Below are 52,226 nucleotides of genomic sequence, written 5' to 3' on the forward strand. Positions count from 1 at the left end.
GCCAGCGTCCATCCGCAGGTCGCCGCCGACCTGCGCGACCGTCTCGCCGCCGCCAAGGCCGAGTTCGCGCCCTATCGGCTCAAGGAGGTCCCGCCCTACTTCAAGGCCATGCGCGCCCGGCTCCGGCAGCTGCAGGACTGAAGAATTTTCGCGAGAAAATTTGGCGATCTCTTCCGTCTCATGTTCTCATTATGTTCATGGACGAGCTGGACGCGGCGTCGCGCGAGCAGGACGAGGGGCTGAAGCGGCTCTTCGAGGCCGGGCTCGAGCTTGCGCTTCAGGTGCAGGCCGACGCCATGGCTGCCGACACGTCGGAAGCGCGCGCCAGGCTGGCCATCGCCTTCCATCGGCTCTCCCGGGGGGTGCGCCAGACCGCGGCGCTTCGCGCCAAGCTGCTCCGCGATCGGCAGCGCGCCGGCCGCGAAGCCATGGCCCACGCCGAGGCCCGCCGCAACGCCCAGGTCACTGCCCGCAAGTCGGCGATCTCGAAGGCCGTCGAGCGGCTGATCGAGACCACCGTCGACGACGAGGACGAGCAGCTCGACGCCAACGAGGACCTCGCCACGCGCCTCGAGGCCGAATCCCTCTCGCACGACCTCCCGGAGCTGCCTGTCGCGGTGCAGATCGCCCCCCCCTCTCGCAGGCGTTGGGCCTGACTGCTGCGGACGTCGATGCTCCGCCCGGGCAGACCTGCGGAGCCGAGGATCGAAGCGATCCCCTCGCTTCCCCCGATCCCCTCGCCGCGCGGCCGGGACTGGACGATATCGAGTTCGACGCCGCGCCGCCGCTGCGCCCCTCCGGCTGAGCCGCCGCGCTCAGGCGGCGATGCGGCTGATCCAGTCCTTCAGCACGCCCAGCACCTGGTCGGCCGGCGCATAGCCGCGGGTCACCACGCCATAGACCCCCGCCTCGTTCGGACCGCCGACCAGCGTCGGAAAGGCCGTGACGCCGGCGCGCTGGGCGATGGCGTAGTCGCGCCAGGTCTCCTGCTTGGCCTCCTCCGACGCCCATTGCTGCAGGAACCCGTCCCGCTCGACGCCGAATTCCTCGGCGAGGTCGGCCAGCACCTCCCCCGAAGTCAGGTCGCGGCCCTCGGCGTAGAAGGCGCTCTGGGCGCGCGCCAGATAGCTCACCGCCAGCTCCTGGCTCTCGCGGCGCACGACCACCACGGCCCGCGCGCCGGGATCGGTGTCATAGACGAAGCCCTCGCGGTCCATGGCGTGCGCCTCGAACGGCAGCCCGGTCGCCTCGTTGACGTGGGCCCAGTGGGTCAGCACCTCGCGCTTGCCGGCCTCGTCCATAGGCCGCTCGGTCCCCGGGCGCAGCCCGCCCATGATCACGTGCACCGGCAAGCCGCCGCCGAACGCCTTGCGGACCGCCTCGATCACCGGCGAAAAGCCGTAGCACCACGAGCACATCGGGTCGGCGAAGTAGATGAGGTGCGGCTCTTGCATGGCGAGGGCCTCCGTGGCGGAGCACGGAATCATTGCGCCGATCCGTCGCCGCGTCACGCGAAAGCGCGCGGCCCGCCGCTTCACAGGCGCGCGCCCATGCGCCAAGCTCCGGCCCGCATGGCGCACGATCATCCCGGGCACGAGCACGGCCAGCATCCGCCCTCCGACATGGAGCTGCGGGTCAAGGCGCTGGAATCCGTGCTGGTCGAGAAGGGGCTGGTCGACCCGGCCGCGCTCGACGCCATCGTCGACCATTACCAGCACAAGGTGGGGCCCAGGAACGGCGCCCGCGTGGTCGCCAAGGCCTGGAGCGATCCGGCGTTCCGCGCCCGGCTGGAGACCGACGCCACCGCCGCCATCGCCGAGCTCGGCTACACCGGCCGGCAGGGCGAGCACATGGTCGCGCTGTTCAACACGCCGTCGCTCCACAACATGGTCGTCTGCACCCTGTGCTCCTGCTACCCCTGGCCGGTGCTGGGCCTGCCGCCGGTCTGGTACAAGTCCGCGCCCTACCGCTCGCGCGCGGTGATCGATCCGCGCGGCGTGCTGGCCGAGTTCGGCGTGAGCCTGCCGCAGGGGATCGAGGTGCGCGTCTGGGACTCCACGGCCGAGGTGCGCTACCTGGTCATCCCCGAGCGCCCGGCCGGCACGGAGCGCCTCTCGGAGGCCGAGCTCGCCGCGCTCGTCACCCGCGACGGCATGATCGGCACGGCGCGGCTGTGAACGGCGTGCACGACATGGGCGGGATGCACGGCCTAGGCCCGATCGTCGCCGAGCCCGACGAGCCGCCGTTCCACCATCGCTGGGAAGCCCGCGTCCACGCGATGACCCTCGCCTCGCCGACGCGCAGCAACATCGACGCCGGGCGCCATCGGCGCGAGCTGATCCCCGGGCCTGACTACCTGGCCATGAGCTACTACGAGAAGTGGTTCCGCTCGCTCGCGGAGCTGCTCCTCGAGGCCGGCCTGGTGACGCCGCAAGAGATGGCCGAAGGCGAGGCCGCCGCCGGCGCGCCCAGGGCCGAGCCCCTGTTGAAGGCCGAGGCGGTTGCGACCGTCCTCACCCGCCCGGGAAGCTATGTCCGCGCGGCGGCGACCCGGCCCGCGTTCCGGCTCGGCGAGACGGTCCGCTGCCGCAATCTCAACCCGACCGGCCACACGCGCCTGCCGCGCTACGCTCGCGGCCACGCGGGCGAGGTCGTCGCCTGGCGCGGCGCCCAGGTGTTTCCGGACGCCAACGCCAGCGGCCTCGGAGAGCAGCCGCATCACCTCTACACCGTCCGCTTCACCGCCCGCGAGCTCTGGGGCGAGGCGGCCGACGCCCGCGACAGCGTCTGCCTGGACCTCTGGGAGCCCTATCTTGAGCCCGCCTGATCCCCTGTCGCTGCCCAGCATTCCCCGCGACGCCGACGGGCCGGTGTTCGCCGAGCCCTGGCAGGCGCAGGCCTTTGCGCTCACCGTCCAGCTCCACGAAGCAGGCGCCTTCTCCTGGACCGAGTGGGCGCAGGCGCTCTCGGAACAACTGAGCGCCGCCGGCCCGGGCGACGACGGTTCCCGCTATTACGAGCATTGGCTGGCGAGCCTCGAACGGCTGGTCGCGGCCCGGCGACTGGCCGACCCGGCGGCGCTCCTCGAGCGCAAGCGGGCCTGGGCGGACGCCTACCGGCGCACGCCGCACGGCCGGCCGGTGGCCCTGTAGGCGAGCGGTCCTGATCGAGCGGCGGCGCGGCGGCGGCCCGAGGAAAATACCCGGCGCAGCTTGCGGTTGACCCCGCATCAAGAGTTAAGGAGCTTCGGGGCTCGGCGGCGATCGCGGCTGGAGATCGTGAGAGACCGGCCAGTGGAATTGCAGAGCTTCAGGGTCCTCGACTTCGGCCGGCGCCGCGATTCATGCCGGCGATCAAGGTCTCGGCCCCTCGCCGCCCCGCTCTTCACCTGCGGGAACCTTTCGCCGGGTCTGAACGCTGAAGCTTGTCGCGAAGGGTGAGTGAATGGTCCAATACGCGGTGACCCTGAAGGATGGCGACTGGACGGTCTTCAAGGACGGCCAGCCCGTCGAACGCGGCCTCTCGCGCTCCGCCGCGATCCAGATGGCCAAGGACCTGGCCTTCGAGTCCGAGGAGCGCGGCGACAGCGTCGAGCTGCTGATCCAGGGCTACTACGGGCACCTGTCCCGCCGGGTGACCGGCGCGGGCGAGGGCGAGGACTAGCTCCGCCGCACAGCCGACTTCGCCTCCCGACGGGCCCGCGCTTCGGCCTTGGCCGCCGCCTTGCGCTCCTTGCGCTCCTGACGCTTGAGCTCCAGCTGCGCCTCTTCGTCGTTCTCCAGGGCGATGCGGCGGGCTTCGGCCTCGGCCTCGGCCTTGCGGCGAGCCTCCTCCTTTTCGGCCGCGCGCTTGGCGCGGACCTCTTCCAGCTCGCGCGCCTTGCGCTGGGCGCGGGTCTCGAGGGTCTCGGGACGCACGGTGGGCTTGGGCTTGAATTTCTCGAGCAGCGCCTTGCGGGCTTCGGCTTGGTCGCTCAGGCGGTCGGAAAAGCCGCCGATCTTGGACTCACGCATCATGGACTGGGACAGGTCTCACAGGTTGTCGCGCCAAAACCCCCGGGCGCGGATCGGGTTGCCGCCCAAGCTGGATTTCCCGGCCCGGCGAGCGGGGGCGATCAGCCGACGATCTCGGCCTCGGTGAAGAACTGGGCGATCTCGGCGCGGGCGTTTTCCAGGCTGTCGGAGCCGTGCACGGAGTTCTCGCCCACATTGTTGGCGTAGAGCTTGCGGATGGTGCCCGGGGCGGCCTGTTCGGGGTTCGTGGCGCCCATCACCTCGCGGTAGCGGGCGACGGCGTTGTCGCCTTCCAGCACCTGCACCACCACCGGGCCGGAGGTCATGAACTCCACGAGCTCGCCATAGAACGGCCGCGCCTTGTGCACCTCGTAGAACCGTTCCGCCTGCTCGCGGCTCATCCGGATGCGCTTTTGCGCGACGATCCTCAGGCCGGAATCCTCGATCACCGCATTGATCTTGCCCGTCAGGTTCCGTTTCGTCGCGTCGGGCTTGACGATCGAGAAGGTGCGTTCGGTCATGGTCTGGATGGAAGCTTCCGAGCTGTGGGGACGGGCTGCGGGCGCACCGCGGGCGCCGGTCTATAGCGGCAAGCCTCCCGCTCGCCAAGCCGGCCGTGACGTCACGGGGTGGGAAGCGCCGGTCTCTTCTGCTATGCAGCGCCCGGGCCAGCCGGCGCGGCGCATTCCATCCTGGCCCCTTCCGCCCATCCCGCAGTCCTTGCGCGGAGCGCGTGTGCGCCCGCCCGCCGTGATCCCCTCCCGATGCTGCAGATCCACGACCTTGTCTTCGACGCCTGGGGCCGCCGGTTCTTCGACCACGCCACCGTCACCCTGCCCAAGGACGCCACGGTGGGCCTGGTTGGGCGCAACGGGGTCGGCAAGTCGACGCTGTTCAGGCTGATCCAGGGCGCCTATGTCCCGGGCGAGGGCGATATCGGCCTGCCGAAGGACGCCCGCCTCGGCTGGGTGGACCAGGAACACCCGGCGACGCCCGTGCCGCTGCTCGAGACCGTGCTCGCCGCCGACGTCGAGCGCGCGCGGCTGCTCGCCGAGCTCGAGACCGCCCCGCCGGAGCGGCTTGGCGAGATCTACGCCCGGCTGATCGACATCGACGCCGACCGCGCGCCGTCGCGAGCGGCCGAGATTCTGACCGGCCTGGGCTTCTCGAACCCCGACCTCGCGCGCCCGATGGCCGAGTTCTCCGGCGGCTGGCGCATGCGCGTGGCGCTGGCCGCCTCGCTGTTCGCCGAGCCCGACCTCTTGCTGCTCGACGAACCCACCAACTACCTCGACCTGGAGGGCGCGCTGTGGCTGGAGGCGCGCTTACGGAAATATCCGCACACCGCCATCGTCATCAGCCACGACCGGGAGCTGCTGAACAACTCCGTCGACCACATCCTGCACCTGAAGGATGGCAAGCTCGACCTGTACCCCGGCGGCTACGACGCCTTCGAGCGGCAGGTTTCCGAGAAGCTGCGGCTGCAGGCGGCGACCCGGGCCAAGATCGAGGCGCGCCGGGCGCACATGCAGTCGTTCGTCGACCGTTTCCGCTACAAGGCGAGCAAGGCCCGCCAGGCGCAGTCGCGCCTGAAGGCCATCGCCAAGCTGCCCGCCGTGGCCGCCGTCGTGGAGGAGCACGTCTCGCCGTTCATCCTGCCCTCGCCGGAGCGGCCGCTGCCGCCCCCGCTGCTGAGGCTGGAGGACGCCGCCGTGGGCTATGGCGGCCCGCCGGTGCTGAAGAAGCTGAACCTGCGCCTCGACGTCGACGACCGGATCGGCCTGCTGGGGGTCAACGGCGCCGGCAAGTCGACCTTCGCCAAGCTGGTCGCAGGCGCGCTGCCGCTGGAGGCCGGGCGCATGCACCGCTCCGGCCGGATGCGCGTCGGCTGGTTCCACCAGCATCAGATCGAGGCCATGGACCCGACCGACACGCCGCTGGAGATCATCCGCCGCGTGCTGCCGGAGACCTCCGAGCCGCAGCGCCGCTCGCGCCTGGCGCAGTTCGGCCTCGGCTTCGACAAGCAGGCCACGACGGTGGCCGACCTCTCCGGCGGCGAGCGCGCGCGCCTGCTGCTCAACCTCATCGCCATGGCCGCCCCGCACCTGCTGATCCTCGACGAGCCCACCAACCACCTCGACATCGATTCCCGCCGCGCGCTGCTGGAGGCGCTGAACGACTACGAGGGCGCGGTCATCCTGATCACCCACGACCGTTCGCTGATGGAGCTGGTGGCCGACCGGCTGTGGCTCGCCGCCGAGGGGACGATCACGCCGTTCGACGGGGACATCGAGGACTACGCCCGCTTCGTGCTGGAGCGCGCCAAGGCGGCGGCGCAGGGTCCGAGACCGGCCAGGCCCGAGCCGCCGGCCTCGCCGCCGCCCCCGCCGCCAGCCGCGCGGAAGGTCCCGACAGGGCCTGCCCGCCGCCGGGCCGAGGCCGCGGAAGCCGCGCTGGCGCGGGCTGCGGGCGCGCTGAAAGCGATCGACACCCGGCTCACGGATCCCAAGATCGCGTCAGGAGATCCCGCCAGGCTCGCCCAGCTCGGCCGAGCCCGGGCGGCGGCTCAGGCTGCGCTCGCGGCCGCCGAGCACGAGTGGCTGGAGGCCCAGCAGGCCTACGAGTCGCTGAAGCCCACCGCCTGACCGGGCGGGACCTCGAAGGTGTCGTGGATGCGCGTCAGGTCGATCTGGATCGCCCCGTCGGGCTTGTCCTCCAGGATATGCGCGAACATGTGCCCCATCCGGACGTCCTCGGGCCGGTAGTTGTGGCGGTCGTTGATCGGCGACGAGATCGCCTCGTCGAAGCCGGTGATCGACACCAGCAGCCGCGGCGCTTCCGCCAGGAGTTGCTCCTGGCTCATGCCGTACAAGGGACTCTCCGCGTCGATCGGGTGGATCAGCGTCCACGAAAGGCTGAGCACCGGGTTCTCGCTGCGCACCAGCTTCAGGTCGAAGAACCGCCGGAAGGTGCCCCCGTCCGGCAGATGGAAGGTCCGCAGATAGCTGATCCGGCCCCGCACCTCGCTGATCGCTTGCAGCCTGCGGCTCGCCACCCGCACCATCAGCGCCTGGCCGGCCTCATAGGGGCCGATCACCGCCGAATCCGAGAAGATCAGCCGCGGCTTCGGCCTTGCGAAGCGGGCGAAGAAGGCGCCGGTGACCAGCGCGGTCAGGAACATGCCCACGAAGATCTCGGCCGCCGCGACGGTGTGGCCGTAGCCGTCGGCCGGCGTCATCTCGCCGTAGCCGACGGTCGCCAGGGTCTCGACGCTGAAGAAGAAGGCGTCGGCGAAGCTGCCGGGCCTGGCGTTGCCGACAGCTCCGGGGACCGCCCAGTAGAGGCCGGCGAAGATCACGTTGACGCCGACGAAGATGCTCATCACGGCGACCAGGAAGCCGTGCCAGCTCATCGCCAGCACGAGATAGTAGGGATCGTTCAAGGCGAAGCGCGAGGCGCCCAGCTTGATGGTGCTCAGGCCTTGGCTCTCGATCCGGGGCGGGCGCCGCTGCATGCGCGAGCCATAGCATGACTTCCGGAACTTTCCGGGAGGCCGAGACATTGCCCGGCCGACGCTTCGACCCATGGGAGCGAGAGATGGCCCGGCTCATTCCGAAGCTGGTCTTCCAGGCCGCGCCGATCATGATGCTGGCCGGCGCCGGGGTCATGGCCTTGCAGGGCCCGGAGCGCTGGGGCCGGTCCCGGCGCACCGCCGATGGGCGCGGCCGACACGCCCGCTCGCCGCTGCAGATCCCCTGGAAGGGCTGGAAGGACATCCTGATCCGCACGCGCAAGGAGTTCGTCGACGACAACATTTCGATGATCGCCGCCGGCGTCGCCTTCTACAGCCTGCTGGCGCTGTTTCCGGGGCTCGCCGCCTTCGTCTCGCTCTACGGCTTGTTCGCCGACGTGGGCGCCGTCCAGCACCATCTGGCCGTGCTCTCCGTCGTGCTGCCGGGCTCGGCCCTGCAGTTCATCGGCCAGCAGATGGTCCGGCTCGCCGACGCCCACAAAGGGGGGCTCTCCTTCGCATTCGTCGTCGGGCTCGTAACCTCGCTGTGGAGCGCCAACGGGGCGGTGAAGGCGATCATGACCGGTCTCAACGTCGCCTACGAGGAGCGGGAGAGGCGCGGCTTCATCCGCAAGACCCTGATCTCGTTCGCGTTCACGATCGGGCTCCTGATGTTCGGCCTGGGCGCGATCGCGGTGCTGGGCGCAGGACCCGCCATCGAGGCCTACGTCGGCCACCACGCGGCCCTGGTGTTCGACCTGATCAGCTGGCCCGCCCTGCTGGTGGTCATGGGGCTGGGGCTCGCGATCCTGTACGCCTACGCGCCCAGCCGCGATCCGCCGCGGTTCAAGTGGGTGACCCCCGGCAGCGTCGCCTCGATCGTGCTGTGGCTGGCGGTCTCGGCGCTCTTCTCGCTCTACGTCGGCAACTTCGCCCACTACGACAAGACCTACGGCTCGCTGGGCGCCGTGGTCGGCTTCATGATGTGGAGTTGGCTCTCCAGCCTGATCGTGCTGGTGGGCGCCGAACTCAACTCCGAGGTGGAGCACCAGACCGCGATGGACACCACCCGGGGCCGGCCGAAGCCGATGGGCCGTCGCGGGGCCCGGGCGGCGGACACCCTCGGCGCAGCCCAGGCGGGGTGATCGCGGCTCAGGTGATGTGCTTGGGGCTGATGGGGTCGGACCCCGGGAAGGTCTCCTCGATGGCCTCGTCGAGCAGCGCCTCCTGACGGTCCTCGGCGGCGGCCTCCTTCTCGGCCAGCTGGTCGTGCTTCTCGTCCTGGGCCAGCGGCTTGGCGGGCCGCGAGTGGGGCGCCTCGACGTGACGGTCCTCGGGCTTGACCAGCCGGTCCGGCGCCTCGTCGGCCGTGGGGCCGCTGGAGCCTTTCCGGAAGGCGCGTTTCTCCTCGTTGTCGTTGTTGGGTCGGTCGGGCATGGCGCGCTCCTCATTTGCGGGCCGTCGGGATGACGGCGTGGCTATTTCTTCTCCAGCAGCAGCTGGCCTTCCCGCTGCAGCCTCCCCTTGACCTTTCCGGCGATCATCCCGAGCAGGCCGGGAAGCAGCACCTCCAGCCTGATCATCCTGTCGGCCACGTCGATGAGCCCGGAGATCGCCTGGCCCATGACAGAGAAGGAGAAGTTGAGCTGGTCGCCCTCCCAGGTCTTGGTCACCGAGCCCATTCCGCCCAGGTGCTGGGCGAGATCGGCGAAGCCGCCGTCGATGCGCCGGCGCGCCTCGACGCGCCCGAGATCGTGAGGAATGGTCACGGTGATGGCCTTGCTCATGGGCCTCTAACGGCCGGAGCCGCCGCGGGGGTTCCGCGCGACTCGCAAGGCCCCTACCCTGCCGGCGGCATGGCGCAGACCCCCGACCTCGGCGAAGACCGCACGATTTTCGGCGAAGGACCCTATCCGGACAGCGGCCCCCTCGCGGTGCTCGCTCGGCTCGCCTTCCTGGCGGCGGTGCTGGCCATCGTCGTGGCGGTCTTCCTCCCGCGCTGGATCGTGCCGCAGTTCACCCGCTCGCATTACCTCGAGCACTTCGCAGCCTTCTACGTCGCCGCGCTCGCCGGGCTCGCGGCCATGCCGCGGACGCAGCTGCGCCGCCTGGGGTCGGCCTATGTCGTCTTCGCCCTGATCCTGGAGTCCACCCACCTGTTCGCCGGCGCGCCGCTTCGGCCGCTGCTCGACAACGCGGTCGCAGACCTGGGCGGGCTCGCCGCGGCCCTTGCGCCGGTGCTCGTGGATCGCTTCCGCCGGCGCTTCCCCCCACGCGCGGGATGACGCCGCGGCCCTAAAGGAACGTCCAGTGCGGCCGGTCGCGGACGCGCAGGTTGTTCTGCACGTGGCGCACGCCGTCGACGTCGGCGATGTCCTCGATATGGCGCTTGTCCTCCTTGCGCCGGACCGTGCCGTTCAGCGTCACCTCGGCGTCGTCGACCAGCACCTCGACGTCGCGCAGGTCGAGCCCGCGCTCATCCTCCAGGCGCTCGACGATCACCGCCCACAGCACGCGGTCGGAGGGGCCGCGCCGGCGTCGTCGACGATCATCGTCGCGGCGCTCGGCCCTGCGCTCCTCCTCGCGACGGTCATCGTCGTCGCGGCCGTCGTCGTAGCTGCGCCGCCCGGCGAGGAAGTCGCCCGCGCGCCCCACCCAGGACCGCGGCTCGCCCCGGTCGTCCTCATCGCGCTGGCGCTCATCCCGGCGCATCCGCTCCTCGCGATCGTGGTCCGGCTCGGCAGAGCGGCGGTAGGGACGGCCCCGCTCCTGGTCATAGGCCCAGTCGCGACTGTAATCGGCCTGGCCGTAGTCGTCGCGACCACGCATCCGCTCCTCGACGCGGCGGCCGGTGCGACTGTCCGGATCGTACTCGTAGTCGCGGGAATAGTCGGCCAGACCGAAGTCTTCCCGATCGCGCGGATCGCGGCGTCGCGCGCGCTCGTCGTCATCGCGATCGCGCCAGTCGTTACGGGCCATGGGGCGTCTCCTTGGCAGGGGCTCAGCTCTTGCGGCGACAACCGGCGCCGTGCGCGGGAGTTCCAAGCCGGGGCGGCGTTCAGGGAACCGCGGGAGACCTTGCCCGGCTTACCGGCGTGGCTCATCCGTCCGACTCGACCGAGATTGGCGCCGCCGTGCAGAAACCCGACCCCCACGCCAAGCTGAAGCCGGCGGCCCCGGTGGAGGTGAAGCTCGCCGAGGCCCTGCCTGTCGAGGTTGCGCACCCCTTCGCGCGGATCGTGCGGCTGGCCCTGCGGATCGTGCCCCTGGTGCTGTTGGTGGCGGCGGTGTTCGTGCTGCGCCGCGAGTTCCGGGGCCTCAGTCTGCACGCCGTCGCGGCCGCCATGGACGGGTGGGGGCATGCGGCCATCCTCGGCGCCCTGGGCCTGTCGGTGGTCAGCTTCATCTTCATGGGCGCGGTGGAATGGCTGGGACTGCGCTGGGTGGGCAAGACCCTGCCGTGGGGGGTGGCCATGGCGGGCTCGTTCCTGGCCAACGCCATCGCCCACGCCATCGGGGCGAACCTGCTGGTCTCCGGCGCCGTGCGGGCGCGGCTCTACGACCGCTACGGCGTGGGCCTGACACAGGTGGCGGCCACGACGCTGTTCGGGGGGATGTCCTTCGCCGTCGGCCTTGCGGCGCTCGGCGGCGGCGGCCTGCTGCTCGCCACGCCCGCCGAGCTGGAAGCCACCGCGATCCCGGTCACCGTCGCGCGCGCCGCGGGGGCGCTGATGGTGGCCGGCGCGCTGGGCTATGTCGCCCTCTGCGCGCTTCGGCGCAAGCCGCTCGCCGCCTTCGGCAGGAGCCTCACCCTGCCCTCCTGGCGCGAGGCCGCCGCCCAACTGGTGATCGGCGTGCTCGACAACGGCATCGCCGCGGCGATCATCTGGATCCTGCTGCCGCCGCACGCCACCAGCTATCCGAGCTTCGTCGGCGCCTATGCGGTGGCCTGCGTGGCGGGCCTGCTGTCGTCGGTGCCGGGCGGGGCCGGCGTGTTCGAGGCGGCGCTCTCCAGGCTCTTGCCCACCGTCTCGGCCGCGCCGCTCGCCGCCTCGTTCCTGGGCTACCGGCTGGCCTATTATCTGCTGCCCCTGGTCATCGCCTCCCTGGCGCTGGCCGGCGACACGCTGCTGCGGGTCCGCAAGGACTGAACGGCCTCAGCGCAGCGCGATCGAGAGCCGCGCGCCCAGGAACCGGCCGTGGGGATCGGAGCCCAGCGGCGTCTCGCGTCCCGTCTCGCCGGCCTCGTCCGGGCGTCCGCAGAGGAAGCCCAGCGATCCGGTCACCCGGTCATCGGCGAACCGCCGCGCGATCGAGGTCTGGGCGACGCCGGCCAGCCGAGCCTCCGCCGGACCGGGCGCGACGGCGGGCTCGACGCGCGGCCGCACCGCCTGGGCGAGCCGCTGAGCGCCATCGGCATCGCTCGGCCCCGGCTCAGCGAGCGCCGCGCCGGCGAGGACCGCCCAGATGGCCAGGGAAAGGCAAAGTCGCATCCTGGGGCTCCTCCGCCTCGCGCCGCGAGCTTAGCGCCTGAGAGACTGCACGACCACCGTCAGGCTATCGGGCGGAAGAACGAGCTTGCCGATCGCGCGCACCCGCGAGTGCTGTGGCGGCAGGTCGCGCACGGGATGGCCGCGCGGCCCGTCGGCGAGCCACCGATACTGGGCCGGGCCGTAGCGCCAGACCTCCGCAGGACCGCGCCGGGCCGCCGCGCCCTTGATGGCAAGCCGCACGCTCGCCGGTTCGCGGCCGCTACGGTTCAGGATCAGGACCGCGAGCCGTCCGTCGGGCCGGCGCACCGCGTAGGCGACCACCCACGCCGGCCCGCTCTGGCCGAGGACCTGTGTCGCGTACAGGCGGTGCAGCCCGTGGCCCGGCTGCAGCCAGGTGCGGCTGAGCAGCCGCGAGGCGAAGAACACCGGCAGCGGCGCGCCCGCCTGGCCCTGCGCATCGGCCAGGAACGGGGTCATGTTGCCGTATCCGGCGCACGGTAGGTGCTGGTTGATCGGCACGTTCGGGCCGTAGCCGAACATGTAGGCGGCGCGGCCGCCGGCGCTCAGGAAGTGGCCCACGATGTCGGCCTGCAAGAGCGCGCTGGGCAGCTCGACCATCGCCTGGCCGGAGAAGGCGGAGAATCCATATTCTGAGATCACCCAGGGGATCGCCCGCGGCACGCCCTCCTTCGCGAGCCGCGCCAGCATCGAGGCGAGCAGGGGGTCCTCGGCGACCAGCCTGGCGTGGATATCGCCGCAGATGTCGTCGAACGGGTAGTGCTCGAAGGAGAAGAACTGCAGGGCCGCCAGCCGCCCGCGCGCCTTCAGGTAGCCGATGAAGCCGCCGTTCCAGGACTTCCGGGCCGCCTCGACGAGCGGCAGCTCGGTGGCCGCGCTCTGCATGGACGGGCCGCCCAGTGGCGTGCGCCGGTCAACCCGCCGGATCGCGGCGGCCGTCTCGAGATAGAGCGCGCCATAGTCCGCGGGTTCGCCGTACTGGCCGTCCGGCTCTTCGCCGAGCTCGATCCGCGCCAGCGGATAGCCGCGTCGCTTCAGGTAGCCGACGAGCGCCGCTGCGTCGTCCGGCGTGTCGGACAGCACGCCGACCGGGATCATGGCCGGCAGGCCGTTGGTGATCCCGCTGGTGAAGAACCGGTCGACGCCCACCTGCTCCAGGTCGGGATCGCGGTCGAGCGCGCGATGCCAGGGGTCGGTCGAGGAGACGTGGGTGACGCTCTGGCCGCCATGCGAGGCGGCGTGCCGGAGGCGGTCGTGGAACGCTCCGTCGGCGCCCAGGACGCCGAAGCCCACCTCGCGCACCGCATAGCCCAGCCGGTCGCGGATGTCGGTCGAGCCTGCGGGCGCCGTGCGGGAGGCGGCGGTCATCAGGATGCGCAGGTATTGGACCCTGATCGGCTGCGCGGCGAGCCGCCGTGTCTCTGTCCCGCCGCGACCCGCCCGAACGGCCCCGCGCGGGAAGGTCCGCCAGCGGCCCTCGTCGTCATAGTCGTCCTGGCCGGTCCAGTACTGGACCTCATAGGCGGTGGCGTAGGGGTCGGCCCAGGCAATCTGCACGGCGTCGATGGCCGCGGGGGCGTCGAGCCGCAGCTCGATCCATTGGGGGTGCGGGCGCGCATCGTGGGTGAAGCGCCGGTCGAGGTAGGGGTTGGACTTCCAGAAGGTCGCCAGATCGCCGTCCGTGAGCCGCGACCAGCCGGTGTTGTTGGCGTTGTCCAGGGTGTCGCCGCGCCTGGGCAGCTGATAGCCCCAGGAGAGCCGGATCGGCGGGCCCAGGCGATCGCTGCCGGTCCAGTAGCCCTGGGCATGGACGGCGTCGCTCCAGGTCCCCTGCTCGGTCCAGTGCCAGGCCTCGACGCCGAGCTCGGTGCGCAGCCGGTAGGTCGCCGGGCGCAGGCCCAGGCTGCGCATCGCGGCGATGTTGCGGGCCGTGAACAGCCGGTCGATCTCGCCCCGCTGGGCCCCGTCGATCCCGGCGCCCAGCGCCACGTCCGGGCGCAGGCGCCCGCGTGCGCCGGCGGGCGTGAGGTCCACCTGGACGGTGAGCGGGGCGGCGCCTGCCGCGCCCGCGGCCAGGGCGAGCGCGAAGCACGGCGCGAGCGATCGGAGGCGGCGCAGGCGGGCGGTCATGGGCGCGCCGCTTCTATGCTGTGGGCGCGGCGCGGTCGACAAGCGGCGCGGCGCGTCGTTAGCTGCCGCCATGCGGCCAAGCCCCGGAATGCTGATCTGCGCCGCCTTGCTGGCGGGCGCCGCCCAGGCGGCTCCGGGGCCTGCGCCGCGCGAGGCGGCCGGCCATCCGGACCTCACCGGGGTGTGGACCAACGCCTCGATCACCCGGCTGACGCGGCCGCGGGGCGTCACGCCCCTGGTGGTCAGCGACGCCGAGGCCGAAGCCATCGCCAAGGCCAATCCGCTGGTCGCCGAAGCCGACGCCGAAGCGCGGCCATCCGGCCCCGCCGAGCGGCCGCCCGCCGCCGGCGATCCGGGCGGCTACAACGCCTTCTGGCTCGATCCCGGCAAGACCCTGGCGACCGTCGAGGGCCAGCGGCGCACCTCCTGGATCGTCGACCCGCCGGATGGCCAGCTGCCGCTTTCGGCCAACGGCCGCAAGCTGATCGCCGCCTCGCGCGCCGCCCACGAGCCGGATGCGCCCTCCGGCCCGGAGGCGCTGATGCCGTGGGACCGCTGCCTGATCGGCTCGCGCGGCTCCGGCGGCCCGGGCATGCTCAACAACATCTACAATTCCAACTACCAGATCGTGCAGACTCCGGGCGCGGTGGCCATCGACGTGGAGATGATCCACGACGTGCGCATCATCCCGGTGTTCGCGACGAGGGCCGCGGCCCAGGCGGCGCACGCTCCCGCCGCCCTGCACCCCTGGCTCGGCGACAGCACCGGCTGGTGGGACGGCAAGTCGCTGGTCGTCGAGACCGTCCACGTCAATCCCGAGCAGGGCCGCTCGGGGCCGATCTTCCTGTCCGATCAGGCGCGGGTCACCGAGCGCTTCACCCGCGTCTCGGACCGCCAGATCCTCTATCAGTTCACGGTCGAGGACCCGGCCTACTACACGCGGCCCTGGCGCGCCGAGATGGTGCTCAGCGCCGGCCCCGAGCGGCTTTACGAATACGCCTGCCATGAGGGCAACTACGCGCTGCCGGACATCCTGGCCGGCGCACGCGCCGCCGAGCGCAAGCGCTGAGCCGCAGCCCCGGAGGAAACGCCATGGAGCCGATCCTGCGGCTGGCCGGGCCCGCCGACGCCGAGGCGATCCGCGCGCTCACCCGGGAGGCCTATGCCAAGTGGGTCCCGGTCGCCGGCCGCGAGCCGCTGCCGATGCAGGTGGACTACGAGGACGCCGTGCGTCGCCATCGCTTCGACCTCGCCTGTCTGGGCGAGGTGCTCGCAGCCCTGATCGAAACCGTGCCGGAGGGCGACGAGCTGCTGATCGTCAATGTCGCGGTCCGCCCCGCCTTCCAGAAGCGCGGACTGGGCGTGCGCCTGCTGAGGCTCGCCGAACGGCTGGCCGCCGAGGCCGGGCTCAGCGGGACGCGGCTCTACACCAACAAGCTGTTCGCCGAGAACATCGCCCTGTACCGGAGCCTCGGCTATGCGATCGAGAGCGAAGAGGTCCAGACGATCGGGGTGCGCGTCAACATGGTCAAGCCGTTCGCGCCCTGCTGATGGAGCGGCGGGCCGGTTAAACCTCCTCCTGTCGGAGACTCTCCACGAAGGGCGGCAGCCACGGGTTGCGCCCGGGCTTCATCCGCTCGGCGCGGTAGATGTGCACCAGGTCGGCGTAGGCGTGGTCGAAGTCCTTGTTGACGATCACGTAGTCGTACTCGGTCCAGTGGGCGACCTCGCGGCGGCCGAGCGCGAGCCGCTGGTCGATGACCGCCTGGTCGTCCTGCGCCCGGGCGTGCAGCCGCCGCGAGAGGTCGCTCCAGGACGGCGGCAGGATATAGACGCGCACGGAATCCTGCGGCGCCTGGCCCGCGACGTGGCGCGCGCCCTGCCAGTCGATGTCGAACATCACGTCGCGCCCCGCCTCGAGCGCGGCCATCACGGGCGCCTTCGGCGTCCCGTAGCGATGACCGTTGACCTCCGCCCACTCGAGGAGCTCGCCGGCGGCGATCATCGCCTCGAACTGCTCGCGGGTCTTGAAGAAGTACTCGCGGCCGTCGACCTCGCCGGGCCTGGGCGGCCGCGTCGTGGCGGAGATCGACAGCGTCATGCCCTTGAAGTCGGCGACGAGCCGGCGCGACAGCGAGGTCTTGCCCGCGCCGCCGGGGCTGGAGACCAGCATCAGGAGGCCGCGGCGCACGGTCTCCCACGGCTTGAGGTGGCGGTCGTCGGCGAATGGGTCGAGCGCGTCGCTATTCAACGTTCTGCACCTGCTCGCGGAACTGGTCGATGACGGCTTTGAGGTCGAGGCCGCGCGAGGTCAAGGCGGGCGAGGCGGACTTGGAGCACAAGGTGTTGGCCTCGCGCATGAATTCCTGAGTCAGGAAGTCGAGCCGGCGGCCGACCGCGCCCTCCCCGGCGAGCAGCTGGCGCGCCGCCGCCAGATGGCCGGTCAGCCGGTCCAGTTCCTCGCGCACGTCGGCTTTCACAGCCATCGCGGCGGCTTCCTGCACGATGCGGTCCTCCGCGGCGCCCTCGCCGAGGAGCTCGGCCATGCGCCGGGCGAAGCGCTCCTTGATGATCCCCGGCTGCTCGCCGGCGACGGCTTCGGCCTCGCCGATCAGCGCCTCGATGCGGTCGAGAAAGCCGGTGAGCAGCCCTTCCAGGGCCCTGCCCTCCTCGCGCCGAGCGGTCTGCAGGGCGTCCAGCGCCGCGCCGAGCGAAGCGGCGATCGCCGCCTCCAGCTCGGCCTTGGCCTCGGGGTCGTCCACGGCGTCCTCGCTCTCCACCACGCCCTTCAGCGCCAGCAGGCCGTCGAGGCTGGGCGGACCCGCCTGGCCGGAGGCCAGATAGGGCGCGCCGACCGCCAGGTAGCGCTCGAGCTGCTCGAGGTTGAGCCGCACCGCCGAGGCGCCCTCGGCGCGCCGGGCCTGCACGCCCACGGTGAGCTGGCCCCGCTGGAAGCGCGCCTGCGCTTGCTCGCGGGCCGAGCGCTCCAGGCCGTCGAATCCTGGGGGTCCGCGGTAGCGGACCTCCAGGTTGCGGCCATTGACGCTGCGCGCCTCCACCGCCCAGCTCCAGGCGCCCGAGGCGCCCTCTGCGCGGCCGAAGCCGGTCATGCCCGAGATGCTCATCGCGCCGCTCCCTGGACGGGGCCGGCCGCAGCCCGCTGCTTCTCGATCTCACGCCAATGGGCGACGTTCGTCTGGTGCTCCTCGAAGGTGGAAGCGAAGGAATGCCCGCCCGTGCCGTTGGCCACGAAATAGAGCTCGCGGGTCTGCGGCGGATCGAGCACCGCCGCGAGCGCGGCGCGGCCCGGGTTGGCGATCGGCGTCGGCGGCAGGCCCGCGATCTGGTAGGTGTTGTAGGGCGTGCCGGAGGCCAGGTCGCCGAGGCTGATGCCGCGGCCGAGCGGGACGCCTCCGGAGACGCCGTAGATCACGGTCGGATCGCTCTCCAGGCGCATGCCGGCCTTCAGCCGGTTCTCGAACACCGCGGCGATCCTCGGGCGCTCGGCCGGAATGGCGGTCTCCTTCTCGACGATCGAGGCCAGCGTCACGGCCTCCTCCGGCGTCTTCAGCGGCAGGTCGGGCGCGCGGTGCGCCCATAGCGTCTTGAGCAGGACGTCGCGCGCGGCCTCCATCCGCCGGATCACCTTGGCCCGGTCGTCGCCGCGTTGCACCTGATAGGTGTCGGGCAGGATCGCGCCCTCCGGCGGCGGCTCGGCGTGGCCGACCAGCCAAGGCGCCGCGTTCACCGCATCGGCCGCCATCTGGCTCGTCCAGCCCTCGGGGATGGTGATGAAATGGCGCACCACGCGGCCCGCCTTCACGTCGGAAATGACGCCCGCCATGCTCTCGCCGGAGCGGATGGCGTACTCCCCCGCCTTCAGCTTCGCTCCCGCCGTGAGCTTGGCCATGAGCATGAACAGGGTCTGCGAGCGGATCACGCCGGCCGCCTTCAGGCTGCGGGCGACGCCGCCGATGCCGGAGCCCTTCTGCAGGATCACCGTGGTGGCGTTTCCGCGCGCCGCCTGCGGCCCCGGGCCCAGGTAGAGGAAGCCGAGCCCGCCCAGTCCCGCGACCAGCAGGACGAGCAGGATGATCCCACCGAGCCGGGCTCGGCTCACGAGACCTTCTTGAAGACCACGGAGGCGTTGGTCCCGCCGAAGCCGAAGGAGTTGGAGAGCGCCACCTCGATCGCCACCGGCTTGGCCTTGTTGGGCGCCAGGTCGATGGGGGTGACCACGGAGGGGTTGTCCAGGTTGATGGTGGGCGGGGCGATCTGGTCGCGGATGGCCAGGCAGGTGAACGCCGCCTCGATGGCGCCGGCCGCGCCGAGCAGATGGCCGGTCGCCGACTTGGTCGAGCTCATCACCACCTTGGAGGCCGCGTTGCCCAGCATCCGTTCCACGGCGCCGAGCTCGATCTCGTCCCCCAGCGGCGTGGAGGTTCCGTGGGCGTTGATGTAGGCGATGTCCGCCGGCGCGATCCCGGCGTCCTTGATCGCCGCCTGCATGGCGCGGAAGCCGCCGTCGCCGTCCTCGGCCGGGGCGGTGATGTGGTAGGCGTCGCCGGCCAGGCCGTAGCCCAGGACCTCGGCGTAGATCTTCGCGCCGCGCGCCTTGGCGTGCTCCAGCTCCTCCAGCACCAGCATGCCCGCGCCCTCGCCCATCACGAAGCCGTCGCGGTCCTTGTCATAGGGCCGGCTCGCCTTCTCCGGGGTGGCGTTGAAGTTCGTCGACATCGCCCGGCAGGCGATGAAGCCGGCGATCCCCACCGGGCAGATGGCGGCCTCCGCCCCGCCGGCCAGCATCACCTCGGCGTCGCCGTACTTGATCAGCCGCGCCGCGTCGCCCACCGCGTGCGCGCCGGTGGCGCAGGCGGTCACCACGGCATGGTTCGGGCCCTTGAAGCCGTAGCGGATCGAGACCTGGCCGCTCGCCAGGTTGATCAGCGCCGAAGGGATGAAGAAGGGGCTCACCCGGCGAGGCCCCTTCTCGTGCATCTCGATCGAGGTCCTCTCGATGGTGGCGAGGCCGCCGATGCCCGAGCCGATCATCACGCCCGTGCGCTCGCGGTCCGCCTCGTCCTGCGGCGCCCAGCCGGAGTCGCGCACCGCCTCGTCCGCCGCGGCCATGGCGTAGAGGATGAAGTCGTCCACCCGCCGCTGCTCCTTCGGCGACATGGTCTGGTCGGGATCGAAGGAGCCGGCCTGGCCCGCGGCCCCGCCGCCGCGGCCGTCGACGCGCGGCACTTCGCCGGCCACCTGGCAGGCGTAGTCCGCCGGATCGAAGGTGGTGATCCGGCCGATCCCCGACTTGCCGGCGAGGATCTGCGCCCAGCTGTGCTCGGTCCCCTGCCCGAGCGGCGTGATCAGCCCCAATCCCGTGACGACGACGCGACGCATGGCGCTCCTCAAACGAAGGCCGCCGCGGCTAGGGTTCCCCTAACGGCGCGGCGGCCCCGATTCCTTCAGCCGGCTTAGGCGTCTATGAGCCCAGCCGCTCCTGGATGAACTTCACCGCGTCGCCGACCGTCTGGATGTGCTCGGCCGCGTCATCGGGGATCTCGATGTCGAACTCCTCCTCGAAGGCCATCACCAGCTCGACGTTGTCGAGGCTGTCGGCGCCCAGGTCGTCGATGAAGCTGGCTTTCTCGGTGACCTTCTCCGGATCGGCGTCCAGATGTTCGATCACGATCTTTCGGACGCGTTCTAAGACGTCGGACATCAGTCAGGTCCCTCTGAGAGTTCAGGCTCTGCATCGGCGAGCGGCGCGGTGAAGTCAACCGTCCGGACCGGCGCAATACGAAGTCGCTGGCGCGTTAGCATGTTCCTGTTTGGCAGGCGAGCGTCAGATCGGCGGTGACCGGAACCGCCCCGGCCAGGCGGCTTCCGCGCGCCGGCGGAGGCCCGGACTCTCATCTGATCTTCAGCACCAGGATCACCAGCAGCGCCGAGAGACCGAGGTGCAGGATCAGGAAACGGACCAGCACCTGGGTGTTGGACCAGCCGAGCTCCTTGCGCGCATGATCGTGGAGCGGAAACCGGATCCCGGCCAGCACCCTGATCCCCAGGAAGCGGGTCACCGCGACCTTCACGAGGCCGGTGGCGCCGTTCGCCAGGATCATCGAGCCGACCAGCAGCAGGAACAGCGGATTGCCGGTCGCCACCGTCAACAGGCCGATCATCAGACCGAGCGGCCGGGATCCCGCGTCCCCCATCAGCACCTGGCTCGGGGCGGCGTTGTACCAGAGGTAGCCGGAGACGGAGCCGACCATCACGAAGGCCATGATCGCCCAGTCCGCGCCCTCCGGATTGACCGGCACGTGGAGGTGGGCCGCGACATCCGCGTTCCCGATCACCGCGTAGAGCAAGGCGCCCAGGATCATGATCGCCGTCCCGGTCAGACTGCCGGACACGCCGTCGACCCCGTCGGAGCAGTTGGTGGCGTTGATCGAGATCCAGATGAGCGCCGTCGCCAGCGGCAAGCCGATCCAGGGGCTCAACAGGACCGCGGGCTTGAACCCCGGCAACCAGATCGCCCACTCCCGCAAGCCGAGCACCGCGACCGAGGCCGCCAGGGCGATCGCCAGGTCCATCGCGGCCAGCTGATATTCGGAGAACCCGCCGCGTCTGTCGTCGAGATACCCGACCAGCATCGCCGCGAAGATGAACGGCAGCGAGCGCAGCGCCGCCGCCTGGAACGGGATGAAGATCAAGGCGCCGAGGCAAAAGATGCTGACGAAGACCAAGCCGGCGCTGAGCGGCTTTCCGACGCTCTGCTCGGCGTTCACCGCGAACGCCCGGCCGCGGTCCTTCGGGAGCCGGTCCCAGAGCCTGGGCAACGCGACCCACGTGGCGATCGCCGTCGTCGCATACCCGACCGCGGCGAGAAAGAAGAAGGAGCCGAACAGTCGAAGCGGCCCGAAGCCGCGGCCGTAGGCCTCGTAAATCCAGTTCAGCATGCCAGGCGTGGCGCTCCCGCATGGCGCCGGCGCGCCGATGGTCCCGATCCGTCGTCCAAGCTTGGCCTTTGTGGGCGCACGAGGGCGCGAGGGGAAATCGTCGCACCCGGCGTCGGAGCGGTCCGATCGCCGGTTAACCGCGTTTCGCACAAGAGCGTTAACTCGCGGCGTGATACCGCCTGCCCCATGCAGGAAATCGCTCACACCCAGACCGCCGCCGGCCCCGAACCGCTCAGCCAGCACAACCCCGGCACGACCCGCCTGGGTATGGCCGAGGACGAGCGCCGCCGCGCGGCCATCGTCTTCCTCCAGGCCTATTACCGCGACGTCGAACTGGGCCGCGCGCCGCTGGACTGACCGTCGACGCTCGGGCCAGCCGCTCGAGCGAATTGACAGTCCATAATCTGACAGTCACTGTCAGATTTCATGGCTGGATCGGGGACCTACACGGCCGAGACGCTCGCCTTCTGCGCGGGCCTGCCGTTGCGCACGGTCCGGTATTATGTCCAGGAGGGGCTGGTCGATCCGCCGCTCGGACGCGGGCGAGGCGCCCACTTCACCGATCATCATCTGGCGCAACTGCAGCAGGCCAGGACGTTGCAGAACTCGGGCTTCAGCCTCGAGGCGATCCGCGAGCGGCGCGGCGACCTCAGCCTGGGGCTGCAGGTGATGCAGCAGGTCAAGGAGACACGACGGCAATGGCGCCGCGCCGGCGCCGTGACCGCGGCCGAGGACGGCGAGCTGGACCCGGGCGACTGCCTCAGGATTCCGATGGCCGAAGGCGTGGAGCTCCTGGTCGCCAACGACCAACCCCTGCCCAGCCCGCGCGAGCTGGTCGAGATCGCGCTGCATATCCGCAAGGCCTTCGGTCCGCGCAGCTAGGGAGGACGCCCGTGTTCGAGGCCCAGGAGCTGCAGGTCATCCGCCGGGCCTACGCGCGCCAGGTGACGTTCCTCGGGCGCGCCGAGAACCCGGCGCTCGAAGCCGCCTTCGCCGACGTTCCGCGCGAGGCCTATCTCGGGCCGGGACCCTGGCCGATCGTAAACTATCCGCCCCTGGAATATCTGATGACGCCGGACGCGGACCCGGCCTGGCTCTATGCGAATATCCTGGTGGGCATCGCGCCGGAGCGGAACCTCAACAACGGCCAGCCTTCGGGGCACGCCACCTGGATCGCCGCCGCCGCCCCGGCGCCCGGAGATCACGTGGTGCATGTGGGCGCGGGCGTCGGCTACTACTCCGCCTTGATGGCGCACATGGCCGGTCCTGCGGGCCGACTGACCGCCATCGAGCTCGAAGCCGAACTCGCCGCGCGCGCCGCTTCGAACCTCGCCCATCTGCCCGGCGCGCGCGTGATCTGCGCCGACGGAACGAGCGCCGCCTTCGATCCGGCCGACGTCATCTACGTCAACGCCGGCGCGGCGCGGCCGATGGAGGTCTGGCTGGAAGGGCTCAGGGACGGCGGCCGGCTGATCCTGCCGCTCACCACCGAGGCCAACTTCGGACCCGCAATGACCTCGATCACCGGCGCGGTGTTTCGCATCGTCCGCCGGGGTGAGGACTATGAGGCGGCCTTCGTCGGGCCGATCGGCGTCTTCCCGTGCGCCGGCGCGCGCGATCCCGCCTCCGAAGCCGCCCTGGCCGAGGCCTTCCGCCGCGGCGGTTTCGAGAAAGTCCGGCGACTGCTTCGCACGGGCAAGGTCGCGGACGCCGACTGCTGGGTGAAGGCTCCCGGCTGGAGCCTCGTCTATGACTAGCCCGCCCGCGTTCGATTTGGCGGAGCTGCGGCGCCTCGACGAGGCCTGGAACGAGGCCTACCGCCGGCATGACCGAACGCCCTTGCGCGACATTCTCGCCGACGATTTCGCCGGGCTCGCGCCGTCCGGGCAAGTCATCGCCAAGGCCGACCTGATCGCAGACCCGCCAGAGCACGCCTTGGCCGTGGATTTCAGCGAGCCGAACGCCTGGGTGTTCGGCGACACGGGAGTGACGGCGGGCCGACTTCAGCTGGAGCTGGCGGATCGTCGTCTGGACCAGCGATTCCTACGCGTATTCGCCCGTCGCGACGGGCGCTGGCAGGCGGTCTCTGTCGCCGTAACGCCTCTGCCCGGCTGAGGCCCCGCGCGGCGGATCGGGGCGCAGAGGTCAGATCATCGCCATGCCGCCGTTGACGTGCAGCGTCTGGCCGGTGACGTAGCCCGCCTCGTCGCTGGCCAGGTAGACGCAGGCCGCCGCCACGTCCGCGCCCTGCCCCAGCTTGCCTGCCGGGATGGTCGAAAGGATGCCGGCCTTCTGCGCCTCGCTGAGCGCATCGGTCATCGGGCTCTCGATGAAGCCGGGGGCGACGCAGTTCACGGTCACGCCGCGGGTCGCCAGTTCCTGGGCCAGGCTCTTGGAGAAGCCGATCATGCCGGCCTTGGAGGCGGCGTAGTTCGCCTGGCCGGCGTTGCCCATCACGCCCACGACAGAGGTGATGCCGATGATCCGCCCGGCGCGGCGGCGCATCATGCCCTTGGCGGCCGCGCGGGAAAGCCGGAAATAGCTCTCCAGGTTGACCTTGATCACCGCCTCCCAGTCCTCATCCTTCATGCGCAGCAGCAGGCCGTCGCGGGTGATGCCGGCGTTGGCGACCAGGATGTCGAGCGGAGCCGCCGCGGCCGATTCCGCGGCGTCCACCAGCCCGTCCACGGCGGCGGCCTCGGCGAGATTGGCCGGCACCGCCGAGGTCCGCTCGCCCAGTTCCGAGGCGAGCGCCTCGAGCACCGCTTCCCGCGTGCCCGAGAGCACCACGTGCGCGCCCTGCGCGTGGTAGGCGCGCGCGATCGCCGCGCCCAGGCCGCCGGTGGCCCCGGTCACCAGCGCCGTCTTGCCGGACAGGTCGAACATGGCGTCCTCCTCAGAGCGATTTGGCGAACGCTTCGAGGTCGGCCGGAGCGTTGAGCGGGGTCGCCTCGGCGTCGGGGGCGATGCGCTTGGCCATGCCGGAGAGCACCTTGCCGGCCCCGGCCTCGGCGAAGCGCGTGACCCCGCCGTCCTCGACCAGCCACAGCATGCTCTCGCGCCAGCGCACGCGGCCGGTGACCTGCTGCACCAGCAGCCGGCGGATCTCCTCCGGGTCGTTGGTCGGCCGCGCGGTCACATTGGCCACCAGCGGCGCCCGGGGCGCGGCGATCGCCGCCTCGGCCAGGGCTGCGGCCATCTCGTCGGCCGCGGGCTGCATCAGCGGGCAGTGGAAGGGCGCCGAGACGTTCAGCGGGATGGCGCGCGCGCCGAGCGCCTTGGCCTTCTCGATGGCGGCGTCGACCGCCGCCTTGGCCCCGGAGATCACCACGTTGCCCTGGTTGTTGTCGTTGGCGACGACGCAGACGCCGAGCGCCGCGCCGGCCGCGGCCGCCGCCTCGGCCAGGGCCACATCGGTCTTCGGGCCGATCAGCGAGGCCATGGCCCCCGCGCCGAGCGGCACGGCGCGCTGCATGGCCTGGCCGCGCAGCTTCAGGAGGCGGGCGGTGTCGGCCAGGCCGATCGCCCCGGCCGCCGCCAGCGCCGAGTATTCGCCCAGGCTGTGGCCCGCCACGAAGGCGGCCTTCCGCACGCCGATCCCGAACTCCCGCTCGAGCGTCCGCATCACCGCCATGGAGACCGCCATCAGCGCCGGCTGGGCGTTCTCGGTCAGCGTCAGCTGGTCCTCGGGGCCCTCCTTCATCAGCCGCGAGAGGTTCTGGCCCAGCGCCTCGTTCACCTCCTCCAGCACTTCGCGCGCCGGCGCGAAGGCTGCGGCCAGGTCCTGGCCCATGCCCACCGCCTGGCTGCCCTGGCCGGGGAAGAGGAAGGCGAGGCTCATGGGTCCGCTCCGGGGGCTAGGGAATCCGCGGCCGGAGGGTTAGGGGATTGGCGGCGCCGCGGCAAGGCGGCGCGCTTTTGGAGGCTCGGCCATGCGGGCTGTGGTGCGGCGGAACAAGCAGCTGGTCTGCGACGAGATCGGCGAGCTGGAACCGGCGGAGGGCCAGGTGCTGGTCAGGACCCTCGCCTGCGGCATCTGCGGCTCCGACCTGCACGCGCTGCACCACATGGAGCACATGATCGACCTCTCGCGCCGCGCCGGCGGCATGGGGACCGGTTTCGATCCGTCCGCCGACACCGTGTTCGGCCACGAGTTCTGCGCCGAGATCCTGGATTTCGGCCCCGGCTGCGAGCGCAGGCTGAAGGCGGGCGCGCGGGTGGTCAGCATGCCGCTCACCATGACCGCGGGCGGGATGGAGGCGCTGGGCTTCTCCAACCGCCTGCCCGGCGGCTTCGCCGAGCGGATGCTGCTCACCGAGGCCATGCTGCTGGAGGCGCCCAACGGCCTGCCGACCGACCAGGCCGCCCTGACCGAGCCGTTCGCGGTCGGCGCCCACGCGGTCGCCAAGGCGCGGCTCGACAAGGGCTCCGTGGCCCTGGTGATCGGCTGTGGGCCGGTGGGCCTGGCGGTGATCGGGGCGCTGAAGGCGGCCGGCCACGGCCCGGTGATCGCCGCCGACTTCTCGCCGCGCCGCCGCGCCGCCGCGGAGCGGCTGGGGGCCGACATCGTCATCGATCCCGCGAAGGAGTCGCCGCACGAGCGGTGGGAGGACCTGGGCGTTCCGAAGACGCGGGCCGCGCAGGCCCTGTTGCGGATGATGGGCAAGACCTTCGCCCGGCCGGTGGTGTTCGAATGCGTCGGCGCGCCCGGCGTGCTGGAGGCCCTGATCGAAGCCGCCCCGGCCGGCGCCCAGATCGTGGTGGCCGGAGTCTGCATGGAGAGCGACCGCATCGAGCCCTCCATCGCCATCACCAAGGAGATCGAGCTCAGCTTCGTGCTCGGCTACACGCCCGAGGAGTTCGCCGGAACCCTGCGCCGCCTGGCCGAGGCGGTGATCGACGTCTCGGGCCTGGTCACCGGCAAGACGCCGCTCGAAGGCGTCGCCCAGGCCTTCCGGGACCTCGCCGACCCGGAAGCCCACGTGAAGATCCTGGTCGAGCCCTGCGCCTGAGGCCCTGGCGAAGGAACAAGGTTCGGTTGTAGGCTCCGGCCGCTGAAGCTCGGAGACCCGCCATGAAAGCTCTCGCCGCCGCCGCGGCCTTCGCCGCCCTGCTCGCCACGCCAGCATTTGCGGAACTCAAGCCGGGGACGAAGGCGCCGGACTTCTCGGCGCCGGCCTACCTCGCGGGCCAGCCCTTCACCTTCAAGCTGGCCGATGCGCTGAAGAAGGGGCCGGTGGTGGTCTATTTCTTCCCCGCCGCCCACACCAAGGGTTGCAACCTCGAGGCGCACCTGTTCTCCGAGGCGATCGACAAGTTCAAGGCCGAGAAGGCTTCGGTGATCGGGGTCACGGCCGGCAACGTCGACCAGCTCGCCGACTTTTCCAAGGAGACCGAGCATTGCGGCGGCAAGTTCCCGGTGGCCGCCGATCCGGGCGTGAAGATCGCCAAGGAATACGACGCCGTCCTGGCCCAGAAGCCCGACTGGTCCAACCGCACCTCCTACGTGGTGGCGCCGAACGGTCAGATCGTCGACGTCTACTCCAACCTCGATCCGACCGAGCACGTCGACAAGACGCTCGCCGCCGTCACCGCCTGGCGAACGGCGCACAAGTAGCGAGTCAGGAGGCCGAGGCCTTCGGCGGCGCCGTCTGGCACCGGCCGTCCGGGCACTTGCGGGCGATCAGCTCCTGGACGACCTCGCTCATCATCTCGGGCATCAGCTCGCGGGTGATGGCGGCGCTCCTGGGCGCGAGCGTCGGGATCTTGTCGGTGATCGAGCGGCCCAGCGGGCTCTCGTAGAAGGCCACCATGGCCCGAAGCTCGGACAGGGTGAAGGTCTGCGCGTAGATCGGAACCATCCGCTCGATCATCTTCGGCATCATCTTTTCGCGCATCACCCGCCGCACGACCTCGACGAGCATCTGCTGGTCGGCGGCGGTGAGGTTCGGATTGGCCTTGGCGCTCTGCGCGGCGATGACCGGCAGCATCGCGGCCTGCATGACGTCCATGGTCCGCTCGAAGTGCACGGCGGCGAGATAGCGCCGCACCAGCGCCTCGGCCTCCGGCTTGACCGCGCTCGCTGCGGCCGGCGCAGCAGCGGACGGCGGCGCGGCGCGCGCGGCGAGCGGCGTCAGCATGGCCACGGCGGCCGCGGCGGCGATCAGGCTCTTCATCATCTTGCGATTTCCCCCAGGTCACTGCGACGGTAGCGCCGGGAGCCGGCGCGACAAGGCGAAACTCCTTGCTCCGGACATGCTTTTCGCCTATCTGCCCGCCTCTTCACGGAAGGCGGTCTCGCGCGGAGCCTTCAACGGGTCGGGATGTCGTCTCGGCCGCCGCGTCCGAGAGCCATCGCAGCCCGCGGTTCTTCCGCCGCCGGGACGCGCCGCCCTCCCAGCGGGAAGAAGGACCTATGGCGCTCTACGAACACGTCGTGATCTCGCGGCAGGACATCTCGCCGCAACAGGCCGAAGCCCTCAACGACCAGCTCAAGGCGATCATCGAGCAAGGCGGCGGCACCGTCGCCAAGATCGAGTACTGGGGCCTGCGAAACCTGTCCTATCGCATCAAGAAGAACCGCAAGGGCCACTACTCCCTGTTGGCCATCGACAGCCCGGCCGAGGCCGTCAAGGAGATGGAGCGGCAGCTGTCCATCAACGAGGACGTGCTGCGCCACCTGACCGTCCGGGTCGACGAGCTGGACCTCGAGCTGTCGCCCGTCCTCGCCCGCCGCGATCGCGATCGCGAACGCCGCGACGACGCCCCGCAGTTCTAAGGAAAGGAGGCCACCGCCATGACCGACGAAACCTCCCTCGCCCCGGCGCCCGGCGCCGCCGCCGGCGGACCCCGCCGCCCGTTCTTCCGCCGCCGGAAGGTCTGCCCCTTCTCCGGCGCCAACGCGCCGAAGATCGACTACAAGGACGTCAAGCTCCTGCAGCGCTACGTCTCCGAGCGCGGCAAGATCGTGCCCTCGCGGATCACCGCGGTCTCGGCCAAGAAGCAGCGCGAGCTGGCCCGCGCCATCAAGCGCGCCCGCTTCCTCGCGCTCCTGCCCTACGTCGTGAAGTAAGGGGCCGGCGCATGAAACTCATCCTGCTCGAGCGGGTCGAAGGCCGCGGCGGCCTCGGCGACGTGGTCAACGTCAAGGACGGCTACGCCCGCAACTTCCTCCTGCCACGCAACAAGGCGCTTCGCGCCACCGAGGCCAACCTCAAGATCTTCGAGGGCCAGCGCGCCGAGATCGAGGCGCGCAACGCCAAGGCGAGGCAGGCGGCGGAGACCTCCGGCGAGAAGCTGGACGGGACCTCCTACGTGCTGATCCGGCAGGCGGGCGAGAGCGGCCAGCTCTACGGTTCGGTCGCCGGCCGCGATGTGGCCGACGCCGTCAACGCCGAGGGCGGCAAGGTCGAGCGCGCCATGGTGGTGCTGGACAAGCCCATCAAGACGCTGGGCCTGCACGAGGTGAAGATCCGGCTGCACCCGGAAGTGACCGTCACCGTCACCCTCAACATCGCCCGCAGCCCCGATGAGGCCGAGCGCCAGGCGCGCGGCGAAAACGTCATCTCGGCCGCATTCGAGGAAGACCGCATCGCCGCCGATCGGGCGGCCGCCGAGCTGCTCGAGGGCGGCGCCGGCCAGATCGCCCAGGATTTCACAGAAGCCGAGGCGTAACGCCGCAGCCTTACAACGTAAGCGGCGCGGGAGACCCCTCCCGCGCCGTTTTGCATGCGCTGTTGCGAAAATATCATTCCGCAATGCAGCGAAGCCCCCTAGCTAGACAGCTGATCATTGTTAAGGTCCCGCCCGCTGCGGGGCCCAAGGGGGTATTCCGTCCATGCTGTCACGGGTCTTGCTGTTCACCGCAGCTTCCGCCGCCGCGCTCGTCTCCACCCACGCCTTCGCCCAGGCTGCGCCCGCCCCCAAGCCGGCGCCCGGCGCCGAGGTCGAAGAGCTCGTCGTCACAGGCAGCCGCGCCGAGCCGCGCTCACGCCTCGAATCGCTGTCGCCCGTCGATGTCGTGAACGCGCAGGCGCTGCAGCACCAGGGCACCACCGAGCTCGGCGCGGCGCTGGCCGTCAGCGTGCCCTCGATCGACTTCCCGCGGCCCTCCAACACCGATGGCACCGACGCCATCCGCCCGGCCACCCTGCGCGGCCAGGGCCCCGACCAGACGCTGGTGCTCATCAATGGCGTGCGCGCCCACACCTCTGCGCTGGTCAACCTCAACGGCTCGGTGGGCCGCGGCTCGGCGGGCGTGGACCTCAACACCATCCCGACGGTCGCGATCGACCACATCGAGGTGCTGCGTGACGGGGCCTCGGCGCTCTATGGCTCCGACGCCATCGCCGGCGTTCTCGCCATCAAGCTCAAGGAGGCCGACAGCGGCGGCGGGATCTCCTCCACGATCGGGGAGTTCGACACCAGCTTCGACGGCTTCGTCGGCGGCAAGCGGAACATCCACGACGGGACCACCGTCTCGGTCGACGGCTGGCAGGGATTCAAGCTGCTGGGCGATGGCTTTCTCACGCTGTCCGGCGAATACCTGCACCGCGAGCCGACCAACCGCAGCGACAAGGACCCGCGGTTCCCATTGCTCGGCATCGATTCCCGCTTCGGCGATCCGAGCGTGGTCCAGGGCACCGCCTACCTGAACGCCGGCAAGCCGCTCGGCGACGGCTGGGAGCTCTATGGCTGGGCCGGCGGCCAGTTCCGCCACACCGAGAGCGCCGCCACCTTCCGCACGCCCACCGACCTGGCCAAGAACATCCCGTCGGTCTATCCCAACGGCTTCCTGCCCCACATCCGCACCCACTCGAACGATTACAGCGTGGGTTCCGCCCTGAAGGGCGACCTGGCCGGGTGGCATTCCAACTTCAGCATCGATTACGGCTGGAACCGCCTGCGCTACGACACGCTCGACACCATCAACGTCTCGCTGGGCCCGACCTCGCCGCACAATTTCTACGCGGGCAAGCTGATCTACAACCAGCTGGTCGGAAACGCCGATTTCAACCGCGACTTCGATGTCGGCATGGCCGGACCACTCAACGTCGCCTTCGGCGTCGAGGCCCGCAACGAGGGCTACCACATCGGCGCAGGCGAGACGGCCTCGTTCATCAAGGGGCCGTTCCAGAACTCGCCGACGGTGGCGGCCGGCATCGGCGCCCAGGGCTTCCCGGGCTTCCTGCCGGACAACGTCGTGCGCGTGCACCGCACGAACATCGGCGCGTATCTGGCGCTCGAGGGCAAGGTGCTCGACCAGCTGACCCTTTCGGGCGCCGTGCGCGAGGAGCACTACTCCGACTTCGGCGACAACACCTCGGGCAAGGTCTCCTTCCGCTACGAGGTCGCGCCCTGGCTGGCGTTCCGCGGCTCTGCGGAATCCGGCTTCCGCGCGCCCAGCCTGCAGCAGGAGTTCTTCACCTCGACGGCCAGCCTGTTCATCGACAACGTGCAGTTCGACACCGGCACGTTCCCGGCGACCAGTCCGACCGCCGAGGCGCTGGGCGGGCAGGCGCTAAAGCCCGAGAAGTCCAAGAACTACTCCCTGGGCGCGGTGATCCGGGCGGAGAACCTCGCGGTCACCATCGACGCCTACGAGATCGACGTGAAGGACCGCATCGTGCTGTCCGAGAACTTCACCTGCGATCCGACCGCCAAAGCGGGCACCAACGGCTTCGTGATCTGCCAGACCATCCTGCCGCTGGGCGTTTCGGCCGCCCGCTTCTTCATCAACGGCGTCGACACCCGCACCCGCGGCGTCGACGTGGTGGCGACCTACCGGCTGGACACCCAGCCCTGGGGCGACCTGTCGCTGACCGCCTCCGGCAACGCCAACGACTTCCTGATCACCAAGTCGCCGTTCAGCCGGCCGGGCCTGCTGCCGACGCCGCTCAACCTGTTCGCCCGCCAGGCGACCTATCGGTTCGAGCGCGGCACGCCCAAGTACAAGGCCTCCGTCCAAGGCGATTGGTCGCTGGACAACTGGGGCGCCACGGGCCGGGTCACCTATTATGGCGACGTGCTGTCGGCGGGCACCAGCGACAACGGCCTCAATGACGGCCACACCGGCGCCCACGCCATCGTGGACCTGGAAGGCCGCTACAACTTCAGCCACGGCGTGCAGCTGGCGATCGGGGCGGAGAACCTGTTCGACGAATACCCGGACCAGGCTCCGGTGAGGCTCGATACTACGGGCGCCGCGCCGTGGAGCTCGTTCTCGCCGTTCGGCTTCAACGGCCGGCGGGTCTACGCCCGGGTCAGCGCCACCTGGTGAGCCGCGCGCCAATACGGTGCGGCGACGGCGCGGAGCCCATCTCCGCGCCGTTTTCGTATGCGGCGATGCGCACGGTTTCCTTCGCCGCCGAGGCGCCTGAGACTTGACGCCGCTGGCGCAAGGAGGGGCCGCTGGCGAGGACTTCGCATCTCGGCCGGATCATCGCTTGAGCGTCCATGCCTGAAATCGACCTTTCCAGCCTGAGCGCGGCCGAGCTCCGCGACCTCCTGGACTCCACCCGCCAGCGCGGCCAGGCCGCCCAGTCGTACCAGATCCTCCAGGAGATGGCCGAGCGCCGGACCCGCTCGGCGCGCCCGCCCTCGGCCCACCCGCGGGTGATCGCCCTGGAGCTCGGCGATCCCTTGGAGGATCTCGAGGCGGGCGTCCCCCACCCCGCCGCCGTCGCCGCCGCGGCGACCCCCGCCGGCGCGCCGCCGGCCCGCGCCGACGACCCGCTGGACGTCGACCTCGCCTTGGCGTTCGACGAGCGGCCGGCCCGCCGCCGCAAGCCCGCGCGATCGTCCCGCCGCGCGGACGATCCTCCGCCGCCCCGCCGGCGGTTCCCTGTGCTGGGCTTCTCGGTCGGCGTGGCGCTAGGCCTGGTCATGGGCCTGGGGCTCGGCATCCAGTCGCGCCCGCCGCCCTCCGAGCCGGCGACGGCCGTGTTCCCGCAGGCCCCGGCCCTGCGCCCGTCGACCGCCGCCGCGGAACCGGCGCCGCCCGTCGCCCAAGCGCCGGCTGAAACCGCACCGGCTGACATCGCCCCGATTCCCGGGCCGGCCGCGAGCGGGCCGGCCACCCCCGCTCCGACGACGCCTTCCCCGACGACCCTCGGCCCGATGACGCCCGCGCCCGCCACCGAGGCCGCGCCGTCGCCGGCCAAGGGCGAGGCCGTTGCGGGCCCCGCCGCACCGGCTGCGCCCGAGGACGTCAAGCCCGTGCCGGCGGCGGCCGACGCTGCAGAGCCCGCCAAGGCCTGCGCCAACGCGCCCACCCCTGCCGACCGCACCATCTGCGGCGATGCGCGCCTGCTCAAGCTGCAGAAGCAGCTGCGCCAGGCCTATGCCCGCGCGCTCGAGGCCCACACCGATCGCGCCACCTTGCGCCAGCGTCAGCTCGCCTGGCGCGACATGCGCAGCGGCGTCGCCGACCCCGAGCGCCTGGCCGAGCTCTACGCGGCGCGGATCAAGCGGCTCGACGCCGCCACCGAGGCGGCGCGGAACGCGCAGTCGCCGGCGCCCCGCTGAGGCCGGCGGCCGCCTGCGTCCGCTTCCGTCGCAGGTCATGGCGAGGCTTGTCCACAGGCGATTCGTTCCTGTGGACTTCTTCCGTCCGGTCGCGGTTGTCACAGTGGAGCGATCGCAAGCTTGGGCTAGACGATAAGCCATGGCCATCGTCCCGGCGCTCGACCTCCGCCCCGTCTCCAACGACATCGAGATTCCGCATGTCCCGGCGAACGTCGAGGCCGAGCAGGCGCTGCTGGGTGCGCTGCTCTACGACAACGCCGCCTTCGAGCGGATCGGCGACAACCTGCAGGGGCGCCACTTCTACGAGCCGTTCCACCAGCGGCTGTTCGAGGCGGTCGAGACGCACATCCGCAAGGGCCAGCTCGCCGAGCCCATCCTGATCGCCGAGCAGTTCGCCCGCGATCCGGGGTTCGAGGAGCTGGGCGGCGTGCGCTATCTCGCCGACCTGGTCGACCGCGCGCCCCCAGCCGCCAATGCGCCGGACTACGCCCGCGCGGTTTACGATCTCGCGCTGCGCCGCGACCTGATCCGCATCGGGGGCGAGATCTCCGCCCTCGCCGCCGCCGGCGACCCGGAGCTCGACGCCAAGGAGCAGATCGAGCAGGCCGAGCAGCAGCTCTATGCGCTGGCCGAGACCGGCGGAGTCTCGCAGGGCTTCGTCTCCTTCACCGAGGCCCTGCACCGCGCCGTCACCATGGCCGCCGAGGCGCACAGCCGCGATGGGGGGCTCGCCGGCCTCTCCACGGGCCTGATGGACCTCGACTCCAAGATCGGCGGGCTGCACCCGTCGGACCTGGTCATCATCGCCTCGCGGCCCTCCATGGGGAAGTCGTCGCTGGCCGCGAACATCGGCTTCGACGCGGCCCGGAATTACGCCTGGGAGCCGCAGCCGGACGGCTCCAAGAAGACCGTGCGCGGCGGGGTGGTCGCCTTCTTCTCGCTGGAAATGAGCGCCGACCAGCTCGCCCTGCGCATGCTGGCCGAGGTCTCCGGCGTCTCCGGCGACCGGCTGCGCAAAGGGGAGATCGACGCCTCTGAATTCGGCCGCGTCCGCGACGCCGCCCTGGAGATCCAGGATGCGCCGTTCTACATCGACGACACCGGCGGCATCACGCTCGCCAAGCTCGCCGCGCGGGCGCGACGGCTGAAGCGCACCGTCGGCCTCGACCTGCTGATCGTCGACTACCTTCAGCTCGTCACCATCGGGGGGACCAATCGGCAGGACAACCGGGTGCAGGAGGTCTCGGCCATCACCCAGGGCCTGAAGGCGCTGGCCAAGGAGCTCTCGATTCCGGTGCTCGCGCTGGCCCAGCTCTCACGCCAGGTGGAGAATCGCGAGGACAAGAAGCCCCAGCTCGCCGACCTACGGGAATCCGGCTCGATCGAGCAGGACGCCGACATGGTGATGTTCATCTATCGCGAGAGCTATTACCTGAGCCGCCTCGAGCCACGCGAGGGCAGCGAGGAGCATTTCAAGTGGCAGGAGCAGATGGACCAGGTGAAGGGTCTGGCCGAGATCATCATCGGCAAGCAGCGCCACGGCCCGATCGGCACGGTGAAGCTCTCCTTCAACGAGGACATCACCAAGTTCGGGAACCTCGCCCGCGACGGCCGCTACGATCCGCGCTGAGCCAGCCGATCTCTCCTCTCCTCGGGCGGGAAGAAGGATTGACGGACGCTAGGCCCCGCCCACGACCCGCAGCGGTCCCCCGACCAGCGAGCGGACGGCGGTGCTCGCCGCGCCCAGCCCGATCCCCAGCGCCAGCGCCAGGATGACGATCGTCGCGAAACAGGTGAGCGCGCGGGCCTCCGGCACGCGCATCAGCACCGGCAGGCCCTCGCGCAGCAGGTAGAGGCTGTAGAGGCCGCCGAGGATCATCATCGCGAAGCCCAGCGACGGCAGCAGCCCGAAGACGCCCGCCACCCAGGCCGCGGTGCCTGAATAGGCGGCGAGCTTGAGCGCCTGCGCCCGCCCGCCCGTTCCGCCGAACCGCGGGCTCACCAGCGCGACGATCAGGGCCAGGAGATAGACGAAGATCAGGGTGAAGACATAGTTCAGCGCCGCCTCGGCGAGCAGCCCCTGCACGGGCGGCCGGATCTCGATGCCGGCGATGCCCGATCCGAACAGCAGCCCGCCGGCCACACCGCAGACCGGCGGAATCGCGGCGAGCGGCGCCACGTAGCGGCGATAGAGCTCCGCGACGGCGCTCGACTCCGCGGCGATGACCCGCCAGGTGCGTCGGGGCCGCACGAGCAGGGCGACCGCGCGACCGGCGAGCGACCAGCGCCGCGGCTCCGGGTCGACCGCGCTCATCAGCTTCGTCCCAAGCCGCCGACTCCTGAGGCCCGCGATCGAGCCTAGAGCATGGGCAGGGCGCCGCAAGGCGCCGGAGCCCGGGTCGGCTAGACTTCATGGCGTAGCGAATCAGGAGCGTGCATGGCCCGCGACGGCGCCCTCTACGTCTGCCAGGCCTGCGGCTCGGCCCAATCGAAGTGGGGCGGCCAGTGCCCGGGCTGCGGGGCCTGGAACACCCTGGTGGAGGAGGTCGCGAGCCGTCCCCCCGGCGCGCTCGCCCCCAGCCGGACCGCCAGGGGCCGGGGCCTGGCCTTCGAGGGGCTGCAGGACGAGACGCCCTCCCCGCCCAGGATCGCCACCGGCGTCGAGGAGTTCGACCGGGTCTGCGGCGGCGGGGTGGTGCCGGGCTCGGCGATCCTCTTGGGCGGCGATCCGGGGGTCGGCAAGTCGACGCTCCTGCTGCAGGTCGCCGCCAGCGCCGCGCGGCGCGGCGCGGCCTGCGCCTACATCTCCGGCGAGGAGGCGATCGAGCAGATCCGCAGCCGGGCGCAGCGCATGGGGCTCGCCGACGCGGCGGTGAAGCTCGCCGCCGAGACGGCGCTGCGCGAGATCCTCGACGGCCTCAAGCGCGAGCATTTCGACCTGGTGGTCATCGACTCGATCCAGACCCTGTGGAGCGACGCCCACGAAGCCGCGCCGGGCTCGGTGACCCAGGTGCGCGCCGCCGCCGGCGAGCTCGTGCGCCTGGCCAAGAAGCGCGGCGTGGCCGTGGTGTTGGTCGGCCATGTCACCAAGGAGGGGACCATCGCCGGCCCCAGGGTGATCGAGCACATGGTCGACGCCGTCCTCGCCTTCGAGGGCGAGCGCGGCTATCCGTTCCGCATCCTGCGCGGCGCCAAGAACCGCTTCGGCGCCACCGACGAGATCGGGGTCTTCGAGATGGGCGACGCGGGCCTGGCGGAGGTGAAGAACCCCTCGGCCCTGTTCCTCAACACCTCCGGCGAGCGCGCGGCGGGCGCAGCGGTTTTCGCCGGCATCGAGGGCTCGCGGCCGGTGCTGGTCGAGTTCCAGGCGCTCGTCGCGCCGTCCGCCTACGGCACGCCGCGCCGGGCGGTGGTGGGCTGGGACTCCGGGCGGCTGGCGATGGTGCTGGCAGTGCTGGAGGCGCGGTGCGGCCTGGCGCTCGGCGACCGCGACGTCTACCTGAACGTGGCGGGCGGCCTGCGGATCAGCGAGCCGGCGGCCGACCTGGCCGCCGCCGCCGCCCTGGTCTCCTCCGCCCTCGACCAGGCGCTGCCGCAGGATTGCGTGGTGTTCGGGGAGATCAGCCTGTCGGGCGAGGTGCGTTCGGTGAGCCGCATGGACGCGCGGCTCAAGGAGGCCGCCAAGCTGGGATTCCGGCGCGCGCTCGGCCCGGCCGAGCTCGAGCGGCAGGCGGGCATCGCCGCTGTCCCGGTCGGCCGCCTCGGCGACGCCATTCGCCGGCTGCGCGACGAGGACTGGGGCGAACGGCCGTGACCAAGTTCGATGTCATCGTCCTGCTGCTGCTCGCGATCTCGGCGGGCGTCGGGTGGGTGCGCGGCGCGATCCGGGAGGTGGCGGCCCTGGTGGCGCTGGTCGGTGCGGGCGCCATCGCGGTCCTTGGGCTGCCTGCAATGGCGCCGCTCGTGCGGCACATCATCCACACCCGCTGGATCGCCGCCGTGGTGGCGCTCGTGGGCGTGTTCGTCATCTGCTACGGCCTGTTGCGGCTCATCGGCGCAGGCATTGCCCAGAGGGTCCAGCGGACCCACGTGCTGGGCGGGCTGGACCGCACCGCGGGCCTGGCCATCGGCGTCGCGCGCGGCCTGGCCGTGCTGGGCGCCCTCTATCTGATGTTCAACGCCGCCACGCCCGAGGACCTGCGGCCCCGCTGGATCACGGGCTCGGCGACATGGCCCGCGGCGCGCGCCATGGGGGAGCTTCTCACCCAGCTTGCGCCCCGCGGCCTGAACTTCGCCGGACGCCTCAAGCCCGCCTTCGAGCACGCGGTGGGCGGCGGCTCAGGTGACAGGACCGATATAGGAAGCTACGACGCGCCGCATCGCGGCGGGACCGACGATCCGGAGAAGGCCCCATGAGCCAGACGCACGAACGATGGTCGCCCCCCGTTCGTGACCCCTTGGACGACAGCCCGCGCCTGGAATGCGGCGTCTTCGGGATCTTCGATGTGGACCAGGCCGCGGCGATCGTGGCGCTCGGGCTGCATTCCCTGCAGCACCGTGGCCAGGAGGCCTGCGGCATCGCCTCGTTCGACGGCCAGCGGTTCCACACCGAACGCCACATGGGCCACGTGGCCGACGCCTTCGGCGGCATGGACCTGATGCAGCGCCTGCCCGGCCGCGCCGCCATCGGTCACACCCGCTACTCCACCGCCGGCGGCTCGTTCATCCGCAATGTCCAGCCGATGTTCGCCGATCTCGAGAGCGGCGGCGTCGCGCTCGCCCACAACGGCAACCTGACAAACTTCCTCACCCTGCGCGAACAGCTGGTCGGCGAAGGCCACATCTTCCAGTCCACCTCGGATTCCGAAGTCATCCTCCATCTGATCGCCCGCTCTCGAAAACGTCGGCTCGTGGAGCGGTTCATCGAGGCGCTCAGCCAGATCGAAGGCGGCTACGCGCTGGTGGCGATCACCAACAAGAAGCTGATCGGGGTGCGCGACCCTCTGGGCATTCGCCCGCTGGTGCTGGGCGATCTCGACGGCAAGGCGGTGCTGGCCTCGGAGACCTGCGCGCTCGACATGATCGGCGCCCGCTTCGTGCGCGACGTGGAGCACGGCGAGCTGGTGGTCATCGACCAGGACGGCCTGACCTCCTACCGCCCGTTCCCCGCCGAGCGGGCCCGGCCCTGCATCTTCGAATACGTCTATTTCGCCCGGCCGGACTCCATCGTGAACGGCAAGTCGGTCTACGAGCTGCGCAAGCGCATGGGCCGCAGGCTCGCCCAGGAGGCGCCGGCCGACGTCGACGTGGTCGTCCCGGTGCCGGACTCCGGCGTGCCGGCCGCCCTGGGCTTCGCCAAGGAGGCGGGGCTACCCTACGAGCTCGGCATCATCCGCAACCACTACGTGGGCCGCACCTTCATCCAGCCCACCCAGGGTCAGCGCGAGATGGGCGTGCGCATGAAGCTGTCCCCCAATCGGGCGGTGCTGGCGGGCAAGAAGGTGGTGCTGGTCGACGATTCGATCGTGCGCGGCACCAACTCGATCCGCGTGGTGCGCATGGTCCGCGAGGCCGGAGCCAAGGAGGTCCACCTGCGCTCGGCCTCGCCGCCGCTGATGTGGCCCGACTTCTACGGCATCGACATGCCCGACCGCGACAAGCTGCTGGCCGCCAACCACTCGGTCGAGGAGATCGCCAAGATCCTGAACGTGGATTCGATGGGCTATCTGTCCGTGGACGGCCTCTACTGGGCCATGGAGGCCGGCCCGCGCGACCCGGTCAACCCGCAGTTCACGGACCACTACTTCACCGGCGACTATCCGACCCGCCTGCTCGACCGGGAGATCGCCGAGGGCCGCAACGAGGCGGTCGAGCGCCAGCTCTCGTTCCTGGTCGGCGCGTGAGCGCAGAGGCCGCGCGGCCCTGCCGCGCGCGGCAGGGCTGGCTGGGACGCATCAAGCCCGACTGGTACCTTCTCCTGATCCTGTCGATGGTGGCCATCGCCACCCTCGCGCCGGCCCGCGGCGCGGCCGCGCCCGTCTTCGGCCTGGCCACCAGCATCGCCATCGGCCTGGTCTTCTTCCTGCACGGCGCCCGGCTCCCGCGCGAGGCGGTGATCGGCGGCCTGACGCACTGGCGGCTGCACCTCCTGGTGCTCGGCTCGACCTTCGGCCTGTTCCCGGTCCTCTGCCTGGGGGTGGCCGCCCTGCCCGGCTGGATCACGCCGCCGGCGCTCGCCGGCGGCCTCGTCTTCCTGGGCTGCCTGCCTTCGACCATCCAGTCCTCGATCGGCTTCACGGTGATCGCGCGCGGCAACGTCGCCGCCGCCGTCGCGGCCGCCTCGGCGTCGAACCTGCTGGGCGTGCTGCTCACCCCGCTGCTCGTCGCGCTCACGCTGCACGCCAAGGGCGCGGTGAGCCCGCATGCGGTCCAGGCCATCGTGCTGCAGCTCTTGGCGCCGTTCCTCGCGGGCCAATTGCTTCGCCGCTGGATCGCAGGCTTCGTGACGCGCAACACCGCGTGGCTGTCGAAGATCGATCGCGGCTCCATCCTGCTCGTCGTCTACACGGCCTTCTCGAGCGCGGTGGTGGGCGGGGTCTGGCGGATGATCGGCGCGCTCGACCTCGCGCGACTGCTGGCGATCTGCGCCGTGCTCCTGGGGCTCGTGCTGCTCGCCACCTGGTCGGCCGCCCGGACGCTCGGCTTCGCCAAAGCCGACGAGATCACCATCGTGTTCTGCGGCTCCAAAAAGAGCCTGGCCTCGGGGGTGCCGATGGCCGGGGTGCTGTTTCCCGGCCCGGCCGCCGGCGTCGCGCTGCTGCCGCTGATGGTCTTCCACCAGATCCAGCTGATGGCCTGCGCGGTGATCGCCTCGCGCTACGCGAACCGGCGGGACAGCGAGGCGGAGAGCCGCTAGGAAGCCCGCGATGTCCGACGCCTCCCCGCTTTCCGGCCGCATCGCGCTGGTCACCGGCGCGAGCCGCGGCATCGGCCGGGCCGCGGCGCTGGCGCTCGCCGAGGCCGGCGCGCACGTGATCGCCGTCGCCCGCACCCAAGGCGGACTCGAGGAGCTGGACGACGAGATCCGCGCTGCGACCGGCGAGGGCGCGACGCTCGTCCCGCTGGACATCGCCGAGGGCAGCGGCCTGGACCAGCTGGGCTACCAGATCCACCAACGGTTCGGCCGGCTGGACGTGCTGGTGCACGCCGCCGCGATCCTCGGGCCCATGACGCCCGTCTCGCACATCGAACCCGCCCACTGGGACCGGGTGGTGGCCGTGAACCTGACGGCGAGCTACCGCCTGATCCGCACGACGGAGCCCCTGCTGCGGGCCGCGCCGGCCGCCCGCGCGATCTTCCTGACCTCCGGTGTCGCGGCGAGCCCCCGCGCCTTCTGGGGTCCCTACGCGATCACCAAGGCGGGCCTGGAGGCGATGGTTCGCACCTGGGCCGACGAGCTCGAGAAGACGAGCATCCGCGGCGTGCTGCTGAGCCCCGGCCCCATGCGCACCCGCATGCGCGCCGAAGCCATGCCGGGAGAGGATCCGGCGAGCCTGCCCGATCCCGCCGAGCTCGGGCCGCTGATCGTCGAGCTCGCCCAGGCCGACCTGGGCCTGCCCTTCAGGGTCGTGACGTTCGCCGAGTGGAAGACGACCGGCCGCCTCGTCCCGGCCTGAGGCCGCTGCGGACCGGGCCCGGCGCGCGTTCCTCGCCAGAGGCGTATGGATTGCGGCCTGACTTCACGCTCAGCCGGATCGGCACGCCGGGCAGCTCGAAGCTCTCGCGCAGGGAATTGACCAGATAGCGCCGATAGCTGTCCGGCAGCTGGGCCGCGCGGCTGGCGAACAGCACGAAGGTGGGCGGCCGCGCCTTGGTCTGGGCCATGTACTTGGGCTTGATCCGCCGGCCGCCGACCGCCGGCGGCGGGTGCCGCTGGATGGCCATCTGCAGCCAATCGTTCAGGTCGCGCGTCTTGACCTTGGTCGACCAGTCGGCGTGCACCTTGATCACCGCCGGCATCAACCGCTCGAGCCCCCGCCCGGTCTCGGCCGAAAGGGCCACGATCGGCGCGCCCTTCACCTGCGGCAGCTGCCGCTGGGCCGCCTCGATGATTTCGGCGAGCCGGGCCTGCGGGTCGGCGACGAGGTCCCACTTGGCGAGCACGAAGACCAGCGCCCGGCCCTCCCGCTCGACCAGGTCGCCGATCTGCAGATCCTGGATCTCGAACGGGTGGGTCGCATCCATCACCAGGATCACCACCTCGGCGAAGGTGATGGCGCGGATGGCGTCCTGCACCGAGAGCTTCTCCAGCTTCTCCTGCACCTTCGCCTTGCGCCGCAGGCCGGCGGTGTCGACCAGCCGGATCCGGCGGTCCTGCCAGGTCCAGTCGACGGGGATGGCGTCGCGGGTGATGCCGGCCTCGGGCCCGGTCAGCAGCCGCTCCTCGCCGATCAGCCGGTTCACGAGGGTCGACTTGCCGGCATTGGGCCGCCCGACGATGGCGATGCGGATCGGCTTCTCGCCGGCCTCGGCCTCATCGTCCTCATTCGGCCCGGCGACCGTGGAGATCGCGGCATAGAGGTCGCCCATGCCCTCGCCGTGCTCGGCCGAGATCGGCACGGGCTCGCCGAGGCCCAGGCTGTAGGCGTCCAGGGCGCCCGCCTCGCCGGCCTGTCCTTCGACCTTGTTGGCGCCGACCACGACCGGCTTGCCGCGCTTTCGGAGCAGTTCGGCGAACACCTGGTCGAGCGGGGTCACCCCCTCGCGGGCGTCGATCAGCAGCAGCGCCACGTCGGCCTCGTCGATCGCCCGCTCGGTCTGGGCGCGCATGCGCGCCTCCAGGCTCTCGTCGGCGACGTCCTCGAACCCCGCGGTGTCGATCAGTTCGAGGTCGAGATCCCCCAGCCGTCCCGTGGCGAAGCGGCGGTCGCGCGTGACGCCCGGGCGATCGTCGACAATGGCGAGCTTGCGGCCGGCCAGCCGGTTGAACAGCGTGGACTTGCCAACGTTGGGACGGCCGACGATCGCGAGTTTCAGCGCCATGGCGTCCGTCCAAACGCCTGGTTCAGCGAAGCGCGATCAGCTGGGCCGTGTCGGTCACGACATAGATCATGTCGCCCGCCGCGATCGGCGAGAGCAGCGTCGGCGCGCCGAGGTTGACCCGCTTCTCGATCGCGCCGGTCTTGGGGTTGACCGCGACGAGCTCGCCGGACGAGCCGGCCAGAAGCAGCCGGTTGCTGGCGAGGATCGGGCTGGACCAGATCGGGCGCGTGATCCGGGTGCCGCCGATGCCGAAGAAGCCGCCGCGACGCCTGGCCACGAAGCCCTGGTTGAGGTCGCGCGTCCAATAGATCTGGCCGCTGTCGCGCGCCGCGCAGATCAGCTGGCCAGTCTTGGAGACCACATAGACGACGTCGCCCTCGGGAAGCGGCGAGGTGATCCCCACCACCGGCAGGCTCCAGCGCGCCTGACCGCTGCGCAGGTCGGTTGCGGCGAACACGCCGGAGTGGCTCACCGCATAAACGTCGCCGCGGTAGATCACCGGCCGGCCGGGGATGTCGCGGATCTCGGAAAGGGCGCTCGTGCGGCTGGCGCGCGACAGGGCCTGGTCCCACAAGTCGTTGCCGTTGGCGGTCCGCAGCGCCACCAGCTCGCCGGAGCCGAAGGACGCCACCACCGTATCGCCCGACACCGCCGGGCTGGAGGCGGCGAGGATGCGCGCGGACTCGGACAGGCCCTGGTAGGTCCACCCCGGCCGTCCGGTGGCGGCGTCGAAGGTGAGCAGCGAGTTGTCCAGCGCCACGACCATCACCCGGCCGTCGGCGACCGTGGGCGCCGCGTGGATCGGCTCGTCGGTCCGCGTTATCCAGCCGAGCTTGCCGCTCGCCGCATCGAGCTGCGCCACCAGGCGGAAGCCCGAGGAGACGTAGAGTTTGCCGTCGAGGAAGGCGAGGCCGCCGCCGAACGACTCCCGGTCCCGGCGATTGTCGTTGGGCCGAAGGTTGACGCGCCAGACTTCGGCGCCGGTGCGGGCGTCGTGCGCCGAGACCCCGGCCTCGGCGTCCATGGTGTAGACCCGGCCGGCCGCCTCGATCGGCGGGGCGGTGATGTGGACCGCGTTGTTGGTGGCCTGGCCGATGCCACGGCGCCAAACGATGCTCAGGGTCGGGGCCGCGTCGACGTTTTCCACCGACTGCTCCAGGGTGCCGCCAGGCAGCGGCCAGTCGGCCACCGGCGCGACCGGCGGCAGGGCGAAGTCGACGCCCTTCAGCGCCTCGGCCGGGGTAAGCTGCTCCTCCGGCTGCAGGATCGAGATTCGCGGGCCCTCGGCCGCGGTCTCCTTGGGGCCGGACGGGCCGTGGAACGGGTTGAGCCGGCTCACCGTCGAGCAGCCGCTCGCGCCCAGGGCGGCGCTCAGCAGGGCGGCGAGGAAGATGTGGCGGCGCTGAAGCGTCATTGCGGTCCCGGGGCTTGCGGTTGCGGCTGGGCGGACGGTCGGCCCGGCGTGGGCTGCGGCGCAGGCGGCAAGGCGGCCTGGGCCTTGGCCAGTCCCGGCACCGCCTTGGCCGAGCCGGAGTCGATCAGGTTGATCGCCGCCTTGGCGCGTTCGCGAGCCCCGTCCGGCGCGTCCAGCGCGTTGGAAATCATCGAGAACTCGCGCCTCGCCCCGGCGCCGTCGCCGGCCATCAGCTTGGCGAAGGCGAGCGCCTCGCGCGCCTGGACCCGGTAGGGCCGGCCTTCGCCGATCAACGGGGTCAAGCGCGCCTCCACCTGCTGCTCAGGGGCGGTGTCCAGGAGGGCGAAGGCAGATTTGAGGCGGGCGGCGTCGCCGATGATGGAGTCGGGCGCAGCCTGGGCCGCCCGATCGAAGAACTTCACCGCCTCGGCCGGCTTGTGGTCGCTGACGCTCAGCCCGCCGAGCTGCATGAGGGCGAGCGAGCGATAGCCCCTGGCGGGGGACCGGGAGACTTCGGTCCATAGCCGCACGGCCGTGTCCTCGTGGCCCTGCCCCATGGCGTCGAGCGCCGCTCCATACTCCTCCGAGGCCTTGGCGATCGCCTGCTGGCGATAGGCTTGCCAACCCCAGACGGCCAGGGCGGCGATCAGCGCGGCCGCGCCCAGGCCCAGCACCCACGGCAGGACCCTGAAGCCGAGCTCCCGATAGCGCTCGGAGCGAAGCTGCTCCTCGATCTCTTCGAACAGATCGGTCAATCGGGACTCCGGTTTCGATGGGTCTGGCGCCGCGCAGAGGCCGGGAACCTATAGCGCGCCGCCGCCCCTCGCAACGCTTGCCACTTGGCCGCACGGCGCGGGCCGGCCGTTCGAAAATGACGCGCCCGCCGCCTTGGGCTAACGTCGGTTTCGCGCGTGCGCGACGTCACGCCCGAAGAGCCCAAGAAAGCGCCCCGATGTCGATCAAGGATGTGTACGCGATCCCGCCCGACGGCTCCGTCTGGTCGGTGCCCCAGGCCTTCGACGCCCGGTTCAACTGGGACTACGACGACGGTCGCCAGACGATGATGCATCTCTACCGGCGCGGCGTGGAGATGCAGTGGAACGCCGAGACCCGGATCGACTGGTCGCAGGAACTGGACGAAGACAATCCCGAGCAGCTGCCGGAGGAGATGCTGCCGATCTCGGGGATGGCGAGCTACGAGGCCATGCCGGCCAAGGACAAGGCGCGTGTGCGCCGTCACTTCCAGGCCTGGCAGATCAGCCAGTTCATGCAGGGCGAGCAGGGCGCGCTGATCTGCGCCGCCAAGATCGTCACCCAGGTGCCGGACGTGGACTCCAAGTTCTACGCCGCCACCCAGGTGATCGACGAAGCCCGCCACGTGGAGAGCTACAAGCGCCTGCTGGAGAAGTTCGGCGTCGCCTATCCGATCACCCCGCCCCTCCAGGAACTGATCGATCAGGTGCTGCGCGACACCCGCTGGGACATGACCTATCTCGGCATGCAGGTGGTGATCGAGGGCCTGGCGCTGGCCGCGTTCCAGCAGATCCGCGACCATGCCCAGAACCCCTTGGCCGCGGCGGTCAACGCCTACGTCATGCAGGACGAGAGCCGCCACGTGGCGTTCGGCCGCCTGGCCTTGCGCGACTACTACCCGCAGCTCACCCAGAAGGAGCGCGACGAGCGCGAGGAGTTCCTGCTGGAGGCCTGCTACCTGATGCGCGACCGCTTCGATGCTGTGGAGGTCTGGAAGACCCTGGGCCTCGATCCCGCCGAGTGCGCCGCGCACATGTACGATTCCGGCTTCATGCAGAAATTCCGCTCGAGCCTGTTCACCCGCATCGTGCCGATCGTGAAGGATATCGGCCTGTGGGGGGAGACGATCCGCAAGGGCTACGGCGAGATGGGCATCCTGGAATTCGCCGAGGCCGACGTGCAGGCGCTGCAGGACGAGGACGAGTCCATCGCCCGCGACTTCGACGCGCGCCGCGCATATGTCGACAGCGTCATCGCCCGCGCCGGCAAGCTGGAGCCGGCCGAGTAGGCGCCCGTCTCCCCTTCCCCTCGATGGGGAAAGGGCGGGGATTGGGGCGGACGCAGGGCGGCGAGGCGTATGGTCGGCCGGCTTCGCGCGACCGATCAGTCGGAACTTGCGTATGCGGCGAGGCCTGCGGCGACGGCGTCGAACAACAGGCGGATACGACGTACCCGTCTGGCGTCCTCGTGCATTGCGACCCAGATCTCGCGTTCGAAGGCGATCATCTCGGGCAGGACCGGGACTAGGCTCGAGTCGCGCTGCGCAAGCTTCTTGTGACAGGCGGCGATCCCGATGCCGGCCCGCATCGCCGCCAACTGCGCAGCGACATTATCGGTCCGGAAACGAAAATCCTCGCGCCGCATGTTGGAGCCGACCGGTCCGCCCGTGCGCAGGGCGTGGAAATCGCGATCTGGGCCGATGGCGCGGTGACGAGCAAGTTCGGAGGGGTGTTGCGGAAGACCGAACTTTTCGACGTAGCGCGTGTGTGCAAACAGTCCCAGTTGCGCCACGCCGACGCGGCGCGCAAGCAGCGCCTTCTGCACGGGACGCATCATCCGAACGGCGACGTCGGCTTCGCCGCGCAGAAGATCCTCGTTGCGATTGGACAACGCCAATTCCAGTTCGATCTGAGGATGGGCGTGACAAAATTCTGCGAGGATCTGTGGCAGCACCTCGACACCCACGAGGTCGCCTGCGGCCAGCCGAACGGCGCCGGAAATAGAGTCCACATCGGCCGAGGAGCCGCGGAGGGCTGCGGCGGCTGCCGAAGCCATGGCCTCGGCGTGAGGCACCAGATCAAGCCCCGCCTCCGTTGGCTTCAACCCGCGCGGCGAGCGCGTGAAGAGACCCGTGCCCAACATCGCCTCCAGGCTGTTGATCTGGCGTCCGACGGTTGGCTGGGTGATCTGCAACCGACGCGCCGCGCCGGTGAAGCTGCCTTCCTGCGCCACCGCCAGGAACGTCCGGTAAAGATCCCAGATCGCCGCGGGGCTACCCATCCATCAGCGTATGACTGAGGTGCGTAGGTGCGCAATTCCTTTCAGTCAGCAGCCGGCGCCTAGCTCCGCATGGAATCGTCGCTGCGAATGGATTTGAACATGAGACCTCACAGAGCCGGGGAGCCCGGATTGGACGCGAGCGAAACCACCGAACGGGTAGACATCGGCGGCCGCAGCTTGGCGCTGACGCGCAGCGGGAAAGGCCCGGTCACGGTGATCCTCGAGACCGGACTGGGCGCCGAGAGCTGCGAGTGGGCCGCGGTCAGGCAAGGGGTCAGTTCCGTCGCCCGGGTTTTCAGCTACGACCGGGCCAACCGCGGCAGCAGCGATCCGGCGCCGCGGCCCCGTCCCGCGAGCGCCATGGTCGACGATCTGGAGGTCCTGATCGACAGGGCCGGGCTGCCTCCTCCCTACATCCTGGTGGGGCACTCCTTCGGCGGCCTTCTCATGCGTATCTTCGCCGATCGCCACGCGCACCAGGTCGCGGGCCTTTTACTCGTGGACTCGCTGAACGATCGGCAATTCGATGTGTTCGGCCCGCTGTTCCCGCCGCCGACGGCCAGCGATCCTCCGCAACTTCAGGAGACCCGCGCCTTCTGGACCGGAGGATGGCGCGACGCCGCCTCGACACCCGAGGGTATCGATTTTCCGACCAGCCTGGCCGAAGGACGCGCCATAACCGCACTTGGCGACATTCCGCTTGTGGTCATCTCCGCCGGCACTTTCCTCAACCAGCCCATGATGCCCGCAGCGTTTCGCAGTTTGCTGCAGGAACGATGGGATGAGTTGCAGGGAGGCTTTCTCGGCTTGTCGACCCGGGCCGAGATCATCGGGGCGCCGCTAAGCGGTCATTTCGTGCAACGTGACGACCCTCTTCCGATAATCAAAGCGATCAAAATGCTGGTCGCCGACGCCGGCGCCTTGCCTGCATCGAGCCGCTCTTCGGCATGAGCGAGGCGACCTCGCTGGATCTCTCCTCCGCGCCTCACCCCGCCTTGGCGAAATAGATCTCCGCGGGGCCAGGGAAGCGGCGGGCGCGGACGTCGTCGGCGTAGGCGCCCACGGCGCGCGAGATCTCGCCGCGCAGATCGCTGTAGCGGCGGACGAACTTCGGCGTCCAGTCGAACAGGCCCAGCATGTCGTCGGTGACCAGGATCTGGCCGTCGCAACCGGACGAGGCGCCGATGCCGATGGTCGGGACCGAAACCGCCTCGGTGATCTCGCGCGCGAGGCCTTCGGCGACCCCTTCCACGACCAGGGCGAAGGCGCCGGCCTCGGCGGTGGCGCTTGCCTCCTGCAGGATCCGCCGCCGCTCCTCGCTCTCGCGGCCCTTGGCCTTGAAGCCACCCTCCAGGTGCACCGCCTGGGGCCGCAGGCCCACATGGCCCATGACCGGTATCCCGCGCTGGACGAGATACTCGACGGTCGCCGCCACGGTCGGGCCGGCCTCCACCTTCACGGCCTGGGCGCCGGTTTCCTTGATCAGCCGCACGGCGTTGACGTGCGCGGTCTCCGGCGAGCCTTCATAGGCGCCGAACGGCATGTCGACGACCACCATGGCCTGCTTCGAGCCGCGCATCACCGCCTGCCCGTGCAGGATCATCATCTCCATGGTGACGCCGAGCGTGTTCGGCAGGCCATGGATCACCATGCCCACGGAATCGCCGACCAGCAGCAGGTCGCAGTGCGCGTCGAGGATCTCCGCCATGGGTGTGGTGTAGGCCGTCAGGCAGACGATCGGGGTCTTGCCTTTACGCTGCGTAATGTCAGGCGCCGCGAGCCGCCGCAGGCGTTCCTGCCGATGAGATGACATGAAGGACTAGAGCTCCTCGATCACGCGGGAGAGCGCAAATCCCATGGCCACGATGGCCAGGGCCGATGCGATCCACACCACAGCGCCCCCGCTGTAGACGCTCGTGAGCCATTCGGCCCGTGGGGTGATCTGAGTCAAGCCGGCGCTGAGGACCTTCGCGGAATCCCCGGCGCTCTCCACACGCGACACCAGGTTCGACATCACGATCTGGCTGGCGCCGATGAGGCCGCCGCCGACGCCCGCGGCGCCGATCAGCCATCGCCGGGCGGTCCAGCCGGCGTTCAGCCGGCGCTCGACGCGCGCGGCGAAGGCGCCTGCGTCCGGCAATTCCGGCGCATCGGCGAAAAGCCGCTCGAGGCGGCGGTCGAAAGCGACCTCAGCCATTGCCGCGTTTTCCTTCCAGAGCGCCTGCCGCCGGCGCCAGTCGCGCTCTGAGCTTATCCAGACCACGTTTGACATGGGATTTGACCGTTCCGAGCGGCAGGTTCAAGGCCTCCGCCGCCTCCGCATGGCTGAGCCCCGCCCCGAAGCACAGGGTGACGCAGACCCGCTCGCCCGCCGCCAAGCCCTTCAGCGCCCCGTCGAGGTCGATGGCGGCCTCCGCGTCGCCGTGGACCACGGGCTCGTCGGCTTGCGCGCTCTCGGCGGCCAGCTCGCCCAGCCGGCGCTCGCGCTGCAGCCGCTTCAGGTAGAGCCGGGCCGCGATCCGCTTCACCCAGGCCGCGAAGGTCCCCTCGCCGCGGAACTCGGTGATGCGCTCGAAGGCGGCGATGAAGGCGTCCTGGGCCACGTCGTCGGCCTGGCTGGGCTGCGCCCCCATGCGGCGCAGCAGGCCGCGCACGGCCGAGCCGTGCCGGCGCACGAGCTCTCCGAAGGCTCGCCGCTCGCCGGTCGCCGCCAGGCTGCACAGCTCCACGTCGTGGAGACTGGCGAACCTCAGCTGTGTGGAGCCCGCCATGGGCCTCTCCCCTAGCCGGCTCCGCCTAGTCGCGCCCGCGGTTGAGGAAGTACATGACGATGAAGGCGATCCCGATGAAGGCCGGGAAGCAGGCGATGCCGATCATCGGCCAGGTCGCGTCGGGGTCGTCGTAGTTCAGCGCGACGCCCATCGCCGCCAGGCCCACGCCGACGCCCAGCCAGATGATGCCGGTGCGCAGGTCCCGCTGGGGCGACGGCGGCAGCCGCGCCCTGGCCGTGCGGGAGATCGCCTCGGTGACGTTCTCCGGCATCGGCTCGCCCTTCTCGATGGAGATCCGCATCATCTCCATCATTCGCTGCCGCTCCTGCGAGCGGAAATACATCGGTGCGATCACCATCGCGGTGATCGAGCCGAAGATGATCAGGAGGATCATTATCGCGATCATCGGTTCCCCTTTTGCTTCAACTGCACGGCATGGGCCGCCCTGCTTCTTACGGGGAAAGAGGCCCGGCCGCCGCCCTACGGATGCAGGTGGACGACTTAAACTTTGCTCATGATTCCGCGATGATCGCTTGGGCGGGCCGGCCGGCGAAGATGGCGACGCCGCAAAGCGCGGCCGCGAGCAGGCCCGCAGCCGGGGCCAGAGCGTTCGACATCGCGACCAGCTCGGGCTGCAGCCCGGGCCAAAGGCCCCAGAGCACGGCGCCGCCGAGGACGCTCACAGCGGCCAGCAAGGACAGGTCCTCGAGGCAGCGCCGCCGAACCAGCCGCTCCATCACCGCGGTCGCGAACGCCGGATCGCGGGGCGCCGGCTCGTCGGCCGCGAACAGCACCTTCAGGCGGGCGTCGGCGTCACTCATCTCGCACTCCCAGGGCTTGCAGCAGGCGCGCACGGCCGCGCGTCACATGGCTCTTGACCGTGCCGAGCGGCAGGCCGAGGGCCTCGGCCGCCTCGGCGTGGCTGAAATCGCCCGCCAGGCAGAGCGCCACGCAGGCGCGCTGGTCCGGCGGCAGGGCGGCCATCGCGCGCTCGAGGCTGAGCCGGTCGTCCAGGCGGCCCGCCTGCTCGCCCGGCGCCCGCTCTTCGTAGGCGCCCTCGCGGGCGCGGCTCCGCAGCGCCGAGCGGCGGGCGGTCAGATGTTTGCGGTAGGCGATGCCGCAGAGCCACGCCCTCACGCTCGCACCGCTCCGCAGCCGTCCGATGCGCGGCCAGGCGGCGAGGAAAGCCTCCTGCGCGATGTCGTCGGCCAGCGCCCAGTCGCCGCACGCCCGGCGCAGGAAGGCGCGCACCGCCTGCTGATGGCGCTCGACGAGCCGCGAGAACGCCTCCGTCGAGCCCGCCTGGGCCGCGGCGACGAGGGTTTCGTCGAGGCCCTCCGGCTTCATCTCGGACGGAAGGTGCTCGAGAAGATCGCCCCGATCAGGTTGCCCGCGAAGACGAAGGTCATGACGATGGCGACGAAGCGGAACGGCCAGTCGACCCCGGGTATGTTGGCATACTCCGCGGCGAACCAGAAGCCGGCGGCGATCGCCCCGGTGACGAAGGCGCTGCGCCACTGCCAGTAGGGTCCCCAGCGGTAGTAGCGGCGCCACATGCGCCGGCCGTACCAGCCGTAGGGGCCGGGATAGGGCGGCGGCGCGCCAGCGCCCCAGGCCGGGTCGGCATAGGGATCGGCGCCGCGCAGCAGCTCGGGCGGCGGCTCCTTGCCCTGGGCGTGATAGCTCTTGATCAGCTCCAGGTGATCGCGGCTGCGCTTGTAGACCAGCCAGCGGTCCCAGGCCCCGAAGACGAAGAAGCCGATGGGGAACAACAGCCACCAGTAGCTGCGGAAGACGTCGTCGAAGTACATGAGCCTTGGCCCCTGATCGGCGCGCGCGGAGCCCTCCCCGCTCGCTCTCCTCCCTAGTCGCCGCGGACGCGCCGAACGGATGCGGCGGCGCAGTATCGGTCCCAATCCGCCGCCCGGCCACCGCCGGTCAGCCGAACTCCACGGCATAGGCCTCGGGCTTGAACCCCACCAGGAGCTTGCCGTCATGGTCGAGCACCGGCCGCTTGATCATCGAGGGCTGGGCGGCCATCAACGCGATCGCCCTGGCCTCGTCGAGGTCCTGCCTGTCGGCTTCCGGCAGCTTCCTGAAAGTCGTGCCGGCGCGGTTGAGCAGCGTCTGCCAGCCCACCTCGCCGGTCCAGGCCCGGAGTCGCGCCGGCTCGACGCCGAGCTTCTTGTAATCATGGAAGGCGTAGGCGACGCCCGCCCGGTCGAGCCAGGTCCAGGCCTTCTTCATCGTGTCGCAGTTGCGGATGCCGTAGAGGATGACTGCCACCCGGGGACCTCCCATGCCAAACATCGAACTCGCCAAGGACGCCCGCGAGGCGGCGGTCCGGGCGCTCTCAGCCTACCTCAAGGAGGAGCTCGAGGTGGAGGCCACGCCGTTCGACGTGCAGTTCCTGCTCGACTTCATCGCCGAGCGGATCGGGCCCTACTTCTACAATCAGGCGCTGGCCGACGCGCAAGCCAACCTGCGCGCAAAATTCGAGCTGATCGGCGAGGCGCTCTACGAGCTCGAGAAGCCGGTGAAGGCGTGAGCGCCTACTCTCCCTCATGCTCCGTCGGACGCAGCAGGGTGACGGCGCTGCCGTTGGCCTCGCGGTCGAGGCCCGCGAGGTAGGCTGCGCCCAACGGGGTGATGTCCCAGCCCTGCCGGCTGCGAGTGGCGAACCCCAATTGCGTGAGATGCTGCGCGTCAGCGATATTGAGGAAGACGGTGATATTTCCCGTGTGCTTGTCGGCTAGATTCCGCAAGGCGCGCAGCTGACCGTCGGTGAGGCTGTCCATCACGTATCGGCGCCCTTCCCACCCCGGTTCTGTCGACCGCTCCGCGTCGCTGCGTAGGACCGCCACGAATGCGCTCCCGGGCCCCCCGTGTCCAGCCGCCGAGCCTCGCTCCCCATTCGCGCCCGATCATTTCCCGAGCACCTGAGGCTGTTGAATTTGCGAGCTGATTTTATCGCCGTGAGGTCAAATACCGTCAGGAGAGCGTCAAAAAGTTACGCTTCTGATTTGATTGAAAAATTCGGCGCAATCACATTCGCGTGCTCACTGTCGCAGACGGATCGGCAGACCCGGGTCGCTTGACGCGGATTGGCCGGCCGGCATGGGTGAACAGGGTAGGCGCGGCTTTCCGCGGCATGGCGGCGGCTTTGGCCCATCCGGCCCAACGGGGCCGGGGGCGCGTTGCGACCTCGCCCGCCACCTCCTCCACCTGCAGGACTTCGGGAATGTAGCGGCGCAGGATCTGCTCGATCCCGGACTTCAGCGTCAGCCGTGACGACGGGCAGCCGCCGCAGGCGCCC

General features: G+C 70.7%; 64 protein-coding genes (1 of these 64 running past the window's edge). 31 read left to right on the plus strand and 33 right to left on the minus strand.

Annotation, left to right across the window (positions count from 1 at the left end):
* The first annotated feature begins 197 nt into the window (after nt 1–197).
* Nucleotides 198–656, plus strand: a complete 459-nt coding sequence (locus VLI41_RS08205) for a hypothetical protein (protein WP_325267584.1) — start codon at nt 198–200, stop codon at nt 654–656.
* A 159-nt stretch (nt 657–815) separates the two neighbouring features.
* Here VLI41_RS08205 and VLI41_RS08210 read toward each other — a convergent pair whose 3' ends face one another.
* Nucleotides 816–1,454, minus strand: a complete 639-nt coding sequence (locus VLI41_RS08210) for a DsbA family protein (RefSeq protein WP_325267585.1) — start codon at nt 1,452–1,454, stop codon at nt 816–818.
* A 96-nt stretch (nt 1,455–1,550) separates the two neighbouring features.
* On the opposite strand from VLI41_RS08210, the gene nthA reads away from it, so the two are divergent.
* The 4 genes from nthA to VLI41_RS08230 all read left to right on the plus strand — a co-directional run bounded on the left by nthA (nt 1,551) and on the right by VLI41_RS08230 (nt 3,663).
* Entirely contained in the window at nt 1,551–2,177 is a 627-nt protein-coding gene (gene nthA, locus VLI41_RS08215; protein WP_325267586.1) for a nitrile hydratase subunit alpha, read from the plus strand.
* Nucleotides 2,174–2,827 (plus strand): nitrile hydratase subunit beta, encoded by a 654-nt coding sequence (nthB, locus tag VLI41_RS08220; protein WP_325267587.1) that lies wholly within the window; start codon nt 2,174–2,176, stop codon nt 2,825–2,827. Before nthA ends, nthB begins: the two co-directional genes overlap by 4 nt.
* Nucleotides 2,814–3,152 carry a nitrile hydratase accessory protein gene (locus VLI41_RS08225; protein ID WP_325267588.1) on the plus strand — a complete coding sequence of 113 codons (339 nt, stop codon included), beginning with the start codon at nt 2,814–2,816 and terminating at the stop codon, nt 3,150–3,152. Before nthB ends, VLI41_RS08225 begins: the two co-directional genes overlap by 14 nt.
* A 292-nt stretch (nt 3,153–3,444) precedes the next feature.
* The gene (locus tag VLI41_RS08230; RefSeq protein WP_325267589.1) at nt 3,445–3,663 is read left to right on the plus strand and encodes a hypothetical protein; all 219 of its coding nucleotides are present in this window, start codon (nt 3,445–3,447) and stop codon (nt 3,661–3,663) included.
* Here VLI41_RS08230 and VLI41_RS08235 read toward each other — a convergent pair.
* The gene (locus tag VLI41_RS08235; protein WP_325267590.1) at nt 3,660–4,016 is read right to left on the minus strand and encodes a DUF6481 family protein; all 357 of its coding nucleotides are present in this window, start codon (nt 4,014–4,016) and stop codon (nt 3,660–3,662) included. The two genes, VLI41_RS08230 and VLI41_RS08235, sit on opposite strands and share 4 nt — an antisense overlap.
* A gap of 98 nt (nt 4,017–4,114) precedes the next feature.
* A complete protein-coding gene (gene ndk / locus VLI41_RS08240) occupies nt 4,115–4,534 on the minus strand; it encodes a nucleoside-diphosphate kinase (protein WP_325267591.1) in 420 nt (139 codons plus the stop codon).
* A 243-nt stretch (nt 4,535–4,777) separates the two neighbouring features.
* Between ndk and VLI41_RS08245 the strand changes: the two genes are divergently transcribed.
* Nucleotides 4,778–6,658, plus strand: a complete 1,881-nt coding sequence (locus VLI41_RS08245; RefSeq protein WP_325267592.1) for an ABC-F family ATP-binding cassette domain-containing protein — start codon at nt 4,778–4,780, stop codon at nt 6,656–6,658.
* On the opposite strand, the gene VLI41_RS08250 is transcribed toward VLI41_RS08245, so the two are convergent.
* Complete coding sequence (locus VLI41_RS08250; protein ID WP_325267593.1) at nt 6,631–7,527, minus strand: ion channel; 897 nt, start codon at nt 7,525–7,527, stop codon at nt 6,631–6,633. The genes VLI41_RS08245 and VLI41_RS08250 overlap by 28 nt on opposite strands.
* An 83-nt stretch (nt 7,528–7,610) precedes the next feature.
* Here VLI41_RS08250 and VLI41_RS08255 point away from each other — a divergent pair, with 83 nt between their 5' ends.
* The gene (locus tag VLI41_RS08255) at nt 7,611–8,669 is read left to right on the plus strand and encodes a YihY/virulence factor BrkB family protein (protein ID WP_325267594.1); all 1,059 of its coding nucleotides are present in this window, start codon (nt 7,611–7,613) and stop codon (nt 8,667–8,669) included.
* A 7-nt stretch (nt 8,670–8,676) separates the two neighbouring features.
* On the opposite strand, the gene VLI41_RS08260 is transcribed toward VLI41_RS08255, so the two are convergent.
* Complete coding sequence (locus VLI41_RS08260; protein ID WP_325267595.1) at nt 8,677–8,961, minus strand: hypothetical protein; 285 nt, start codon at nt 8,959–8,961, stop codon at nt 8,677–8,679.
* Between the two features lie 41 nt (nt 8,962–9,002).
* Nucleotides 9,003–9,311, minus strand: coding sequence for a polyhydroxyalkanoic acid system family protein (locus tag VLI41_RS08265; protein WP_325267596.1), 309 nt, complete (start codon nt 9,309–9,311; stop codon nt 9,003–9,005).
* Between the two features lie 69 nt (nt 9,312–9,380).
* On the opposite strand from VLI41_RS08265, the gene VLI41_RS08270 reads away from it, so the two are divergent.
* Nucleotides 9,381–9,809, plus strand: a complete 429-nt coding sequence (locus tag VLI41_RS08270; protein ID WP_325267597.1) for a hypothetical protein — start codon at nt 9,381–9,383, stop codon at nt 9,807–9,809.
* 10 nt (nt 9,810–9,819) lie between these two features.
* Here VLI41_RS08270 and VLI41_RS08275 read toward each other — a convergent pair whose 3' ends face one another.
* Nucleotides 9,820–10,503, minus strand: a complete 684-nt coding sequence (locus VLI41_RS08275; RefSeq protein WP_325267598.1) for a BON domain-containing protein — start codon at nt 10,501–10,503, stop codon at nt 9,820–9,822.
* A 155-nt stretch (nt 10,504–10,658) separates the two neighbouring features.
* Between VLI41_RS08275 and VLI41_RS08280 the strand changes: the two genes are divergently transcribed.
* A complete protein-coding gene (locus VLI41_RS08280) occupies nt 10,659–11,675 on the plus strand; it encodes a lysylphosphatidylglycerol synthase domain-containing protein (RefSeq protein ID WP_325267599.1) in 1,017 nt (338 codons plus the stop codon).
* Between the two features lie 6 nt (nt 11,676–11,681).
* Here VLI41_RS08280 and VLI41_RS08285 read toward each other — a convergent pair whose 3' ends face one another.
* Both VLI41_RS08285 and VLI41_RS08290 read right to left on the minus strand, forming a co-directional pair.
* Complete coding sequence (locus tag VLI41_RS08285; RefSeq protein ID WP_325267600.1) at nt 11,682–12,017, minus strand: hypothetical protein; 336 nt, start codon at nt 12,015–12,017, stop codon at nt 11,682–11,684.
* Nucleotides 12,018–12,047: 30 nt separating this feature from the next.
* Entirely contained in the window at nt 12,048–14,165 is a 2,118-nt protein-coding gene (locus tag VLI41_RS08290) for a discoidin domain-containing protein (protein ID WP_325267601.1), read from the minus strand.
* Between the two features lie 88 nt (nt 14,166–14,253).
* Between VLI41_RS08290 and VLI41_RS08295 the strand changes: the two genes are divergently transcribed.
* Both VLI41_RS08295 and VLI41_RS08300 read left to right on the plus strand, forming a co-directional pair.
* Complete coding sequence (locus tag VLI41_RS08295; RefSeq protein ID WP_325267602.1) at nt 14,254–15,234, plus strand: hypothetical protein; 981 nt, start codon at nt 14,254–14,256, stop codon at nt 15,232–15,234.
* Between the two features lie 23 nt (nt 15,235–15,257).
* Nucleotides 15,258–15,716, plus strand: a complete 459-nt coding sequence (locus tag VLI41_RS08300; RefSeq protein ID WP_325267603.1) for a GNAT family N-acetyltransferase — start codon at nt 15,258–15,260, stop codon at nt 15,714–15,716.
* A gap of 16 nt (nt 15,717–15,732) precedes the next feature.
* Here the strand turns inward: VLI41_RS08300 and gmk are convergent, their stop codons facing one another.
* The 6 genes from gmk to VLI41_RS08330 form a co-directional block, all read right to left on the minus strand.
* Nucleotides 15,733–16,338, minus strand: coding sequence for a guanylate kinase (gene gmk / locus VLI41_RS08305; protein WP_325267663.1), 606 nt, complete (start codon nt 16,336–16,338; stop codon nt 15,733–15,735).
* Between the two features lie 70 nt (nt 16,339–16,408).
* Nucleotides 16,409–17,290, minus strand: coding sequence for a YicC/YloC family endoribonuclease (locus VLI41_RS08310; RefSeq protein WP_325267604.1), 882 nt, complete (start codon nt 17,288–17,290; stop codon nt 16,409–16,411).
* Nucleotides 17,287–18,285: an endolytic transglycosylase MltG gene (mltG, locus tag VLI41_RS08315; RefSeq protein ID WP_325267605.1), complete on the minus strand. Its 999-nt coding sequence runs from the start codon at nt 18,283–18,285 to the stop codon at nt 17,287–17,289. Before mltG ends, VLI41_RS08310 begins: the two co-directional genes overlap by 4 nt.
* Nucleotides 18,282–19,565, minus strand: coding sequence for a beta-ketoacyl-ACP synthase II (gene fabF, locus VLI41_RS08320; protein ID WP_325267606.1), 1,284 nt, complete (start codon nt 19,563–19,565; stop codon nt 18,282–18,284). Before fabF ends, mltG begins: the two co-directional genes overlap by 4 nt.
* Before the next feature lie 82 nt (nt 19,566–19,647).
* Nucleotides 19,648–19,887 (minus strand): acyl carrier protein, encoded by a 240-nt coding sequence (locus VLI41_RS08325; protein ID WP_111528945.1) that lies wholly within the window; start codon nt 19,885–19,887, stop codon nt 19,648–19,650.
* A 190-nt stretch (nt 19,888–20,077) separates the two neighbouring features.
* Nucleotides 20,078–21,124 (minus strand): hypothetical protein, encoded by a 1,047-nt coding sequence (locus VLI41_RS08330; protein WP_325267607.1) that lies wholly within the window; start codon nt 21,122–21,124, stop codon nt 20,078–20,080.
* 186 nt (nt 21,125–21,310) lie between these two features.
* On the opposite strand from VLI41_RS08330, the gene VLI41_RS08335 reads away from it, so the two are divergent.
* The 4 genes from VLI41_RS08335 to VLI41_RS08350 all read left to right on the plus strand — a co-directional run bounded on the left by VLI41_RS08335 (nt 21,311) and on the right by VLI41_RS08350 (nt 23,239).
* Nucleotides 21,311–21,481 carry a hypothetical protein gene (locus VLI41_RS08335; RefSeq protein WP_325267608.1) on the plus strand — a complete coding sequence of 57 codons (171 nt, stop codon included), beginning with the start codon at nt 21,311–21,313 and terminating at the stop codon, nt 21,479–21,481.
* 69 nt (nt 21,482–21,550) lie between these two features.
* Nucleotides 21,551–22,006: a helix-turn-helix domain-containing protein gene (locus VLI41_RS08340; RefSeq protein ID WP_325267609.1), complete on the plus strand. Its 456-nt coding sequence runs from the start codon at nt 21,551–21,553 to the stop codon at nt 22,004–22,006.
* Nucleotides 22,007–22,017: 11 nt separating this feature from the next.
* Complete coding sequence (locus VLI41_RS08345) at nt 22,018–22,881, plus strand: hypothetical protein (RefSeq protein WP_325267610.1); 864 nt, start codon at nt 22,018–22,020, stop codon at nt 22,879–22,881.
* Complete coding sequence (locus tag VLI41_RS08350) at nt 22,874–23,239, plus strand: nuclear transport factor 2 family protein (RefSeq protein ID WP_325267611.1); 366 nt, start codon at nt 22,874–22,876, stop codon at nt 23,237–23,239. Before VLI41_RS08345 ends, VLI41_RS08350 begins: the two co-directional genes overlap by 8 nt.
* A gap of 30 nt (nt 23,240–23,269) precedes the next feature.
* Here the strand turns inward: VLI41_RS08350 and fabG are convergent, their stop codons facing one another.
* Complete coding sequence (gene fabG, locus VLI41_RS08355; protein ID WP_325267612.1) at nt 23,270–24,010, minus strand: 3-oxoacyl-[acyl-carrier-protein] reductase; 741 nt, start codon at nt 24,008–24,010, stop codon at nt 23,270–23,272.
* A gap of 10 nt (nt 24,011–24,020) precedes the next feature.
* The gene (fabD, locus tag VLI41_RS08360) at nt 24,021–24,965 is read right to left on the minus strand and encodes an ACP S-malonyltransferase (RefSeq protein WP_325267613.1); all 945 of its coding nucleotides are present in this window, start codon (nt 24,963–24,965) and stop codon (nt 24,021–24,023) included.
* Between the two features lie 91 nt (nt 24,966–25,056).
* On the opposite strand from fabD, the gene VLI41_RS08365 reads away from it, so the two are divergent.
* Nucleotides 25,057–26,136, plus strand: a complete 1,080-nt coding sequence (locus VLI41_RS08365; RefSeq protein WP_325267614.1) for a zinc-binding dehydrogenase — start codon at nt 25,057–25,059, stop codon at nt 26,134–26,136.
* 62 nt (nt 26,137–26,198) lie between these two features.
* Nucleotides 26,199–26,741, plus strand: coding sequence for a peroxiredoxin (locus VLI41_RS08370; protein WP_325267615.1), 543 nt, complete (start codon nt 26,199–26,201; stop codon nt 26,739–26,741).
* 4 nt (nt 26,742–26,745) lie between these two features.
* Here VLI41_RS08370 and VLI41_RS08375 read toward each other — a convergent pair whose 3' ends face one another.
* Nucleotides 26,746–27,303: a DUF2059 domain-containing protein gene (locus VLI41_RS08375; protein ID WP_325267616.1), complete on the minus strand. Its 558-nt coding sequence runs from the start codon at nt 27,301–27,303 to the stop codon at nt 26,746–26,748.
* 236 nt (nt 27,304–27,539) lie between these two features.
* Between VLI41_RS08375 and rpsF the strand changes: the two genes are divergently transcribed.
* From rpsF to VLI41_RS08405, 6 genes are all read left to right on the plus strand, one after another.
* Complete coding sequence (gene rpsF / locus VLI41_RS08380) at nt 27,540–27,902, plus strand: 30S ribosomal protein S6 (RefSeq protein ID WP_325267617.1); 363 nt, start codon at nt 27,540–27,542, stop codon at nt 27,900–27,902.
* An 18-nt stretch (nt 27,903–27,920) separates the two neighbouring features.
* Complete coding sequence (gene rpsR / locus VLI41_RS08385; RefSeq protein WP_325267618.1) at nt 27,921–28,196, plus strand: 30S ribosomal protein S18; 276 nt, start codon at nt 27,921–27,923, stop codon at nt 28,194–28,196.
* 11 nt (nt 28,197–28,207) lie between these two features.
* Nucleotides 28,208–28,798: a 50S ribosomal protein L9 gene (gene rplI, locus VLI41_RS08390; protein ID WP_325267619.1), complete on the plus strand. Its 591-nt coding sequence runs from the start codon at nt 28,208–28,210 to the stop codon at nt 28,796–28,798.
* A gap of 163 nt (nt 28,799–28,961) precedes the next feature.
* Complete coding sequence (locus VLI41_RS08395; protein ID WP_325267620.1) at nt 28,962–31,403, plus strand: TonB-dependent receptor; 2,442 nt, start codon at nt 28,962–28,964, stop codon at nt 31,401–31,403.
* Between the two features lie 176 nt (nt 31,404–31,579).
* Nucleotides 31,580–32,650 carry a hypothetical protein gene (locus VLI41_RS08400; RefSeq protein WP_325267621.1) on the plus strand — a complete coding sequence of 357 codons (1,071 nt, stop codon included), beginning with the start codon at nt 31,580–31,582 and terminating at the stop codon, nt 32,648–32,650.
* Nucleotides 32,651–32,789: 139 nt separating this feature from the next.
* A complete protein-coding gene (locus VLI41_RS08405) occupies nt 32,790–34,280 on the plus strand; it encodes a replicative DNA helicase (protein WP_325267622.1) in 1,491 nt (496 codons plus the stop codon).
* Between the two features lie 48 nt (nt 34,281–34,328).
* Here the strand turns inward: VLI41_RS08405 and VLI41_RS08410 are convergent, their stop codons facing one another.
* Entirely contained in the window at nt 34,329–34,964 is a 636-nt protein-coding gene (locus VLI41_RS08410; RefSeq protein ID WP_325267623.1) for a Yip1 family protein, read from the minus strand.
* Between the two features lie 123 nt (nt 34,965–35,087).
* On the opposite strand from VLI41_RS08410, the gene radA reads away from it, so the two are divergent.
* Genes radA through VLI41_RS08435 form a run of 5 tightly spaced genes read left to right on the plus strand, consistent with a single transcriptional unit; the run spans nt 35,088 to nt 40,326 of the window.
* Entirely contained in the window at nt 35,088–36,464 is a 1,377-nt protein-coding gene (gene radA, locus VLI41_RS08415) for a DNA repair protein RadA (RefSeq protein WP_325267624.1), read from the plus strand.
* Nucleotides 36,461–37,066: a CvpA family protein gene (locus VLI41_RS08420; protein WP_325267625.1), complete on the plus strand. Its 606-nt coding sequence runs from the start codon at nt 36,461–36,463 to the stop codon at nt 37,064–37,066. The genes radA and VLI41_RS08420 overlap by 4 nt, the downstream gene beginning before the upstream one ends.
* Entirely contained in the window at nt 37,063–38,553 is a 1,491-nt protein-coding gene (gene purF / locus VLI41_RS08425) for an amidophosphoribosyltransferase (protein ID WP_325267626.1), read from the plus strand. Before VLI41_RS08420 ends, purF begins: the two co-directional genes overlap by 4 nt.
* Nucleotides 38,550–39,566, plus strand: a complete 1,017-nt coding sequence (locus VLI41_RS08430; protein WP_325267627.1) for a bile acid:sodium symporter family protein — start codon at nt 38,550–38,552, stop codon at nt 39,564–39,566. Before purF ends, VLI41_RS08430 begins: the two co-directional genes overlap by 4 nt.
* A 10-nt stretch (nt 39,567–39,576) precedes the next feature.
* Nucleotides 39,577–40,326: an SDR family NAD(P)-dependent oxidoreductase gene (locus tag VLI41_RS08435; RefSeq protein ID WP_325267628.1), complete on the plus strand. Its 750-nt coding sequence runs from the start codon at nt 39,577–39,579 to the stop codon at nt 40,324–40,326.
* On the opposite strand, the gene der is transcribed toward VLI41_RS08435, so the two are convergent.
* From der to VLI41_RS08450, 3 genes are read right to left on the minus strand one after another with little or no spacing between them, the layout of a single operon-like run.
* Nucleotides 40,271–41,692, minus strand: a complete 1,422-nt coding sequence (der, locus tag VLI41_RS08440) for a ribosome biogenesis GTPase Der (RefSeq protein WP_414692535.1) — start codon at nt 41,690–41,692, stop codon at nt 40,271–40,273. The two genes, VLI41_RS08435 and der, sit on opposite strands and share 56 nt — an antisense overlap.
* Before the next feature lie 22 nt (nt 41,693–41,714).
* Nucleotides 41,715–43,106 (minus strand): PQQ-like beta-propeller repeat protein, encoded by a 1,392-nt coding sequence (locus VLI41_RS08445; RefSeq protein WP_325267629.1) that lies wholly within the window; start codon nt 43,104–43,106, stop codon nt 41,715–41,717.
* Complete coding sequence (locus VLI41_RS08450; RefSeq protein WP_325267630.1) at nt 43,103–43,861, minus strand: tetratricopeptide repeat protein; 759 nt, start codon at nt 43,859–43,861, stop codon at nt 43,103–43,105. The genes VLI41_RS08445 and VLI41_RS08450 overlap by 4 nt, the downstream gene beginning before the upstream one ends.
* A 197-nt stretch (nt 43,862–44,058) precedes the next feature.
* Here VLI41_RS08450 and VLI41_RS08455 point away from each other — a divergent pair, with 197 nt between their 5' ends.
* The gene (locus VLI41_RS08455) at nt 44,059–45,147 is read left to right on the plus strand and encodes a ferritin-like domain-containing protein (RefSeq protein ID WP_325267631.1); all 1,089 of its coding nucleotides are present in this window, start codon (nt 44,059–44,061) and stop codon (nt 45,145–45,147) included.
* Between the two features lie 95 nt (nt 45,148–45,242).
* On the opposite strand, the gene VLI41_RS08460 is transcribed toward VLI41_RS08455, so the two are convergent.
* Nucleotides 45,243–46,139 carry a LysR family transcriptional regulator gene (locus VLI41_RS08460; RefSeq protein WP_325267632.1) on the minus strand — a complete coding sequence of 299 codons (897 nt, stop codon included), beginning with the start codon at nt 46,137–46,139 and terminating at the stop codon, nt 45,243–45,245.
* Between the two features lie 129 nt (nt 46,140–46,268).
* Here VLI41_RS08460 and VLI41_RS08465 point away from each other — a divergent pair, with 129 nt between their 5' ends.
* Nucleotides 46,269–47,090, plus strand: coding sequence for an alpha/beta fold hydrolase (locus VLI41_RS08465; protein WP_325267633.1), 822 nt, complete (start codon nt 46,269–46,271; stop codon nt 47,088–47,090).
* 34 nt (nt 47,091–47,124) lie between these two features.
* Here the strand turns inward: VLI41_RS08465 and panB are convergent, their stop codons facing one another.
* The 8 genes from panB to VLI41_RS08505 form a co-directional block, all read right to left on the minus strand.
* Complete coding sequence (panB, locus tag VLI41_RS08470; RefSeq protein ID WP_325267634.1) at nt 47,125–47,952, minus strand: 3-methyl-2-oxobutanoate hydroxymethyltransferase; 828 nt, start codon at nt 47,950–47,952, stop codon at nt 47,125–47,127.
* Between the two features lie 6 nt (nt 47,953–47,958).
* Nucleotides 47,959–48,336, minus strand: a complete 378-nt coding sequence (locus VLI41_RS08475; RefSeq protein WP_325267635.1) for a hypothetical protein — start codon at nt 48,334–48,336, stop codon at nt 47,959–47,961.
* Complete coding sequence (locus VLI41_RS08480) at nt 48,329–48,910, minus strand: RNA polymerase sigma factor (RefSeq protein WP_325267636.1); 582 nt, start codon at nt 48,908–48,910, stop codon at nt 48,329–48,331. Before VLI41_RS08480 ends, VLI41_RS08475 begins: the two co-directional genes overlap by 8 nt.
* A 25-nt stretch (nt 48,911–48,935) precedes the next feature.
* The gene (locus tag VLI41_RS08485; RefSeq protein ID WP_325267637.1) at nt 48,936–49,304 is read right to left on the minus strand and encodes a DUF6249 domain-containing protein; all 369 of its coding nucleotides are present in this window, start codon (nt 49,302–49,304) and stop codon (nt 48,936–48,938) included.
* A gap of 118 nt (nt 49,305–49,422) precedes the next feature.
* Nucleotides 49,423–49,731 carry a hypothetical protein gene (locus tag VLI41_RS08490; protein ID WP_325267638.1) on the minus strand — a complete coding sequence of 103 codons (309 nt, stop codon included), beginning with the start codon at nt 49,729–49,731 and terminating at the stop codon, nt 49,423–49,425.
* Nucleotides 49,724–50,257, minus strand: coding sequence for an RNA polymerase sigma factor (locus tag VLI41_RS08495; RefSeq protein WP_325267639.1), 534 nt, complete (start codon nt 50,255–50,257; stop codon nt 49,724–49,726). Before VLI41_RS08495 ends, VLI41_RS08490 begins: the two co-directional genes overlap by 8 nt.
* The gene (locus VLI41_RS08500) at nt 50,254–50,721 is read right to left on the minus strand and encodes a hypothetical protein (protein ID WP_325267640.1); all 468 of its coding nucleotides are present in this window, start codon (nt 50,719–50,721) and stop codon (nt 50,254–50,256) included. Before VLI41_RS08500 ends, VLI41_RS08495 begins: the two co-directional genes overlap by 4 nt.
* Nucleotides 50,722–50,848: 127 nt before the next feature.
* Entirely contained in the window at nt 50,849–51,196 is a 348-nt protein-coding gene (locus VLI41_RS08505) for an ArsC family reductase (RefSeq protein WP_325267641.1), read from the minus strand.
* Between the two features lie 13 nt (nt 51,197–51,209).
* On the opposite strand from VLI41_RS08505, the gene VLI41_RS08510 reads away from it, so the two are divergent.
* Nucleotides 51,210–51,458, plus strand: coding sequence for a DUF2164 domain-containing protein (locus VLI41_RS08510; protein ID WP_325267642.1), 249 nt, complete (start codon nt 51,210–51,212; stop codon nt 51,456–51,458).
* 4 nt (nt 51,459–51,462) lie between these two features.
* Here the strand turns inward: VLI41_RS08510 and VLI41_RS08515 are convergent, their stop codons facing one another.
* Together VLI41_RS08515 and VLI41_RS08520 are read right to left on the minus strand one after the other, a co-directional pair.
* Entirely contained in the window at nt 51,463–51,708 is a 246-nt protein-coding gene (locus VLI41_RS08515; protein WP_325267643.1) for a hypothetical protein, read from the minus strand.
* 247 nt (nt 51,709–51,955) lie between these two features.
* On the minus strand, nt 51,956–52,226 hold the final stretch of the coding sequence (locus tag VLI41_RS08520) for a NifU family protein (protein WP_325267644.1). It continues 440 nt past the right edge of the window; 271 of the gene's 711 nt are visible here — the last part of the coding sequence; its start codon lies off the right edge, out of view; the stop codon is at nt 51,956–51,958.

Origin of the sequence: Phenylobacterium sp., assembly GCF_035475775.1 — a bacterium.
GTDB lineage: Bacteria > Pseudomonadota > Alphaproteobacteria > Caulobacterales > Caulobacteraceae > Phenylobacterium.

Bases quoted from the DNA above. Each gene is read 5' to 3' on its own strand.
- VLI41_RS08205 (WP_325267584.1), top strand. From the start codon at position 198: ATGGACGAGCTGGACGCGGCGTCGCGCGAGCAGGACGAGGGGCTGAAG.
- VLI41_RS08210 (WP_325267585.1), bottom strand. From the start codon at position 1,454: ATGCAAGAGCCGCACCTCATCTACTTCGCCGACCCGATGTGCTCGTGG.
- nthA (WP_325267586.1), top strand. From the start codon at position 1,551: ATGCGCCAAGCTCCGGCCCGCATGGCGCACGATCATCCCGGGCACGAG.
- VLI41_RS08230 (WP_325267589.1), top strand. From the start codon at position 3,445: ATGGTCCAATACGCGGTGACCCTGAAGGATGGCGACTGGACGGTCTTC.
- VLI41_RS08235 (WP_325267590.1), bottom strand. From the start codon at position 4,016: ATGATGCGTGAGTCCAAGATCGGCGGCTTTTCCGACCGCCTGAGCGAC.
- ndk (WP_325267591.1), bottom strand. From the start codon at position 4,534: ATGACCGAACGCACCTTCTCGATCGTCAAGCCCGACGCGACGAAACGG.
- VLI41_RS08245 (WP_325267592.1), top strand. From the start codon at position 4,778: ATGCTGCAGATCCACGACCTTGTCTTCGACGCCTGGGGCCGCCGGTTC.
- VLI41_RS08250 (WP_325267593.1), bottom strand. From the start codon at position 7,527: ATGCAGCGGCGCCCGCCCCGGATCGAGAGCCAAGGCCTGAGCACCATC.
- VLI41_RS08255 (WP_325267594.1), top strand. From the start codon at position 7,611: ATGGCCCGGCTCATTCCGAAGCTGGTCTTCCAGGCCGCGCCGATCATG.
- VLI41_RS08260 (WP_325267595.1), bottom strand. From the start codon at position 8,961: ATGCCCGACCGACCCAACAACGACAACGAGGAGAAACGCGCCTTCCGG.
- VLI41_RS08265 (WP_325267596.1), bottom strand. From the start codon at position 9,311: ATGAGCAAGGCCATCACCGTGACCATTCCTCACGATCTCGGGCGCGTC.
- VLI41_RS08270 (WP_325267597.1), top strand. From the start codon at position 9,381: ATGGCGCAGACCCCCGACCTCGGCGAAGACCGCACGATTTTCGGCGAA.
- VLI41_RS08275 (WP_325267598.1), bottom strand. From the start codon at position 10,503: ATGGCCCGTAACGACTGGCGCGATCGCGATGACGACGAGCGCGCGCGA.
- VLI41_RS08285 (WP_325267600.1), bottom strand. From the start codon at position 12,017: ATGCGACTTTGCCTTTCCCTGGCCATCTGGGCGGTCCTCGCCGGCGCG.
- VLI41_RS08290 (WP_325267601.1), bottom strand. From the start codon at position 14,165: ATGACCGCCCGCCTGCGCCGCCTCCGATCGCTCGCGCCGTGCTTCGCG.
- VLI41_RS08295 (WP_325267602.1), top strand. From the start codon at position 14,254: ATGCTGATCTGCGCCGCCTTGCTGGCGGGCGCCGCCCAGGCGGCTCCG.
- VLI41_RS08300 (WP_325267603.1), top strand. From the start codon at position 15,258: ATGGAGCCGATCCTGCGGCTGGCCGGGCCCGCCGACGCCGAGGCGATC.
- gmk (WP_325267663.1), bottom strand. From the start codon at position 16,338: ATGCTGGTCTCCAGCCCCGGCGGCGCGGGCAAGACCTCGCTGTCGCGC.
- VLI41_RS08310 (WP_325267604.1), bottom strand. From the start codon at position 17,290: ATGAGCATCTCGGGCATGACCGGCTTCGGCCGCGCAGAGGGCGCCTCG.
- fabF (WP_325267606.1), bottom strand. From the start codon at position 19,565: ATGCGTCGCGTCGTCGTCACGGGATTGGGGCTGATCACGCCGCTCGGG.
- VLI41_RS08325 (WP_111528945.1), bottom strand. From the start codon at position 19,887: ATGTCCGACGTCTTAGAACGCGTCCGAAAGATCGTGATCGAACATCTG.
- VLI41_RS08330 (WP_325267607.1), bottom strand. From the start codon at position 21,124: ATGCTGAACTGGATTTACGAGGCCTACGGCCGCGGCTTCGGGCCGCTT.
- VLI41_RS08335 (WP_325267608.1), top strand. From the start codon at position 21,311: ATGCAGGAAATCGCTCACACCCAGACCGCCGCCGGCCCCGAACCGCTC.
- VLI41_RS08340 (WP_325267609.1), top strand. From the start codon at position 21,551: ATGGCTGGATCGGGGACCTACACGGCCGAGACGCTCGCCTTCTGCGCG.
- VLI41_RS08350 (WP_325267611.1), top strand. From the start codon at position 22,874: ATGACTAGCCCGCCCGCGTTCGATTTGGCGGAGCTGCGGCGCCTCGAC.
- fabG (WP_325267612.1), bottom strand. From the start codon at position 24,010: ATGTTCGACCTGTCCGGCAAGACGGCGCTGGTGACCGGGGCCACCGGC.
- fabD (WP_325267613.1), bottom strand. From the start codon at position 24,965: ATGAGCCTCGCCTTCCTCTTCCCCGGCCAGGGCAGCCAGGCGGTGGGC.
- VLI41_RS08365 (WP_325267614.1), top strand. From the start codon at position 25,057: ATGCGGGCTGTGGTGCGGCGGAACAAGCAGCTGGTCTGCGACGAGATC.
- VLI41_RS08370 (WP_325267615.1), top strand. From the start codon at position 26,199: ATGAAAGCTCTCGCCGCCGCCGCGGCCTTCGCCGCCCTGCTCGCCACG.
- VLI41_RS08375 (WP_325267616.1), bottom strand. From the start codon at position 27,303: ATGATGAAGAGCCTGATCGCCGCCGCGGCCGCCGTGGCCATGCTGACG.
- rpsF (WP_325267617.1), top strand. From the start codon at position 27,540: ATGGCGCTCTACGAACACGTCGTGATCTCGCGGCAGGACATCTCGCCG.
- rpsR (WP_325267618.1), top strand. From the start codon at position 27,921: ATGACCGACGAAACCTCCCTCGCCCCGGCGCCCGGCGCCGCCGCCGGC.
- rplI (WP_325267619.1), top strand. From the start codon at position 28,208: ATGAAACTCATCCTGCTCGAGCGGGTCGAAGGCCGCGGCGGCCTCGGC.
- VLI41_RS08395 (WP_325267620.1), top strand. From the start codon at position 28,962: ATGCTGTCACGGGTCTTGCTGTTCACCGCAGCTTCCGCCGCCGCGCTC.
- VLI41_RS08400 (WP_325267621.1), top strand. From the start codon at position 31,580: ATGCCTGAAATCGACCTTTCCAGCCTGAGCGCGGCCGAGCTCCGCGAC.
- VLI41_RS08405 (WP_325267622.1), top strand. From the start codon at position 32,790: ATGGCCATCGTCCCGGCGCTCGACCTCCGCCCCGTCTCCAACGACATC.
- VLI41_RS08410 (WP_325267623.1), bottom strand. From the start codon at position 34,964: ATGAGCGCGGTCGACCCGGAGCCGCGGCGCTGGTCGCTCGCCGGTCGC.
- radA (WP_325267624.1), top strand. From the start codon at position 35,088: ATGGCCCGCGACGGCGCCCTCTACGTCTGCCAGGCCTGCGGCTCGGCC.
- purF (WP_325267626.1), top strand. From the start codon at position 37,063: ATGAGCCAGACGCACGAACGATGGTCGCCCCCCGTTCGTGACCCCTTG.
- VLI41_RS08435 (WP_325267628.1), top strand. From the start codon at position 39,577: ATGTCCGACGCCTCCCCGCTTTCCGGCCGCATCGCGCTGGTCACCGGC.
- der (WP_414692535.1), bottom strand. From the start codon at position 41,692: ATGGCGCTGAAACTCGCGATCGTCGGCCGTCCCAACGTTGGCAAGTCC.
- VLI41_RS08445 (WP_325267629.1), bottom strand. From the start codon at position 43,106: ATGACGCTTCAGCGCCGCCACATCTTCCTCGCCGCCCTGCTGAGCGCC.
- VLI41_RS08455 (WP_325267631.1), top strand. From the start codon at position 44,059: ATGTCGATCAAGGATGTGTACGCGATCCCGCCCGACGGCTCCGTCTGG.
- VLI41_RS08460 (WP_325267632.1), bottom strand. From the start codon at position 46,139: ATGGGTAGCCCCGCGGCGATCTGGGATCTTTACCGGACGTTCCTGGCG.
- panB (WP_325267634.1), bottom strand. From the start codon at position 47,952: ATGTCATCTCATCGGCAGGAACGCCTGCGGCGGCTCGCGGCGCCTGAC.
- VLI41_RS08475 (WP_325267635.1), bottom strand. From the start codon at position 48,336: ATGGCTGAGGTCGCTTTCGACCGCCGCCTCGAGCGGCTTTTCGCCGAT.
- VLI41_RS08480 (WP_325267636.1), bottom strand. From the start codon at position 48,910: ATGGCGGGCTCCACACAGCTGAGGTTCGCCAGTCTCCACGACGTGGAG.
- VLI41_RS08485 (WP_325267637.1), bottom strand. From the start codon at position 49,304: ATGATCCTCCTGATCATCTTCGGCTCGATCACCGCGATGGTGATCGCA.
- VLI41_RS08490 (WP_325267638.1), bottom strand. From the start codon at position 49,731: ATGAGTGACGCCGACGCCCGCCTGAAGGTGCTGTTCGCGGCCGACGAG.
- VLI41_RS08495 (WP_325267639.1), bottom strand. From the start codon at position 50,257: ATGAAGCCGGAGGGCCTCGACGAAACCCTCGTCGCCGCGGCCCAGGCG.
- VLI41_RS08500 (WP_325267640.1), bottom strand. From the start codon at position 50,721: ATGTACTTCGACGACGTCTTCCGCAGCTACTGGTGGCTGTTGTTCCCC.
- VLI41_RS08510 (WP_325267642.1), top strand. From the start codon at position 51,210: ATGCCAAACATCGAACTCGCCAAGGACGCCCGCGAGGCGGCGGTCCGG.
- VLI41_RS08515 (WP_325267643.1), bottom strand. From the start codon at position 51,708: ATGGACAGCCTCACCGACGGTCAGCTGCGCGCCTTGCGGAATCTAGCC.